Origin of the sequence: Curtobacterium sp. PhB170 (genome assembly GCF_003752345.1) — a bacterium.
Taxonomy (GTDB): domain Bacteria; phylum Actinomycetota; class Actinomycetes; order Actinomycetales; family Microbacteriaceae; genus Curtobacterium.
Window position 1 is genome coordinate 1 of record NZ_RJUM01000015.1, and the last position, 56397, is coordinate 56397.

The 56397-nt window shown below is 69.0% G+C and carries 58 protein-coding genes and 1 pseudogene (1 of these 59 only partly in view); 30 read left to right on the plus strand and 29 right to left on the minus strand.

Features of this window, described 5'->3' with window-relative positions:
• Positions 1–134: 134 nt before the first annotated feature.
• A complete protein-coding gene (locus EDF40_RS18105) occupies positions 135–1499 on the minus strand; it encodes an MFS transporter (RefSeq protein WP_123341195.1) in 1365 nt (454 codons plus the stop codon).
• 132 nt (positions 1500–1631) lie between these two features.
• On the opposite strand from EDF40_RS18105, the gene EDF40_RS18110 reads away from it, so the two are divergent.
• Complete coding sequence (locus tag EDF40_RS18110; RefSeq protein ID WP_123341196.1) at positions 1632–2216, plus strand: TetR/AcrR family transcriptional regulator; 585 nt, start codon at positions 1632–1634, stop codon at positions 2214–2216.
• Positions 2217–2309: 93 nt separating this feature from the next.
• On the opposite strand, the gene EDF40_RS18115 is transcribed toward EDF40_RS18110, so the two are convergent.
• Entirely contained in the window at positions 2310–2489 is a 180-nt protein-coding gene (locus EDF40_RS18115; RefSeq protein WP_123341197.1) for a hypothetical protein, read from the minus strand.
• A gap of 172 nt (positions 2490–2661) precedes the next feature.
• On the opposite strand from EDF40_RS18115, the gene EDF40_RS18120 reads away from it, so the two are divergent.
• The 4 genes from EDF40_RS18120 to EDF40_RS18135 all read left to right on the plus strand — a co-directional run bounded on the left by EDF40_RS18120 (position 2662) and on the right by EDF40_RS18135 (position 5316).
• Complete coding sequence (locus EDF40_RS18120) at positions 2662–3423, plus strand: LamB/YcsF family protein (protein WP_123341198.1); 762 nt, start codon at positions 2662–2664, stop codon at positions 3421–3423.
• On the plus strand, positions 3420–4052 hold the full coding sequence (locus tag EDF40_RS18125) for an allophanate hydrolase subunit 1 (RefSeq protein WP_123341199.1): 633 nt from the start codon (positions 3420–3422) through the stop codon (positions 4050–4052). Before EDF40_RS18120 ends, EDF40_RS18125 begins: the two co-directional genes overlap by 4 nt.
• Entirely contained in the window at positions 4049–4933 is an 885-nt protein-coding gene (locus EDF40_RS18130; protein WP_123341200.1) for a biotin-dependent carboxyltransferase family protein, read from the plus strand. Before EDF40_RS18125 ends, EDF40_RS18130 begins: the two co-directional genes overlap by 4 nt.
• 80 nt (positions 4934–5013) lie before the next feature.
• Positions 5014–5316, plus strand: a complete 303-nt coding sequence (locus tag EDF40_RS18135) for a putative quinol monooxygenase (RefSeq protein WP_111086660.1) — start codon at positions 5014–5016, stop codon at positions 5314–5316.
• Positions 5317–5327: 11 nt separating this feature from the next.
• On the opposite strand, the gene EDF40_RS18140 is transcribed toward EDF40_RS18135, so the two are convergent.
• The 4 genes from EDF40_RS18140 to EDF40_RS18155 all read right to left on the minus strand — a co-directional run bounded on the left by EDF40_RS18140 (position 5328) and on the right by EDF40_RS18155 (position 9053).
• Positions 5328–6086, minus strand: coding sequence for a glycoside hydrolase family 16 protein (locus tag EDF40_RS18140; protein WP_123341201.1), 759 nt, complete (start codon positions 6084–6086; stop codon positions 5328–5330).
• Positions 6087–6236: 150 nt separating this feature from the next.
• Positions 6237–7292 (minus strand): DUF2891 domain-containing protein, encoded by a 1056-nt coding sequence (locus EDF40_RS18145; RefSeq protein WP_260213598.1) that lies wholly within the window; start codon positions 7290–7292, stop codon positions 6237–6239.
• Complete coding sequence (locus EDF40_RS18150) at positions 7279–8349, minus strand: DUF979 domain-containing protein (protein WP_123341202.1); 1071 nt, start codon at positions 8347–8349, stop codon at positions 7279–7281. Before EDF40_RS18150 ends, EDF40_RS18145 begins: the two co-directional genes overlap by 14 nt.
• Positions 8346–9053: a DUF969 domain-containing protein gene (locus EDF40_RS18155; RefSeq protein WP_123291728.1), complete on the minus strand. Its 708-nt coding sequence runs from the start codon at positions 9051–9053 to the stop codon at positions 8346–8348. Before EDF40_RS18155 ends, EDF40_RS18150 begins: the two co-directional genes overlap by 4 nt.
• Before the next feature lie 120 nt (positions 9054–9173).
• On the opposite strand from EDF40_RS18155, the gene EDF40_RS18160 reads away from it, so the two are divergent.
• Entirely contained in the window at positions 9174–9818 is a 645-nt protein-coding gene (locus tag EDF40_RS18160; protein ID WP_123341203.1) for a GntR family transcriptional regulator, read from the plus strand.
• A gap of 46 nt (positions 9819–9864) precedes the next feature.
• Here EDF40_RS18160 and EDF40_RS18165 read toward each other — a convergent pair whose 3' ends face one another.
• Positions 9865–10086: a hypothetical protein gene (locus tag EDF40_RS18165; RefSeq protein WP_123341204.1), complete on the minus strand. Its 222-nt coding sequence runs from the start codon at positions 10084–10086 to the stop codon at positions 9865–9867.
• 32 nt (positions 10087–10118) lie between these two features.
• On the minus strand, positions 10119–10694 hold the full coding sequence (locus EDF40_RS18170) for a TetR family transcriptional regulator (RefSeq protein ID WP_123341205.1): 576 nt from the start codon (positions 10692–10694) through the stop codon (positions 10119–10121).
• A 148-nt stretch (positions 10695–10842) separates the two neighbouring features.
• On the opposite strand from EDF40_RS18170, the gene EDF40_RS19345 reads away from it, so the two are divergent.
• From EDF40_RS19345 to EDF40_RS18180, 4 genes are read left to right on the plus strand one after another with little or no spacing between them, the layout of a single operon-like run.
• Positions 10843–11295 carry a hypothetical protein gene (locus EDF40_RS19345; protein WP_185003220.1) on the plus strand — a complete coding sequence of 151 codons (453 nt, stop codon included), beginning with the start codon at positions 10843–10845 and terminating at the stop codon, positions 11293–11295.
• Positions 11296–11355: 60 nt separating this feature from the next.
• Entirely contained in the window at positions 11356–11610 is a 255-nt protein-coding gene (locus tag EDF40_RS19350) for a hypothetical protein (RefSeq protein WP_185003222.1), read from the plus strand.
• The gene (locus EDF40_RS19355) at positions 11607–12506 is read left to right on the plus strand and encodes an ABC transporter ATP-binding protein (RefSeq protein WP_185003225.1); all 900 of its coding nucleotides are present in this window, start codon (positions 11607–11609) and stop codon (positions 12504–12506) included. The genes EDF40_RS19350 and EDF40_RS19355 overlap by 4 nt, the downstream gene beginning before the upstream one ends.
• Positions 12503–13228, plus strand: a complete 726-nt coding sequence (locus EDF40_RS18180; protein ID WP_123341207.1) for a hypothetical protein — start codon at positions 12503–12505, stop codon at positions 13226–13228. The genes EDF40_RS19355 and EDF40_RS18180 overlap by 4 nt, the downstream gene beginning before the upstream one ends.
• Positions 13229–13346: 118 nt before the next feature.
• Here the strand turns inward: EDF40_RS18180 and EDF40_RS18185 are convergent, their stop codons facing one another.
• A complete protein-coding gene (locus tag EDF40_RS18185; RefSeq protein ID WP_123341208.1) occupies positions 13347–13577 on the minus strand; it encodes a hypothetical protein in 231 nt (76 codons plus the stop codon).
• Between the two features lie 137 nt (positions 13578–13714).
• On the opposite strand from EDF40_RS18185, the gene EDF40_RS18190 reads away from it, so the two are divergent.
• The 8 genes from EDF40_RS18190 (at position 13715) to EDF40_RS18225 (ending at position 23347) form a co-directional block, all read left to right on the plus strand.
• Positions 13715–15196 (plus strand): DUF6421 family protein, encoded by a 1482-nt coding sequence (locus EDF40_RS18190; protein WP_123341209.1) that lies wholly within the window; start codon positions 13715–13717, stop codon positions 15194–15196.
• Complete coding sequence (locus EDF40_RS18195) at positions 15193–15870, plus strand: SDR family oxidoreductase (protein ID WP_260213600.1); 678 nt, start codon at positions 15193–15195, stop codon at positions 15868–15870. Before EDF40_RS18190 ends, EDF40_RS18195 begins: the two co-directional genes overlap by 4 nt.
• 4 nt (positions 15871–15874) lie before the next feature.
• Positions 15875–16948: a low specificity L-threonine aldolase gene (locus tag EDF40_RS18200; RefSeq protein WP_123341210.1), complete on the plus strand. Its 1074-nt coding sequence runs from the start codon at positions 15875–15877 to the stop codon at positions 16946–16948.
• Positions 16949–16966: 18 nt separating this feature from the next.
• Entirely contained in the window at positions 16967–18433 is a 1467-nt protein-coding gene (locus tag EDF40_RS18205; RefSeq protein ID WP_123341211.1) for an SDR family NAD(P)-dependent oxidoreductase, read from the plus strand.
• Positions 18434–18488: 55 nt separating this feature from the next.
• Positions 18489–21221, plus strand: coding sequence for a LuxR family transcriptional regulator (locus tag EDF40_RS18210; protein WP_123341212.1), 2733 nt, complete (start codon positions 18489–18491; stop codon positions 21219–21221).
• A 138-nt stretch (positions 21222–21359) separates the two neighbouring features.
• Entirely contained in the window at positions 21360–22076 is a 717-nt protein-coding gene (locus tag EDF40_RS18215) for an alpha/beta fold hydrolase (protein WP_123341213.1), read from the plus strand.
• A 43-nt stretch (positions 22077–22119) separates the two neighbouring features.
• On the plus strand, positions 22120–22956 hold the full coding sequence (locus EDF40_RS18220; protein WP_123341214.1) for an alpha/beta fold hydrolase: 837 nt from the start codon (positions 22120–22122) through the stop codon (positions 22954–22956).
• A gap of 169 nt (positions 22957–23125) precedes the next feature.
• Entirely contained in the window at positions 23126–23347 is a 222-nt protein-coding gene (locus EDF40_RS18225; protein ID WP_260213623.1) for an SDR family oxidoreductase, read from the plus strand.
• Between the two features lie 66 nt (positions 23348–23413).
• Here the strand turns inward: EDF40_RS18225 and EDF40_RS18230 are convergent, their stop codons facing one another.
• Positions 23414–24592 (minus strand): GDSL-type esterase/lipase family protein, encoded by a 1179-nt coding sequence (locus EDF40_RS18230; protein WP_185003227.1) that lies wholly within the window; start codon positions 24590–24592, stop codon positions 23414–23416.
• Between the two features lie 90 nt (positions 24593–24682).
• On the opposite strand from EDF40_RS18230, the gene EDF40_RS18235 reads away from it, so the two are divergent.
• On the plus strand, positions 24683–26176 hold the full coding sequence (locus tag EDF40_RS18235) for a family 20 glycosylhydrolase (RefSeq protein WP_123341217.1): 1494 nt from the start codon (positions 24683–24685) through the stop codon (positions 26174–26176).
• A 74-nt stretch (positions 26177–26250) separates the two neighbouring features.
• Here EDF40_RS18235 and EDF40_RS18240 read toward each other — a convergent pair whose 3' ends face one another.
• Positions 26251–27192 (minus strand): LysR family transcriptional regulator, encoded by a 942-nt coding sequence (locus tag EDF40_RS18240; protein WP_123341218.1) that lies wholly within the window; start codon positions 27190–27192, stop codon positions 26251–26253.
• A gap of 119 nt (positions 27193–27311) precedes the next feature.
• On the opposite strand from EDF40_RS18240, the gene EDF40_RS18245 reads away from it, so the two are divergent.
• Positions 27312–28271 carry a putative oxygenase MesX gene (locus EDF40_RS18245; protein WP_123341219.1) on the plus strand — a complete coding sequence of 320 codons (960 nt, stop codon included), beginning with the start codon at positions 27312–27314 and terminating at the stop codon, positions 28269–28271.
• 32 nt (positions 28272–28303) lie between these two features.
• Positions 28304–29353 carry a methionine synthase gene (locus tag EDF40_RS18250; RefSeq protein ID WP_123341220.1) on the plus strand — a complete coding sequence of 350 codons (1050 nt, stop codon included), beginning with the start codon at positions 28304–28306 and terminating at the stop codon, positions 29351–29353.
• Between the two features lie 629 nt (positions 29354–29982).
• On the opposite strand, the gene EDF40_RS18260 is transcribed toward EDF40_RS18250, so the two are convergent.
• From EDF40_RS18260 to EDF40_RS18285, 6 genes are all read right to left on the minus strand, one after another.
• The gene (locus EDF40_RS18260; protein WP_134194805.1) at positions 29983–30873 is read right to left on the minus strand and encodes a serine hydrolase; all 891 of its coding nucleotides are present in this window, start codon (positions 30871–30873) and stop codon (positions 29983–29985) included.
• Positions 30812–31783, minus strand: coding sequence for an HTTM domain-containing protein (locus EDF40_RS18265; RefSeq protein WP_159572674.1), 972 nt, complete (start codon positions 31781–31783; stop codon positions 30812–30814). Before EDF40_RS18265 ends, EDF40_RS18260 begins: the two co-directional genes overlap by 62 nt.
• Positions 31780–32379, minus strand: a complete 600-nt coding sequence (locus EDF40_RS18270) for a DUF5819 family protein (protein WP_131847149.1) — start codon at positions 32377–32379, stop codon at positions 31780–31782. The genes EDF40_RS18265 and EDF40_RS18270 overlap by 4 nt, the downstream gene beginning before the upstream one ends.
• A gap of 51 nt (positions 32380–32430) precedes the next feature.
• Positions 32431–32763, minus strand: coding sequence for a hypothetical protein (locus tag EDF40_RS18275; RefSeq protein ID WP_123341225.1), 333 nt, complete (start codon positions 32761–32763; stop codon positions 32431–32433).
• Positions 32764–33236: 473 nt separating this feature from the next.
• Positions 33237–33734: a hypothetical protein gene (locus EDF40_RS18280; protein ID WP_123341226.1), complete on the minus strand. Its 498-nt coding sequence runs from the start codon at positions 33732–33734 to the stop codon at positions 33237–33239.
• A 46-nt stretch (positions 33735–33780) separates the two neighbouring features.
• Positions 33781–34152 carry a hypothetical protein gene (locus tag EDF40_RS18285; protein WP_123341227.1) on the minus strand — a complete coding sequence of 124 codons (372 nt, stop codon included), beginning with the start codon at positions 34150–34152 and terminating at the stop codon, positions 33781–33783.
• 170 nt (positions 34153–34322) lie between these two features.
• Between EDF40_RS18285 and EDF40_RS18290 the strand changes: the two genes are divergently transcribed.
• From EDF40_RS18290 to EDF40_RS18300, 3 genes are all read left to right on the plus strand, one after another.
• On the plus strand, positions 34323–34748 hold the full coding sequence (locus tag EDF40_RS18290) for a hypothetical protein (RefSeq protein WP_123341228.1): 426 nt from the start codon (positions 34323–34325) through the stop codon (positions 34746–34748).
• 416 nt (positions 34749–35164) lie between these two features.
• On the plus strand, positions 35165–36400 hold the full coding sequence (locus EDF40_RS18295) for an acyl-CoA dehydrogenase family protein (protein ID WP_123341229.1): 1236 nt from the start codon (positions 35165–35167) through the stop codon (positions 36398–36400).
• Positions 36401–36624: 224 nt separating this feature from the next.
• Entirely contained in the window at positions 36625–37512 is an 888-nt protein-coding gene (locus EDF40_RS18300) for a carboxypeptidase-like regulatory domain-containing protein (protein ID WP_159572678.1), read from the plus strand.
• Here the strand turns inward: EDF40_RS18300 and EDF40_RS18305 are convergent.
• The 9 genes and pseudogenes from EDF40_RS18305 to nrdH form a co-directional block, all read right to left on the minus strand.
• Positions 37458–37982, minus strand: coding sequence for a hypothetical protein (locus EDF40_RS18305; RefSeq protein WP_123341231.1), 525 nt, complete (start codon positions 37980–37982; stop codon positions 37458–37460). The two genes, EDF40_RS18300 and EDF40_RS18305, sit on opposite strands and share 55 nt — an antisense overlap.
• A 200-nt stretch (positions 37983–38182) precedes the next feature.
• Positions 38183–38620, minus strand: a complete 438-nt coding sequence (locus EDF40_RS18310) for a hypothetical protein (protein ID WP_131847151.1) — start codon at positions 38618–38620, stop codon at positions 38183–38185.
• Positions 38617–41085: an RHS repeat-associated core domain-containing protein gene (locus tag EDF40_RS18315; protein ID WP_260213605.1), complete on the minus strand. Its 2469-nt coding sequence runs from the start codon at positions 41083–41085 to the stop codon at positions 38617–38619. Before EDF40_RS18315 ends, EDF40_RS18310 begins: the two co-directional genes overlap by 4 nt.
• A gap of 12 nt (positions 41086–41097) precedes the next feature.
• Positions 41098–42102, minus strand: a pseudogene (locus EDF40_RS19690) (type IV secretion protein Rhs); the annotation flags it as partial.
• The gene (locus EDF40_RS19360) at positions 42060–43796 is read right to left on the minus strand and encodes a DUF6531 domain-containing protein (protein WP_185003231.1); all 1737 of its coding nucleotides are present in this window, start codon (positions 43794–43796) and stop codon (positions 42060–42062) included. The gene EDF40_RS19360 and the pseudogene EDF40_RS19690, both read right to left, overlap by 43 nt.
• Before the next feature lie 460 nt (positions 43797–44256).
• Complete coding sequence (nrdF, locus tag EDF40_RS18320; protein WP_123314333.1) at positions 44257–45258, minus strand: class 1b ribonucleoside-diphosphate reductase subunit beta; 1002 nt, start codon at positions 45256–45258, stop codon at positions 44257–44259.
• A 94-nt stretch (positions 45259–45352) separates the two neighbouring features.
• Positions 45353–47458: a class 1b ribonucleoside-diphosphate reductase subunit alpha gene (gene nrdE, locus EDF40_RS18325; RefSeq protein WP_123294953.1), complete on the minus strand. Its 2106-nt coding sequence runs from the start codon at positions 47456–47458 to the stop codon at positions 45353–45355.
• A gap of 17 nt (positions 47459–47475) precedes the next feature.
• Complete coding sequence (gene nrdI, locus EDF40_RS18330; RefSeq protein WP_123341234.1) at positions 47476–47892, minus strand: class Ib ribonucleoside-diphosphate reductase assembly flavoprotein NrdI; 417 nt, start codon at positions 47890–47892, stop codon at positions 47476–47478.
• Between the two features lie 110 nt (positions 47893–48002).
• The gene (nrdH, locus tag EDF40_RS18335) at positions 48003–48236 is read right to left on the minus strand and encodes a glutaredoxin-like protein NrdH (protein ID WP_017886897.1); all 234 of its coding nucleotides are present in this window, start codon (positions 48234–48236) and stop codon (positions 48003–48005) included.
• Positions 48237–48590: 354 nt separating this feature from the next.
• Between nrdH and EDF40_RS18340 the strand changes: the two genes are divergently transcribed.
• From EDF40_RS18340 to EDF40_RS18350, 3 genes are all read left to right on the plus strand, one after another.
• The gene (locus tag EDF40_RS18340; RefSeq protein ID WP_123294955.1) at positions 48591–49796 is read left to right on the plus strand and encodes an MFS transporter; all 1206 of its coding nucleotides are present in this window, start codon (positions 48591–48593) and stop codon (positions 49794–49796) included.
• 193 nt (positions 49797–49989) lie between these two features.
• Positions 49990–50808: an aldo/keto reductase gene (locus tag EDF40_RS18345; protein WP_123341235.1), complete on the plus strand. Its 819-nt coding sequence runs from the start codon at positions 49990–49992 to the stop codon at positions 50806–50808.
• Positions 50809–50876: 68 nt separating this feature from the next.
• Complete coding sequence (locus EDF40_RS18350; RefSeq protein WP_123341236.1) at positions 50877–51449, plus strand: hypothetical protein; 573 nt, start codon at positions 50877–50879, stop codon at positions 51447–51449.
• Here EDF40_RS18350 and EDF40_RS18355 read toward each other — a convergent pair.
• On the minus strand, positions 51446–51697 hold the full coding sequence (locus EDF40_RS18355; protein ID WP_123341237.1) for a hypothetical protein: 252 nt from the start codon (positions 51695–51697) through the stop codon (positions 51446–51448). The two genes, EDF40_RS18350 and EDF40_RS18355, sit on opposite strands and share 4 nt — an antisense overlap.
• Positions 51698–51965: 268 nt before the next feature.
• Between EDF40_RS18355 and EDF40_RS18360 the strand changes: the two genes are divergently transcribed.
• The 3 genes from EDF40_RS18360 to EDF40_RS18370 all read left to right on the plus strand — a co-directional run bounded on the left by EDF40_RS18360 (position 51966) and on the right by EDF40_RS18370 (position 54364).
• Positions 51966–52646, plus strand: a complete 681-nt coding sequence (locus tag EDF40_RS18360) for a LysM peptidoglycan-binding domain-containing protein (RefSeq protein WP_123341238.1) — start codon at positions 51966–51968, stop codon at positions 52644–52646.
• A 72-nt stretch (positions 52647–52718) separates the two neighbouring features.
• Entirely contained in the window at positions 52719–53240 is a 522-nt protein-coding gene (locus EDF40_RS18365) for a ribonuclease H (RefSeq protein ID WP_111086567.1), read from the plus strand.
• A gap of 86 nt (positions 53241–53326) precedes the next feature.
• A complete protein-coding gene (locus tag EDF40_RS18370; RefSeq protein WP_123341239.1) occupies positions 53327–54364 on the plus strand; it encodes an NAD-dependent epimerase/dehydratase family protein in 1038 nt (345 codons plus the stop codon).
• Positions 54365–54395: 31 nt separating this feature from the next.
• Here EDF40_RS18370 and EDF40_RS18375 read toward each other — a convergent pair whose 3' ends face one another.
• Positions 54396–54908 (minus strand): GNAT family N-acetyltransferase, encoded by a 513-nt coding sequence (locus EDF40_RS18375; protein WP_123341240.1) that lies wholly within the window; start codon positions 54906–54908, stop codon positions 54396–54398.
• Positions 54908–56397, minus strand: the 3' portion of a protein-coding gene (locus EDF40_RS18380) for an RNA helicase (protein WP_123341262.1). The gene runs 1135 nt beyond the window's last position; 1490 of the gene's 2625 nt are visible here — the last part of the coding sequence; the start codon falls outside the window, past its right edge — the gene reads right to left on this strand; the stop codon is at positions 54908–54910. Before EDF40_RS18380 ends, EDF40_RS18375 begins: the two co-directional genes overlap by 1 nt.

The window sequence follows — 56397 nt, forward strand, 5'->3', positions numbered from 1 at the left end:
CGTGTTTGTTGGGGGTGTCTGGGGGGGGGGCCCGGGGGGGGGGTGGGGGGGGGGGGGGGCGGGGGGGGGGGGGGGGCGCGCCGGGGCGGGCCCCCCCCCCCCCCCGCCTCCAGGCCGCTGGTTTGGTGCGTTGCCTACCGGACCGACTTGATCGGCAGGATGACGAGGGCGCCGAGGATGACGGCGACGCCGGCACCCCAGAGCATGAGCGTGTAGTTCTGACCACCGCCGATGCCGAGCAGGAACAGGCCGACGGCCGGAGCGAGCGACTGCGGCAGCGCGTTCGCGATGTTGATGACGCCGAGGTCCTTGCCGGGGCGTTCCGGGTCGGGCAGCACGTCGACGATCAGGGCGGTGTCGATGGCGGCGTAGATGCCGAAGGCGAAGCCGAGGACGATCTCGGCGAAGTAGAAGCCGCCGACGGTGTCGACGTGGGCCAGGATCACGAGGCCGACCGCGGTCAGTGCGGTGGAGCCCCAGACGAAGACCTTGCGACGCTGGACGCGGTCCGACACCCAGCCGGAGACGGCGGCGCTGACGAGCAGGGCGACCGTGTAGAGCAGGACACCGAACGCGACGACCCCGACGGCCTCGGCCTGCGGCAGACCGATGCGGTCCTGCATGTAGAGCAGGCGGTACGTCGTGAACATGAACGTGCCGAAGGTGATGAGGAAGCGACCCCACCATGCCAGGCCGAAGTCCGGGTGCTTGATCGGGTTGGTCCAGAACGAGCTGATCAGGTTGATCCAGCTGAACGGCTTGACCGGCGTCGTCGGCAGGTCGTCGCGGGCCACGAAGCAGTAGACGAGGATCGCGATGATCGCCAGGACACCCGGGGCGATGAAGAGGACCGGCAGGTTCCCGACCAGGTACACGGCGAGGTACAGGCCCGCGAGGATGGCGATGTTCTGCGCGAGGGCGATGACGCTCGAGGCCTTGCCGCGCTGGAACTCCGGCACGTTGTCGGCGAAGCTCGCGGTCAGCGTGGCGAGGACGGCGTTCGCCGTGACCTGCGCGAGGACCCAGGCCAGCGTGAGCTGCAGGACGTTCGGCGAGAACGCGAGCCAGGCGAGCGAGCCGACGAAGACGATGACGCCGCCGAGCATCCACGGGCGTCGGCGACCCCACCGGCTGCGGGTGCGGTCGGAGATCGCGCCGAACAGCGGGTTGGCGAACAGCGCGCCGAGGGCACCGAACGGCAGGACGGAGCCGACCACGGTCTCGGGGCTCGTGGGGTTGAGCTCGGTCGCCTTGATCGACATGCTCACGAAGACCGGCGTGAGCAGGGCGACGAACAGGCCGAACTGGGCGAAGCTGAGGCCCCAGAGGTAGCCGCGGCCCACACGCATCGTGCTGACGGACTGCGTGATCCCCTCGACCGAGAACGCTCGGGGCGCCGCGGCGTCCGAGGCGGTGGCACCGGCGGCTGCGGTGACTGCTGGTGATGCAGTCCCGGCGATGCCGCGGGTGGGTTCTTCCTTCGACGTCGGTGTCGACATGACTCCTCCTCGAGTCATAGGGGGCTTCGGGGCCCTCGAATACCTAGTGCTGCTAGGTGATCGGGACTGTAGCACCGGAAACCTCCGACCGGAAGTTTTTGTCCCGATTGTTGCGCCGGTACATTGGCACGCGTGACCTCCAACGATGGAATCGGCACCAGGGGCCCCTACGCCAAGGGCGTGCAGCGTCGGCGGGAGATCCTCGACCAGACGCTCGACGTCGTTGCCTCGCGCGGGATCGACGGCACCTCGCTGCGCGCCATCGGCGATGCGATCGGGGTCTCGCACGCGGCACTGAAACACTACTTCTCGTCACGCGAAGCGCTGCTGGTCGAGGTCCTGCGGGAACGCGATGCCGCCTCGGACCGGGCACTCGGCGACACGGCCGGGGTCTTCACCCGACTGGCCGTCGTCGCCGACCGGAACGTCAGCGAGCCGGCACTCGTGACGCTCTACACGACCCTGCTCGGGGCGTCGGTGGAGTCCGGCAACGAGACGGCGCGGGAGTTCTTCGCCGCCCGGTTCGACGAGGCACGGGGGAACCTGGTCGCCCAGCTGCACGACGAGCTCGCGGCGTCGGGGCGGCACTCGGACGCCGACCTCGAGCAGGTGGCGTCGCTCATCATCGCGGCGTTCGACGGGCTGCAGGTGCAGTGGCTGCTGGACCGGAACGTGGACATCGCGGGGACGCTGCGGTTGCTGGAGCGGGTGTTGTAGGGGGTCGACTCGGACCGACACCGGGTCGACTCGGAACGACGTTCTCGTCGTCGTACGACAACGAAGACGTCGTTCCGAGTCGACGAACGACCCTTACTTCTCGCCGTCCTCTTCCGGGTTGAAGTGCGAGTCGTCCCCGACGTGCCCAGCGGCCAGGCCGTCCGGGTCGTTGGGGATGGTGTTGTCATCGCCGAGCCCGCCCGGCTTCTCGATGCCCTCGGAGTCGTTCACGGGGGCCTTGGCGTCGTCGTGCGTGTTGCTGCTGTCGGTCATGGTCTGCTCCAGTGCAGTGGTCGAACCGAGGGCGACGCCCCCGGCAGGTGCTGACCTCGGACGCTACGTGCCGCTGCTCGGAATCCACCCACCAGCCGCGTGCCCCGACCGGTCGACAGCGGAGTCGCCGCTCGGTAGATTGTTCAACAACCCGCGACGACAGGGAGTCCCCGTGACGACGATCGACTTGAACAGCGACCTCGGCGAGGGGTTCGGCGCCTGGACGATGGGCGACGACGCCGCGATGCTCGACGTCGTGTCGAGCGCCAACGTCGCCTGCGGATTCCACGCCGGCGACCCGACGATCATGCTCGCCACCGCCCGCGCTGCCGCCGAGCGCGGGGTCGCCATCGGAGCGCACGTCGCCTACCGCGACCTCGCCGGCTTCGGTCGCCGTCCGGTGCACGTCACCCCGGACGAACTCCACGCCGACGTCGTGCACCAGCTCGGCGCGATGGCCGCCACTGCGCGGGTCGCCGGCACCGCGGTCACCTACGTCAAGCCCCACGGCGCCCTGTACAACACCGCGTGCGCCGACCCGGTCCAGGCCGAGGCCGTGGTCCGGGCGATCGCCGACGTCGACAGCTCGCTCGCGGTGCTCGCGCTGCCGGGTTCCGAACTCCTGCTCGCTGCCGAACGCCACGGGCTGCGCGCGGTCGCGGAGTCCTTCGCCGACCGCGCCTACGAACCCGACGACTCCCTGGTGTCCCGCAGCACGCCGGGTTCGGTGCTGCACGATCCGGACGAGGTCGCCGCCCGCGTCCTCCGCATGGTCACCGACGGGGTCGCGACCGCCGTCGACGGCTCCGAGCTGCGGGTCAGCGCCGACTCCGTCTGCGTCCACGGCGACTCCCCCGGTGCCGTCGCGATGGCCCGTGCGATCCGAGCCCTGCTGACCGAGCACGGCGTCACGATCGCGCCGTTCGCACCGTGACCGTCCTCGACCTCCGGCCCGCTGGGCGCTCCGCTTTGCTCGCCACCTTCGACTCCCTGCCACAGGTCGCCGCGTTCCGTGCCGGGCTGACCGCGACTCGGCTTCCCGGCCTCACCGAGGTCGTGTCCGGCGCGCGGACCCTGCTGCTCCGCTACGACCCGGCGACGACCGACGCCGCGAGACTCCGCGGCGCACTCGAACGGGTCGTCCCGTCCGCCGACGCAGACGCGGCGAGCGCCGCGGACCCACTCGTCATCCCGGTGGTCTACGACGGCGAGGACCTCGACCAGGTCGTCGCCCTGACGGGCATGCGCCGCGACCGCGTGATCGCGTGGCACACCGGCCAGCTCTGGACGAGCGCGTTCTGCGGCTTCGCCCCGGGCTTCAGTTACCTCACCGGCACCGAGCCGTCACTCGACCTGCCTCGCCGGAGCACGTCGCGCACCGCCGTGCCGAGCGGTGCGGTCGCACTGGCGGGCGAGTTCAGCGCCGTCTACCCGCGCGTCTCCCCCGGCGGCTGGCAGCTCATCGGCCGCACCGACGTGCCGATGTGGTCGCTCGACCGGGAACCGCCGGCGCTGGCACCCGCCGGCACACGGGTCCGGTTCGTCGACGCGGGTGCGGCATGAGCGCGCTGACCGTCCTGCAGGTCGGCTTCGGCGCGGCAACGCAGGACCTGGGGCGTCCCGGATTCAGTGACATGGGCCTCGGCGCGGCGGGCGCCGCCGACCGCGGGTCCGCAGCACTGGCCAACCGGCTGGTCGGCAACCGTCCCGATGCGGCCGTCCTGGAGGCCCTGCTCGGCTCCGTCACGCTGCGGACCGACGCGTACGTGGCCGTCGCCACCGCCGGGGCCGCCTGCCCGGTCGAGATCGAGCGGGCGGACGGCCGGGTCCGCGGTGCGGCCTCGCACGAGGTCCTGATGCTCACACCGGGTGACACGCTCCGGATCGGTACGGCCACCGCCGGGCTGCGCTCCTACATCGCCGTCCTCGGCGGGTTCGCGGTCGAGCCCGTGCTCGGCAGTCGCTCATGGGACTCGCTCGCACGCCTCGGGCCTCCGCCCTCGTCGCCGGGTGACGTCCTGCCGATCGGCGACGCGCGCGCTTCGTGGCCGATCGTCGACGCCGTGCCGCAACCGGACGAGCACTGGCCGGACGACCCGGTCGTCCTCGACGTCACCGCCGGCCCCCGCGACGACTGGTTCACGCCGGACTGGCGCGACACCCTGACCCGTCAGGACTTCACCGTCGGGTCGGACAGCGACCGCGTGGGGGTCCGCACCACGGCTCCGCAGCCGCTCGTCCGCGCCGTGACGCACGAGCTGCCGAGCGAAGGGGTCGAGACCGGTTCACTGCAGGTCCCGCCGGAGGGCTTCCCAGTGCTGTTCCTCGCCGACCACCCGGTGACCGGCGGCTACCCCGTCGTGGCGGTCCTCACGCCGGAGTCGGTCGACCGTGCCGCGCAGCTCCGCCCGGGCGACACCATCCGCTTCCGGTTCGTCCACTGACGACCGGCTCGCTGACCGATCCGGAACAGGTCGGCGCCGCTGCGGGTTGAGTCGAACACTGCTGACGAAAGGTGCACCACATGTCGATCACCGTCCTGCTCGAGGTCCAGTTCCGGAGCGACGTCCCTGCCGACACCGTCGAGGCGGCGATCCGCGAGACGCTCGCCCAGACCCGCGCCTTCGACGGCTGCGAGTCCCTCGAGGTGCTGGTCGACGACGCCGACCCGACGCGCATGGTCGTCGTCGAGTCCTGGACGAGCGGGGCCGCCCACGACGCCTACGAGGCATGGCGGGCGACCCCGGACGGTGCCGCAGCGATCGGACCGATCGTCGCCGCTCCGCCCGTCGCGCGGACGTTCGCACGGACGATCGCGATCAGCTGACCTGCTGGGGGTCAGCCCGTGTACTCGTAGGTGCTGACCCAGTCGATGTCGAGGTGCCCGGCGGCACCCCAGTTGCCGACCTGGAACATGTACCGGTGCGCGGTCTTCGGCACGTTCGACGTGACCGTCTTGATGACCTTGCCGTCGAGCAGGTACTGCACCGACTTGCCGGGGATCCACTCGACCGAGTAGACGTGCCAGCTGCGCCAGGTCACCCCGGTGCTCATGCTCGTCGAGTTCGCTTCCTGCCCGGCGACCATCGAGTGGTGGTGGAGCATCGGCGCCCCCTCGAAGTTCGCCTCCGGGTAGTCGATCTCGCCGTCCGACCAGACGTTCGACGACGGCCACAGCATGAACGCTGCACCGTTCCCGTCGCCGCCGGTGGCCTTCGCTCGGACGCTGAACTTGCCGCCCACGTGCGACCACGCGCCGTTCGGGGTCCCGAAGGTCCCCGCGGCTCCGTGCTTGCCGTCGAGCGTGACGTCCATGTAGCCGTTGCGGGCGCTGACCTGCGAGCCCGAGTAGTACGTGCCGCCCGTCCCGTCCGGGTAGGGCTGCCACGAGTTCGCGTAGGTCTTCGCGAACTGGCCGTTGGCCGAGGCCGTCGTGCTGAAGTTCTCGACGAAGGTCTGCTTGAACTTGCCGACGTTGCCGACCGGGGCGGTGACCCCCGCGTAGGCAACGGATCCTGCTCCGAGCGGTGCCGCCACGACGACGGCTCCGATGAGTGCGGCGATGAGTGCGGTCCGCCTGATCCTGCGGTGCTGCATGTGTCACTCCCTGGTGTGACTGGTGGCACCCGTTCCCCGCGGGCACCCAGCCGGATCTCGGCTGCGCACCGAGGGTAGGTGCATTCTGCAACCGATGCAGGGGGTTGACAGCAGCACGCCGGACCGGCGACCATGCCCCTCGTTCGAGGGTCAGCGCGCGGCGTGCTCGCGTGCTTCCATGGCGTCCCAGGCGAAGCTCGCGAGCCAGTGCGTGGAGTAGTACTCCTCGCCGACGCTGGCGGCCAGGCCCGAGGCCAGCAGCCGGTCCGCCGCCTCGTCGAGCAGGCTCGCGAGTCCGTCGTCGTCCAGCTCGCCGGCGCGCAGGGCGTCCGCGATGCGTCGGGCCGATCCCGCTCGCGACAGGTCGAGCCCGAACAGGTGCACCTGCTGCGGGTCGTTCTCGTCACGGACCACCGTCGACTGCAGGATCGCGTCGCCCGACCGCACCTGGGCGAAGAAGCCGTCCGACCACGTCGCGAACTCGGCCGGGGTCAGCACGGCCCGCATCAGGTCGGCTTCGGCCAGACCGGCGGACAGGAAGTCGTGCCCGCTGCGCTCCCAGGCGAACGGCCACCCGGCGTCCTCGCCGAACCAGTCGCGCGCCGCCCGCTCCACCGTTGCGGCGAGCCCGTCGCGGCCGAGCGACCGTGCGGCCTCGAGCACGAGCAGCAGCCCGAACGCGGAGTTCGAGTGCACCCCGTGCCGCACCGGGTGGGCAGCGCCGTCGACCCACCGGGTGACGAGGTCCTCGAGCACGTCGACGACGGGCGCGAACCCGGGGGCGAGCTGCCGGATGGCCGGCACCTCGGACGCGGAGACCTCGGCGGCGAGCTTCGCGAGCCAGGCCCACCCGTAGGGGCGCTCGTAGTGCGGCGTCGTGTGGAAGTAGGCGGCTTCCGTCGCCAGGTGATCCGCGCTCAGGTGGGCCCGCAGGATCGTGGTGAGCCGGGCCTCCAGATCGGCCGGCAGACCGTGCGCGACCAGACGCGCTGCGAGCCAGTGCATGTGCACGGACGAGTGCCAGTCGTAGGACGTCGCGAAGGCGGGGTGCAGTTCGACCGGCAGCGCCCGGTCGTCCGGGCCGGACGTCGTGTGGTGCGCCGCGTACGGGTACTCGCGCGTGGTGTTCTCGGCGGCGACGGCCGCGAAGCGGTCGGCCCACGCGGCCCGGGTCAGGTCGAGCGGGGCAGCATCAGAAAGCGACAAGGTACATGACTCCCATGTTGACGACGAGCAGGATGGCGGCGGTCGGGATCTGCGCCTTGATCGGACCGTACTTGTCCCGCATCTCGAGCAGGGCAGCCGGCACCAGGTTGAAGTTCGCGGCCATCGGCGTGACGAGCGTCCCGCAGAACCCGGCGAGCATGCCGATGGCGAAGATCGCGGCCGGGTTGCCGTCGAAGCCCTGCACCAGGACGGGCCAGCCGATGGCGGCCGTCATGATCGGGAAGGCGGCGAACGCGTTGCCCATGATGATCGTGAAGAGCGCCATGCCGAGGCAGTAGACGACGACCGCCGCGATCAGCGAACCGCCGGGCAGGATCGACTTGATGATGGTGCCGACGGCGTCGCCGACCCCGGCCTGGGTGAACACGATGCCGAGGGTGGAGAGCATCTGCGGCAGCAGCGCCGCCCACCCGATGGCCTGCAGCAGTCGGCCGCCCTCGCGGATGGGCGTGGCGATCCTCGGCGGGCGCAGGACGAACACCGCGACGACCACAGCCAGCACCGACCCGATGCCCAGGCCGGTCAGGGTCGCGCTGCCCTCGGCGAGCAGCGGTTCGCCGCCGATCGAGACGAGCGGACCGAGCGTCGCCACGAGGACGGCGACCACGGGCACGACCAGCGCCGGGATGAAGAGCTTGTTGCCGAACCGGGTGGCGAACGCCGCGCGCTCGTCGGGGCTGGTCGTGGCGAGGACGCTCGTGCTGGCGGACGGCTTCGTGGCGGCAGCGGTGGGCTCGGCCGGGCCGGTCTCCGCCCCCGTTCCAGCACCCGGGATGCTGGCGACCCGCGTGCGACTGGTGGTCCCGGTGAACCCGAGTCCGGCGAGCGCGACCATCACCAGGACGGCGATGCCGAGCACCCACGACGGCGCCGTCTTCGCGGCGACGAAGGTGCCGTAGAAGAACGAGACCCCGAGGATCCCCCAGAACGCCGCGTTGCCGAGTCGCTTCGCGTGCGAGGTGTCCGTGACGATGAGGACGGCCACCGCGATGAAGAACGCGCCGATGAGCCAGTAGAGCCATTCGCTGGTGATCACGCTGCGGCTCCCTGCGTCGGGGCGTCGACGCGTGCGTCGGCGGCCATCTTGTCGAGCGTGCGGTCGAACAGCAGCAGCCGCGTGCCGTGGACCAGGAGCGCGGCGATGCCGGTCGGGATCGCCCACAGCGCCAGGTCGATGGGTTCGAGCGACAGACCGTAGGTGGCGTCGACGAAGGTCGTGATGAGCAGGATCGAGCCGACGGCGACGAAGACGTCCTCGCCGAAGAAGACCCCGACGGTGTCCGACGACGCCGAGTAGCCCTTGATCTTCTCGCGCATCCGCTCGTCGATCCGGCCGTACTTCTTGATCGCCGCCCCTTCGGCCATCGGGTGCACGAGGGGCCGCACGGTCTGCGCCGGCCCGCCGATGCTGGTGAGGCCGACCGCGGCCGTGACCTGCCGGATGGCCAGGTACCCGGCCAGCAGACGACCCGTCGTGAGCTTGTCGAGCTTCGCGATCAGGCGCTTGGCCTGGTCCTGCAGCCCGTAGCGCTCGATCAGGCCGATGACGGGCAGGACGAGCGCGAAGGTCGTGACGGACCGGCTCGACGCGAAGCCGTCGCCGAAGGCGGTGAGGATGCCGACGGGACCGATCCCGCCGATGGCCGCGGTGACGATGCCCGCGACGGTCACGACGAGCAGCGCGTTGATGCGCAACGCGAACCCGATGATGACGACGGCGACGCCGATGAGGACGAACATGCGGGACAGTCTGGACCGCATTGTTCAACAATCGCAAGGGGGTGTTCTGCTCTGTAACACGACGGTCACACGGTGCGGGGTTCGCACCTGCGATGCCCGAGGCCGTGTCAGGATCGGGACATGACCCGAACCGTCAGCGGTGCCGACACGACGGCCGACCGGCTGCGCACCATGATCGCGGCGGGCGAGTTCTCCCCCGGGACGCAGCTGTCCGAGGAGCGGTTGAGCGACCAGCTCGGGGTGTCACGGAACACCCTGCGCGAGGCCTTCCGGCTGCTCGCGCGCGACCGGCTCGTCGAGCACGTGTTCAACCGCGGGGTCTTCGTGCGACGCCTCTCCGCCGAGGACGTCGCCGACCTGTACGCCGCCCGACGGGTGCTCGAGGAAGCCGCGGTCCGCGCGTGCTCGCCGACGTCACCCGCGCTCGACGCAGCCGCTGCGGCCGTCACGGCTGCACGGGACGCTGCCACCGCGGGCGACTGGGGCGCCGTGGGCACCGCGGACATCCGGTTCCACTCCGAGCTCGTGCGCGCGGTCCCGAGCGCGCGGATCCACGGACTGATGGACGGGCTGCTTGCCGAGATGCGGCTGGCGTTCCTGACGACCGACGACCCGGGGTCGTTCCACGCCGAGTTCGTGGACCGGAACGACGCGATCGTCGCGGCGTTGCGCGCCGGCGACCAGGCACGAGCGTCGGCGCTGTTGGCGGACTACCTCGACGATGCGGAGCGGACGCTGCGGGTGGCCGCGGACGCGGCAGGCTGACGGGAGGCCCGGTGCGGGTCCTGCCTGCGCGCTCGGATCGCCTCGACTAGCGCTGGTACCGGCCGAGGCCGCGCTTCCTGTCGCGGAGCGCGACGGCGAGCATGCTGCCGCCGAGCACGAGCCACAGGACGGCCATGATCGCGCGGAACGTGCTCGGCTCGATGATCGCCAGGACGCTCCAGAGCACCCCGACCGCGAGCCACACCACGCCGACCCAGACCAGCGGACGTCCGAAGGTCGCGCGGAGGAACCGGTTGTCGCTGCTCATGGGCCGAACCCTACGCCCGGCCGTGCGCCACGTCAGCCCCCGACGAGTGCCTTCACCGCGTCGATCACGATCTGCCGACGCCGCGCAGGTGCGACCGCCGCGACCAACGAGCCGTACTCGGGAGAACTCGAGCTCCAGAACGCGGCGAGGTGCATCACCAGACCGAGCAGCACCGCCGGCCGGTAGCTGCGCGGCAGGACCCCGGCGCGCTGGGCGTGCTCCACCGCGGCGACAGCCTCGGCGTTGCTCGCGATGACGGCTTCGAGCGCACCGTCGCTCCCCCGCTCGAGGCGGTGCCACGTCGCGAGCCGTTCGGCCCACGGACGCCGGACGGACGAGTCGTGCAGCCGGGCAGCCCACTCGGCGAGGTCATCGGTGTCGACCGGGACCTCGTCGAACGTCTCGGCGACGGTCTGGGCGAGGAGGGCGTCGAAGAGCCCTTCCTTGCTGCCGAAGTAGTGGAAGACCTGCGCCTTGTTGCTCGACGCCGCCGCGGCGATCCGCTCGATCTTGGCGCCGACGAGCCCAGCTGCGGCGAACTCGTCGCGTGCTGCGAGCAGGAGTCGTGCGCGCATCGCGTCGGCGGCTGGGGGCGTGAAGCGTGCCATGCAGACAACCGTACTGACGCTGTGGCAACTCGTGGTAACATTTCAGCATCACACCGGTGATACTGAAACTTTGCTAGCGTCGACAGTGTACGAACGGGCGCCGGACCAGGCACGGTCCGACGCCCTTGTTGATCGCGAAGGAGCAATCATGAATCACCGTAAGCGGCGAAACTGGACCTCGACCGGGGTCGTAGCCTGCATCACGGCGGCGGCCGTCTTCGGAACCGCGGTGCCAGCCAACGCCACGGCACCCCTCACGTCCACGCTGACATCCTCGTCCGCGTCCGGGTCGAGCACCACGGTCCGAACTGTTCAGACTGACGTCCGCGCCGCGACCGGAGCCGTTGCGCCCTCCGGGCCAGGGGCCGTTGGCGCGACGACTTCTGGTCACGACGGTGACAGTGCGCGGAGTTGGTCAACGATCATCCGGACCGCGGTCAACGCCCTGAAGAAGATCCCCGCGCTCTGGAAGAAGCTCTCCGACGGCGTCAAGAAGTCCTACGCAACCTTCCAGCGGACGGCGTGGCCGGCGATCAAGACGGTCGTGAAGACCATCAGCGCCCTCATCACTGCCTGGGACATCTGGAAGTTCTTCAACTGATCCATGCGCCGGAAGGGGTGGCCTGCGCCGCCCCTTCCGGCGCACGAAGAAGGAGGGTCCGTGCCCGTCAAACACTCTCGTCTGCGCCACATGGTCAGCACCGGGCTGGCAGTGAGTGCAGTCCTGCTCGGGACAACCAGTGTCGTGCTCGTCGCCAGCGGCTGGCCGCTGTCGGTCGCAGCCGGAGCAGCCGGGCTGACCGCCTCGGGCTTTGCAGGCACCGTCGATCCGAAGAGCAAGGCCGCCCCGGCCGCCTTCCTGATCTGCGTTGCAGCAATCGCCACGGCGTTGGTTGTCCATCAGGTGGTCTCGTGAGCGAACCGATCGAACTGCGGGGGGTCCGCAAGGCCTACGGAAAGCACATTGCCCTCGACGATGTGTCCTTCACCTGCCCGCAGGGGACGATCACAGCGTTCTGCGGACCGAACGGCGCCGGCAAGTCCACCGCGCTTCGGATCCTGACCGGGATCACCCGAGCGGACGTCGGCACTGCGATGGTGAACGGTCAGGAACTCCAGAAGCTGCCCGCTCCGGCCAGGTTCCTCGGTTCCCTTCTCGACGCGTCAGCGTTCCACCCAGGTCGGTCGGTTCGCGAGACGCTCCGACTCACCGCCTTCACCATCGGTGAGCCCAGGCAGCGAGTCGACGAGTGCCTCGAGACCGTCGGGTTGCAGTCGGTGGCCGCGAGACGAGTCGGCAAGCTCTCCCTCGGCATGCGGCAACGACTCGGGCTTGCGCATGCACTACTCGGACGCCCTCGGGCGCTCGTCCTGGATGAGCCCTCCAACGGTCTGGATCCCGAAGGAATGCAGTGGCTCGACAGGATGCTTCGCCAATTCGCTGATCAGGGCGGGACGGTGTTGGTCTCCACACATCAGCTCGCGGCGGTGGAGCGGACTGCGGATCGCATCGTTGTGATCTCCCGCGGACGGGTCGTCGACCAGGTTCGGCTTGAGGAGCTGCGCGCACGAACCGGGCGGAGTTTCCTCGTGGCCGAGGATCAACCGCGCTTCGCGCATGCTCTGCGGCTCGTCGGGGCGCACCCATCTCCGATGGCAGAAGGCTTGCTCGTGGACCTCGAGCCCGTGGAAGTCGGGCGGCTTGCCAGAGACTCGGGCATCGCGCTCTCCGCACTCCGCGCAGAGGACGTCCGGCTTGATTCCTACTTGTCCTCCATCACTGAGACCGAATACGAGGGGAAGACGACGTGATCCGATTGGTTCTCGTCGAACTGCGACGCGCGGTCGATACGCGTGGGCCGCGCTGGGCCTTCGCGGCGGCGGCTGTCAGCGGTGTCCTGCTGTCCTTTGTCGTTGCGCGAGATGCAACGACGTTCGCGGCGTTCGTCGCCGGACTCAGCCTTGCGCTTCCGCTGCTCATGGGCCTTCTGGCTGTCATGGCGTTCACGGCGGAATGGAGCACGCGCGCTGCGTTGACGACGTTCGCTGTCACCCCACGCCGACAACGAATACTCGGTGCCCGTTACGCCGCAATCCTGCTCCTCGCTGCCTCGACTCTCGTTGCCATCCATCTCCTCGCAGCCGTCGGCTTCGTTGTCAGCAGGCCCGGTTCTGTCGGTTCCGTTTTCGACGTTGCCGTTCTGGCGCAGTTCTGGCAGATGCTTGCGACAACGGTCGCGGCAACCCTCACGGCAATCGCCGTTGCGAGCCTCGTGCTGCGAACGGCGCTCGCCCTGCTCATCGCCGTGTTCGGACCTTTTCTCCTGACCATCGGGCTCGCGTTCACACCCGGCCTGGTCGACTGGCTGAACCCGTACGGCTTCGCGTCTTGGCTCGCGGAGCCGCAACTGTCCTGGACCATCACGTCGGAGACCACCGTCGGACTCGGGCCCGCGGTGACGTCATTCGCGGTCTGGACTGCACTCCCGCTCGCGCTCGGGTGGGTCCGACAACTCCGCGCGGAGCCTCGCTGATGCTTGGTCCGACCGCGGGCAAGGCAAGCGGGTGCCCTACGAGACATCGCGTACCGACGCTCGGCCTCGTCGGCGGGGTGGTCGTGACCTGCGGCGCCTGGCTGGTTCTCGACCTGCTCTACGCCTGCGTTGCTGCGCTGGCCACGCTCACCTGGGCGGCGTCTTCGCCGAGCGTCATCGGGACCGCGCCGATCCCCCAGGGAGCATCGCCGGACCGTGCGGCGGTGCGGCGATGGCGCGCAGAGCACCCGAGCTCGACCGTGAGCGAGGCGATCGCCGCCGTCACGAAGTCGTAGCTGCTGACGCTCCCCGAGCCCTCGTCGGCGAAACGTTGCGCGCCGAGCGGCATCGCGTGCGCGGACAATGCCCCGGCGCACGATTCCCCCGCGGATGGGCAAGAATGCGTCCCCCGATCCTCCCTAGGCTCATGACAAGCGCACCACCACGCCGCAGATCCGCGGCCGGCCCAATGACGGGAGGTTCGACATGTCACAGTTCGTCCAGGAGTTCACGCAGGGCGCCATCGTCGGAGAACCCGAGGTCGTCGAGGACCGCCCGTCGGTGCGCGAGGTCGCCGAGCATCCCGCGTGGACGCGGCTGAAAGCCGCTGTCGTGTCGTTCCGTGCGCTGCAGACGGCCGACGGCTCGATACCCGACCAGTCGGACCACGCGACTGCTTCGGAACACCTGGCCACGATCCTCCCGGCCGTTGCCGAACTCGCCCCGTTCTTCCCGCACGATGCGGCGTACCTCGCTGCACTGCAGCGCGATTTCGCACGCTGGGAACGCGACGGTTTCGGCGTTCCCGACTTCCTCGACGCACTGAACGCATTCCAGCCGCAACAGCACCGCATCGACGGACTCGGCCACCTGGTCGTCTTCCCGATGGTGACGCAGAACGGCAGTTCCTCGCGATTGGTCGAAGCCGTCCTGGTCGAGGTCATCTGGCCGGAGTTCATCGCGGAACTCGAAGCGGGCGACTACAGCAACACGCTCTTCGTCGCGTTGCGGTTCGTCGACTTCACGCCCGGGTACGACACGAATTCTGCGGTGCTGTTCCCCGAGACGGTCGCGATGCGCGAGATCCCGACGTTCACGTGGGGCGCGATCTTCCAGGACCGCGAAGCCGCTCGCTACCGCCGAGTCGTCCGTGCCGCTGCGGAGATCACCAAACTGGAGTTGCCGGACGACGCTGCAGCAATGCTCGACGACCAGGAGCTGACGGAACAGGTCTTCGTGATGTGGGACATCATCCACGACCGATCGCACATGCGCGGGGACCTGCCGTTCGACCCGTTCATGATCAAGCAGCGGATGCCGTTCTTCCTCTACTCGCTGGAAGAACTCCGCTGCGACCTGACGGCGTTCCGGGAATCGGTGCGGCTCGAACGCGCGCTTTCCGCGGTGCCGGATGCAGATCTCGACGATGCCCGACGCGCGATCCGCGACCACGCCCGCCTGGTGCAGTACGCCGTCGTCTTCGACCGCATCTTCCGGTTCGCGATCACCGGCAGCCGTGTCCGGAACTACGACGGGCTCGGCGGGCAGTTGTTGTTCGCGTGGATGCACCAGCACGATGTCCTGCACTGGACGGACACGCAGCTCACCATCGACTGGGATGCGGTGCCTGACGTGATCATCGCGCTCAGCGATCAGATCAACGAGTTGTACCGCCGGTCGATCGACCGTCCGAAATCGGCGCACTGGCTCGCTGCGTACGAGATGCTGACCCGGACGCTCACGCCGCACCCGGCGTCGAGATGGGCGCGGGGACTGCCGGAGGAAACGCTCGCCGGAATGCCCAAGGGCTACACCGACGCCGTACTCGACGACGAATTCCCGCTGTCGATGTTCTACGAGGCACTGAACAAGAAGATGGCTGCGGTCATCGCATCGACGGCCGGCATCACCGGCTCGTCGTCGGTTGCTCCGTCCGCTGCTCCGTCCGTTCCGGACGTCGCCGCGTGAGCGCTGGATCCCTGTCCGGTCGCACGGTGCTGGTCGCGGGCGCGACCAGCACCAGCGGCGCGGCCGTCGCGCGCGCACTCACCTCCGCCGGAGCGGCCGTCGTCGCGGTCGGCACCAGACCGGACGCACTGGAGGCCCTGCGCGCCTCCGTCCCGGGCGTCACGCCCCACACGTGCGACCTCGCAGACCTCGGGGCGGTCACCGCGCTCGCGGCTGCGGTCCGCGAGACGGCGGGTCCGGTCGACGGGCTGATCCACCTGGTCGGTGGGTGGCGCGGGGGCGGCGGCATCGCCGGCCAGTCGGACGACGACTGGGACTTCTTCGACCGGGCGTTCCGCACCCTGCGGAACACCACACGCGTCTTCTACGACGACCTGGTGGCGTCCCCGGCCGGACGGCTCGCGTTCGTCTCGTCCACCGCCGTCGACTCCCCCACCGCGGGTGCCGCGAACTACGCAGCCGCCAAGGCCGCCTCCGACGCATGGGTCCGTGCCGTGGCCCAGGGCTTCCGGAAGGACGCACCGGACTCGGCGGCAGCCACCGTCTTCGTCGTCGGCGCCCTGGCCGGTCTCGAAGAGCGGCTCGGCGACGACGTCGTGCGGCTCTGGGCGGCACCGCCGGCGGACGTGAACGGCGCCCGTCTCCCGCTCTCGCTCTCGCTCTCCTTAGGATGAACCAGTGACCCTTCGACTCCACGACCTGGACCTGCGGGGCTTCGCCTCGGACAACTACGCCGGTGTCCACCCCGAGATCCTCGACGCGATCGCCGCGGCCAACGACGGCCACCAGATCGCCTACGGCGAGGACGTCTACACGGCCCGCCTCAACGAGGTGATCGGCGACCACTTCGGCTCGCAGGCGCAGGCGTTCCCGGTGTTCAACGGGACCGGCGCGAACGTCGTCGGGCTGCAGTCGATGCTGCCGCGGTGGGGCGCCGTCGTGTGCACCACGACCGCGCACATCCACACCGACGAAGCAGGCGCTCCCGAGCGCATCGGCGGGATCAAGCTGCTGCCGGTCGAGACCCCCGACGGCAAGCTCACCCCCGAGCTCATCGACAAGGAGGCCTGGGGATGGGGTGACGAGCACCGTGCCCAGCCGCTCGTGGTGTCGATCACGCAGACCACCGAGCTCGGCACCGCCTACACGGTCGACGAGATCCGGGCGATCGCGGACCACGTCCACCCGCTCGGCATGACGCTGCACATGGACGGCGCACGCATCTCCAACGCCGCCGCGACCCTCGGCCTGCCCCTGCGCGACTTCACCACCGATGCCGGCGTGGACGTGCTGAGCTTCGGCGGCACGAAGAACGGCATGCTCTACGGCGAGGCGATCGTCGTGCTCAACCCCGCGGCATCCGAGGGACTGCACTACCTGCGCAAGATGAACATGCAGCTGTCGTCGAAGATGCGGTTCGTCTCCGCGCAGCTCATCGCGCTGCTGTCCGACGACCTGTACCTGCGCTCCGCCGGGCACGCCAACGCCATGGCCGCCCGGCTCCGCGGCGCACTCGAGGCCCGGATCGCCGACGGCAGCATCCAGGGCGTCGGGTTCAGCCAGGAGACCCAGGCGAACGGGGTGTTCGCGACGCTGCCCGCGGGGGTGGCCGAGCGGCTGCGCAAGCACTTCCGGTTCTACGACTGGGACGCCAGCCGCAACGAGGTGCGGTGGATGTGCGCGTACGACACGTCGGAGCAGGACATCGACGACTTCGTGGCGGCGTTGACGCGGGAGCTCGACGCGGCCTGATCCAACGTAGAATCCCGTGTGATCTCCGAGCACCCCGAACCCAGCGGCATCCTCCCCGAGGACCTCGACGCCACACTCCGGGTGCTCGAGCAGATGAGCGAGATCGACGAGACGCACCCCGACTTCGTGCGGGTGCGTCAGGCCACGGCGAAGATGTTCAAGGCCGTGAAGCGGGCGCACCGACTCGAGAAGCGCGCGGTCATCGCCGAGGCCGACCGCCTGGTGATCGCCGCCACCGCGACCGGAGCCGCCGACCGGATCGACGACGAGACCCGCGGCGTCCCGATCAGCACCTCGACCACGGCGTCCACCGCCGGCACCCTGCTGAAGTCACGCCCCTGCTACATGTGCAAGCAGCAGTACACGGTCGTCGACGCGTTCTACCACCAGCTGTGCCCCTCGTGCGCGGCGATGAGTCATGCGAAGCGTGATGCCCGGACGGACCTGAGCGGCAAGCGGGCCCTGCTGACCGGCGGCCGCGCGAAGATCGGCATGTACATCGCGCTCCGCCTGCTGCGCGACGGCGCCCACACGACCGTCACGACGCGGTTCCCCCGCGACGCCGTGCGCCGGTTCACGAGCCTGCCGGACTCCGCCGACTGGATCTCGCGCCTCAAGGTCGTCGGCATCGACCTGCGCGACCCGGCCCAGGTCATCGGTCTCGCCGAGGACGTCGCCGCTGCTGGCCCCCTCGACATCCTGATCAACAACGCGACACAGACGGTTCGCCGGTCGCCCGGCGCGTACCAGCCCCTCGTCGACGCCGAACTCGCGCCGCTGCCGGACGGCCCACTGCCCGAGCTCGTGACCTTCGGGCACACGAACGACCAGCACCCGCAGGCGCTCGCTCGCTCGGTGACGGCGCACCCCATCCTCGCGGCCGCCGCAGCCCGCGCCGACGAGCTGACCGAGCAGGCCATGGCTCCGGGGTCGAGCTCGCTCGAGCGTCTGGCCATGGGCACCGCGATCGACGCCGGTGGTCTCGTGCCCGACCTGCACGACGTGAACTCGTGGACGCAGGCCGTCGATGAGGTCGACCCGCTCGAGATGCTCGAGGTCCAGCTCGCGAACACCACCGCGCCGTTCATCCTGATCTCGAAGCTCCGTCCCGCGATGGCCGCGAGCGAGGCGCACCGCACCTACGTGGTGAACGTCAGCGCGATGGAAGGGGTGTTCGGCCGTGCCTACAAGGGACCGGGGCACCCGCACACGAACATGGCGAAGGCTGCCGTGAACATGCTCACCCGCACGAGTGCGCAGGAGATGTTCGAGACCGACCGCATCCTGATGACGAGCGTCGACACCGGGTGGATCACCGACGAGCGACCGCACCCGACGAAGGTCCGGCTGGCGGAGGAGGGCTTCCACGCCCCGCTCGACCTCGTCGACGGGGCTGCCCGCGTGTACGACCCGATCGTTCGGGGCGAGGCGGGCGAGGACGTGTTCGGCGTGTTCTTGAAGGACTACAAGCCCAGTTCCTGGTGAGCTCGGCGGCCGGAGCCGCTTCACTCCGGTCCAGCAGCGCTGCCATACTGACGACGTGACGAAGGCGCAGCCCGTCATCGGGCGTGAGCGGGAGACCTCGGCTCTCCGAGACGCGGTCGGTCACGTGGACAGCGGTGGTTCCGCGTTCGTGATCGACGGCGAAGCGGGCATCGGCAAGTCGTCACTGGTCGCCGACGTGCTCGAGCACGCGAGCCGCCGCGGACTGCGGACACTCACGACGACCGGCACCCTCGCTGAGTCGGCGGAGCCGTACTCAGCGCTCCACATGCTCCTGTACCCGTTGCGCGGCGGCATCGCGAACCTGCCGTCGCCGCAGCGACGGGCGTTGGACGTCGCGTTCGGGGTCGCCACGGGAATCCAGCCGTCGCCGCTCCTCGCCGGGCTCGCCGCGCTGACCCTGCTCTCGGACGCGGCGGCCGAACGTCCGCTCCTGATCGTCGCCGAGGACCTGCACTGGATGGATGCACCCTCCGAGTGGGCGCTCCGCATGATGGCCCGTCGCGTCGGTGAGGACCCGGTCGTCATCGTCATGACCACGCGGAACACCGATGCGGTGGAGAACCCGGGCATCCGACGCCTGCACCTCCGTCCACTCGACCAGTCCGCTGCCGACGAACTGCTCGACGGAGTGCCTGGAGCGCCGACGGGGCAGGCGCGACGCGACCTCGTGCTCCGCGCCGAGGGCAACCCCCTGGCGCTGCACGAGCTCGGCCGGTCTACTGCGGCGGCCGAGCGCACGCGGGAACGACCCGTCGTCGGACGGGTCGAGCAGGAGTTCGCGGATCGGTACACGGAGCTCGACCAAGGGGTCCGGTTGGCGATCCTCGCCGTGGCGCTGTCCGGCGGCACCGTCGCCGAGGAAGCCGCCCGAGTCGCCGCACGCGCAATCGGCAGGTTCCCGACGCCGACCTGGACCGAGCAGGCATCAGCGGCCTCGCTCCTCGAGTGGGTCGCACCCCGTGCAATCCGGTTCCGGCATCCGCTCGTGCAGTCGGCGGTCCTGTCGGTGACGTCACCGCCGGAGCGCACCGCGGTCCTCCGGTCGCTCGTGCTCGAGCACCAGGACGACCCGGCGCGGACCATCTGGTGGCGCGCCGAGCTCGCCACCGGTCACGACGATCCCCTCGCGGACGAGATCGCCGCGCTCGGCGACGAACGGACCGCGATGTCCGACACCTTCGTCGCGAGCCGGGCGTACGAGCGTGCCGCCGAGCTGACGTCGGACGTGGCCCGACGCGTCGAGCGTCGCATCGTCGCGGCGGAACTCGCCGGGCTGTCCGGCAGGACCTCAGACGCGTCGCTCTTGGTGCAACGGGCTCGCGACGAGGCGCCTCCTGGGCTGCTCGCGGCGCGCGCAGCGTGGGTCGCCGAGACCCTGCCCACTGGTCGGACGGGCCTGGCAGTCGGCGACCTCGGACCGGCGCTCCACGCCGTCTCCGAGATGCAGCTGGCAGGCGGGGTCGAACACGCCACCGCCGCACTGCTCCACCTGGCCGCGATCGCCTGGGACCACACTGCCGAGGCGGACCCGGGCGACCCGATGCTCGTCGTCGTCGAAGCCCTCGCGCTTCCAGAGGACGACCCGCGGTCGATCCTGCTTGCCGCCCGGACCGAGCCGCTGGCCCGGGGCGATCGTGTGCTGGAGCTCGCGTTGGCGGCGGCGCCCGCGGCCCTGGACGAAGAGACAGCGTGGCTCCTCGGGTACGCGCTCAACCTCGTGGGCGAAATCGACACGGCTCGTGTCCTGCTCGATCGTGCCCTCGCGAGCATGCAGACGCGTGGCGAGTTGCGGACGTTCCCGCAGGCCCTCATGGGGACCTCGATGACCACGTACCTCGCCGGGGACGTCGCCCGGGCGCGCGCCCTCGCGCAGCAGGCCGCGTCGCTCGGACGGGACCTGGGCGACGCCGGGTTCTCCGCCGCGGCGCGGTGCGCGCTCGCCTGGTTCGACGCCCTCGAGGGCGAACAGCCCGACACCGAGCGGATCGCTGGCGGGACCGAGGCGGGCGCGCAGGTGCTCCGCTCGAGTGCGATGCGCGCAACGCTGCTCGGCGCGACCGGGTTGGCGCACCTGATCTCCGGCCGGGCGGCGGACGCACTCGAGCCCCTGCGACGTCTCTTCGACCCCGACGACGACGCGTTCAACCCGACCTTCGCCGTGCTGACCTCCCACGACTACGTCGATGCCGCGTTGGAGTCCGGCAACCGACCGGACGCCGAGCAGCGGTTGGCGGACCTCGAGTGGCTCCACGAGCGGTGGCACGCTCCCCTGGTGCGCACGGCCGTCCACTCCGCCCGGACCGCGCTCCTGTCGGACGACGACCTCGAGTCGGCGTGGGCGACCCTGCAGCACGATCGTTGGCCGGTCCCGTACGTGCAAGCGCGAGCGCTCCTCCGACTCGGTCGCCGTCTGCGTCGTGCAGGGCGGAGCACCACCGCCCGAGCAGTCCTGCACGCAGCCCTGGACCTGTTCGAGGCGATGCCCGCACCGATCTGGGCAGAGCGGACACGAGACGCCATCCGGGCCACGGGCGAGCGCCTGCCGACGACGGGGCAACGCAGCATCGACCTGCTCACCCCGCAGGAGCTCCGCGTCTGCACGCTCGCAGCCCAGGGCCTGAGTAACCGCGCCATCGGCGAACACCTCTTCGTCTCCCCCAGGACGGTGGGCGCCCACCTGTACGCGGCGTTCCAGAAGCTCGGCATCTCGACCAGGCAGCAGCTGCCGTCGGTCCTGACACCCGGGGCGACCGCGGCGGACGACTAAGTCACACGACGCCACATCTCGGTCATCGTGACCGATGTGCACCGCCGGCCCGCGGCCCTAGCGTCACGGACGGAAGCAGACGCTTCCACTACCGACGGAGGTCCGCGGCACCGGCTGCGGACCGGGACGGACCGCACCGTGACCGAATCGCCCACCATCGTGCTCATCCACGGAGCCTTCGCCGACGCCGCCAGCTGGGCGCCCGTCACGAAGCTCCTCCTCGATCAGGGGCACGAGGTCCTCGTTCCGCCCGTGTTCAACCGCAGCCTGTCCGGCGACGCGGCCTACATCAAGTCGTTCGTCGAGCAGATCGACGGACCGGTCCTGCTCGCCGGGCACTCCTACGGCGGCGCGATCCTCACCGTCGCGGGTATCGCCGAGAACGTCGTCGGGCTCGTGTTCGTCGCCGCCTACGCGCTCGAGGAAGGCGAGAGCCTCGGCGCCCTCCAGGGCGGGTTCCCCGACAGCGACCTCGCGGCGAACCTCGTCTACGCGCCCTACCCCGTCGATGGCGCCGAGCCCGGCACCGACGTCTCGGTGGCCATCGACGCCTTCCCCGCGGTCTTCGCGGGCGGCCTCGACCTCGAGAAGGCCAAGGTCCTCGCAGTGTCGCAGCGCCCGCTGTCCGCGGTTGCGTTCGGCGAACCCGCATCCGTCGCGGCGTGGAAGACCAAGCCGTCCTGGGGCATCGTCTCCAGCGCCGACCACACCATCAACCCGGACGTCGAGCGTTTCGGCTACCAGCGCGCCGGGGTCCGCAAGGTGGTCGAGATCGACGGACCACACCTGGTGATGCAGACGCACCCCACCGAGGTCGCGGCCTTCATCACCGACGCCATCGCCGAACTCGGCTGACCACCGACCACCACAACCGAACACCAGCCACAGGAGACCGACCATGGGTTACGTGACCACCGACGACGGTGCAGAGATCTACTTCAAGGACTGGGGCAACGCCGATGCGCAGCCGATCGTGTTCCACCACGGCTGGCCGCTGTCCTCCGACGACTGGGACGCGCAGATGTTGTACTTCCTGGCCGAGGGCTTCCGTGTGATCGCGAGCGACAGACGGGGCCACGGGCGCTCCTCGCAGATCGGCACCGGCCACGACATGGACCACTACGCCAGTGACGTGTCCGCCGTCGTCGAGCACCTCGACCTGCACGACGCGATCCACATCGGACACTCCACCGGTGGTGGCCAGGTCGCCCGCTACGTCGCGAAGTACGGTCAGCCGCAGGGCCGGGTCGCCAAGGCCGTCCTCGTGTCCGCCGTGCCGCCCCTGATGGTGAAGACCGACGCGAACCCCGAGGGCACGGACATCTCGGTCTTCGACGGGTTCCGCCAGGCACTCGCCGCCAACCGCGCCGAGTTCTTCCAGGCCGTCGCCTCCGGCCCGTTCTACGGCTTCAACCGTGACGGCGTGACTCCGTCCGAGCCGGTCATCGCCAACTGGTGGCGTCAGGGCATGACGGGCAGTGCCGTCGCGCACTACGAGGGCATCAAAGCGTTCTCGGAGACGGACCAGACCGAGGACCTGCGCGCGATCACCGTGCCCGTCCTCGTCCTGCAGGGCGACGACGACCAGGTCGTGCCCTACGCGGACGCCTCGCTGAAGCAGGCCGAGCTCCTCAGCGACTCGACCTTGAAGGTCTACGAGGGCTACCCGCACGGCATGCTGACGACCCACGCGGACGTCATCAACCCCGACATCCTCGCGTTCATCCGCGGCTGACGTCGCTGACGCTGCGTTCGCAGCGACCCGGACTGGAGGCGCGGTGCGGGTGATTCGATCGACTCACCTGCACCGCGCCTCCAGTCCGATGCCCACCGTGCGTCAGCGGACCGGCCGGCGGTACGGAAGCTGATCGGGGTCGTGACGGCACTACTCCGGGCGCATCCGGATCAACACGGTCGTCCCCGGGCCCACCGAGACGCCCGGGCTGAAGGGTCTCGCTCCGGGCAACGGCGACGATCTGCTGGAACAGATGGCCAGCAGGATGCCCCTCGGTCGTCTCCTCCGACCCGACGAGGTCGCCGCCGCAGTCCTCTTCCTCGTGTCCGACCAGAGCTCCGGGATGACCGGAAGCGAGCTCCTGGTCGACGGCGGCAGCACCATCGCCTGAACCGGGACACGGGTCGGACAGGAGGCACGGTGCAAGATGGCGCCGCGCCTCCCGTCCGTCACTCCGTCAGTCACCCTCGTGCGCAGCCAGGGTGGCGAGGACGAGCTTCGTGATCCGACGCTGCCCTTCGTCGTTCGGGTGGATGCCGTCCGTCGAGTAGATCCCCGTCCCGGAAGTGTCGGCCTCGGGGAGAGTGTCGGCCATGCTGACGTACGCGGCTCCGCCCTTCGCTGCGGCACGCTTGATCTCGGCGAGGTAGCTCGACCACGGCTCCGCCATGCCGCCCGTCATGCTCGACGCCGGCGTGAACTCGCCGATCACGAGCAGCGAGGGCTTCGTGGGCAGCGCCGCAAGCGTCTCGAGGAACGCCACGTACTGGGCGCCGAGCTCGTCGGGTGTGAGGTTCGCCGCGTCGTTGCCACCCAGCGTGATGGTGATGAGGTCCGGAGCAGCACGACGCATCGCCGTCAGGAAGCCCTCTTGGTTCTTCGTGAACGTCGCGATCGTCGAGCCCGAGTGCGCGGAGTCGTAGCGGTGGATCCCCTTGTCCCGGTCACCGTCGTAGATCGTGAACCCCAGCAGTGAGAACGGCGCGACGGCGGTGATGGTCACCGTGTGCTCCCCGCTCGACAGTCCGTCCACCTTCGTGATCGTCCCGGTACTGGCAGTCCCGGTCGTGGCGACGGTCGTCGGTGCCGCTCCGTCGACGCTGTAGGTGAAGTCGCCGGACCCGGGGTAGCGCGCCCACCAGATGTCGATCCCGGTGCCCGTGAAGCCGTAGCTCCGCGAGGCGCCCGCCTGCATGCCGACCGATCGGTAGCCGACGGCGGGGGTGGTGATGTCGAACTGGCTCTCCCCCGTGCGCGCCGTCGCCCAGTCACCCCAGGTCGAGTCCGGTGCGTACACGGCGAACTGCGCCGGGAGGTACCCGGCCCCTCCGGTGACCCCGTCCGTCGGGTGCTCCGTGCGCAGCTGGTCGAGCGTGAGGTCCATCCACCGGGTGGAGCGGGACGAGGCGCCCTGCCCCTCGGTGATCGAGTCGCCCAGGGCGACCCAGTTCGCGGGCGCCTCGGTCCGGTCGGCCACGGCGGCGTTCCAGGTCGCGAGCGGCTCGGCGACCTCCGGGGCCTTCGCCGCGGAGCACCCCGTCGCGACGATCGACACGAGTGCGACGACCAGGCCGGTGACGAGCCGGCGCGACCTTCGACGCCGACCGCGATCGGTGGTGCGCTCGTGGCTGTTCACCTTGTCTCCCCTGGGTGGGATGTGGTCCGCGACCGGGTGCCGGGTCGGGCAATGCTAAGCGCGCAACCCTGGTGAACTACCGTCGTCTCCGTGCCTTCCTCCGCCGGAACCCCGGACCCGACTGCCGGTCCAGCGACCGCGCCGTACTCCGTCAGACGGACCATCGCGGTCGGTCTGGCGATCGCCGTGTCGGCAGCAGCGCTGGTCGGCATCGGTGCGGTCGCCGGATCAGCGGACACCGCAGCGTCGCCGGTGACGGTCACCAGGGTCACCGCGGCGCCCACCGTCACCTCGACCGGCAGCGCCGTCCGGACCACCCTGAAGGTCACGAACACCACCTCGGTGCGGAAGCCGGCTTCGTCCGCCTGGCTCTTCCTGTCCACTGGCACGAAGAAGTACACGCTCGGCCGGGTCGTGGTGAGGCCACTCGCCCCGGGTTCGAGCACGACGGTCAGCGCGGTCCGCACGACGCCTTCCCGTGCCGCGGCCGGGAAGTACTCGGTCCTCGCCTGCGTGGGTGCGTACTCCGGGCAGCACTGCCGCACGTCCGCTTCGACCGTCACCACCAAGCGGACGCCTCGCCCACATCCCCAGACAGGCGTGATGCTCGACGTCGCTCGCGCCTACTACCCCGTGGCACTGATCAAGCGGTACATCGACCTGCTCGCCGACGACGGCGGCCGCTTCCTGCACCTGCACCTCACCGATGACCAGAACGTCGGCATCGAGAGCGCGGTCCTCGGCCAGACCCTGGCGAACGCCGACCTCGATCACGGCGTGTACACGAGCCGGGTCACCCATCGTCCGTTCCTCAGCGCCGCACAGGCACGCACGATCGCCGACTACGCGGCGAAGCGGGGCGTGGCGATCGTGCCCGAGGTCGACACTCCCGGCCACATGGCGGCCGCCTTCGCCCTGCTCGAGGCGCAACACGGCACGAAGTGGGTCGACCGCATCCGTTCGGGCGAGAGCGAGCTCGACCCGTCAGCGCCCGGGAGTCTCGCGCTGGCGAAGAAGCTGTACGCAGAGGTGCAGCGGACCTTCCCGTCCAGCCGCACCGTGCACATCGGCGCAGACGAATGGGGCGACGGCGTCACCGCCGCCCAACGCGTCGCGTGGATGAACACGATGGCGGCCGCGCTCGGCACCCGCGAGGTGTGGGCCTGGAACGACGGGATCGATCGCGCCGCGGTCGGGCGACTCGACCCGCGCATCCACGTCACGTACTGGAGCTTCGACGGCGACACCGAGGACGCAGCCGAGCGTCGCGAACGCCGAGCGCGACGGGCGAGTGCGGTCGACCTGCAGCAGGCCGGGATCGACCTGCTCAACTACAACTCGTACTACCTGTACGAGGTACCGACCGACCTCGACCCGGCCGACAGCGAGTACACCGTCGCCGACCTCCGCGAACACTGGTCGCTCCGGACGTGGGACGGCGACTCCGGCGCACGTCTCGCTGCGCCGATGTCGGGCGCGGCCGTCGCGATCTGGGGCGAGGACCTCGACAGCCCACCCGCTGACGCGCTCCTGCGGTGGAGCGCGCCGCACGTGAAGGCGATGATCGAGACCGCAGTCTCCTGACGGACGCATGTCGCGCCTCCAGGCCGACCGCCGGAACCGCCGGGCCCGCCGGGCCCGCCGGGCCCGCCGCCTGCCTACCCGAGCGGCTCGACGCCGTAACTGGTGACCACCGCGCGCAACTCGTCCAGGTACGTCTGCGCCTGCACGGTGAGGGGAACCGAGGCGTGCGCGATCCAGCCGATCTCGATGCGTTCGTCGACGTCGAGGGGGATGGCGACGATCTCGGGATCGAGGTCGTCGCTGATGAGCCCGGTGGAGATCGTGTACCCGCCGAGGCCGATCATGAGGTTGAAGATCGTCGCCCGGTCCGACACCCGGATCTCCCGCTTGCTCGACATCGTCGACAGGATCTCCTCCGCCAGGTAGAAGGAGTTGTTGGCGCCCTGGTCGAACGTCAGCCGTGGCAGGTCGGCGAGGTCCTCGAGGGTCGCCCGCTCCCGTGACGCGATGGGGTTCCGCCGGGCCACGAAGATGTGGGGCTGGGCGACGAACAGCGGCGTGAACACGACCCCGGCGTCCCGCAGCAGCTTGCCGAGCACCTGCTTGTTGAAGTCGTTGCGGTAGAGGATGCCCACCTCGCTGCGCAGGGTGCGGACGTCCTCGATGATGTCCCAGGTGCGTGTCTCACGGAGCGAGAACTCGTACTCGTCCGCAGCCGCGCCCTCGACCATGCGGACGAAGGCCTCCACGGCGAACGAGTAGTGCTGGGAGGATACCCCGAGCAGCCGGCGCGACCGCTGCCGGCCGACGTAGCGCTGCTCGAGCAGGGAGACCTGCTCGATGACCTGCCGGGCGTACCCGAGGAACTCGACGCCGTCGACGGTGAGCACGACTCCCCTGGCCGATCGGACGAAGAGCGGGCGACCGATCCGCGTCTCCAGGTCCTTCATCGCCGCGGACATCGTCGGCTGCGACACGTAGAGCAGATCGGCCGCCGCGCTGATCGAGCCCTCCGTCGCGACCTCGATGAAGTACCGGAGCTGCTGCAGGGTGATGTCGTTCGAGACACGAGCCATAGGCCGAGGCTATACCGCAGCATAGCGTCTCGGTATTACCTGATGGCCCGCGGTTCCCGTCATGATCAAGGAACCCCTTCCCCAGTGCCCTCGGGCGCTCGACGAACAGATTGCCGACCATGGCGAACGACCTCACCTTCAGCATCACCAGGACCCGGTTCGACGAGGACTACTCCCCCGCCGACAGCTCCCGGCTGACCACGAACTTCGCCAACCTGGCGCGCGGCGAGCACCGTCAGCAGAACCTCCGTGCTGCGCTGGCGATGATCGACGGACGCGCGAACGACCTCTTGGCTGCCGGCGACCGCTACCGCCTGGAGCTCGACATCGTCTCGGCCTCGCTGCAGTTCTTCGACGGTGGAGCGGACGCCGAGTTCCCGCTGCTCGAGATGCTCGACGTCACGATCGTCGACCAGCACACCGGCGAGCGCCACCACGGCATCCTCGGCAACAACTTCTCGTCCTACCTGCGCGACTACGACTTCTCGGTGCTGCTGCCGTCGCTGCCGTCGCTGCCCGAGGACTTCGGGGCGCTGCACGGGGCGCTCTTCCAGCGGTTCCTTTCGTCGCCGGCGTTCCGCTCGGACTTCAGTGCCGAGCCCGTCGTCTGCATCAGCGTCTCGACGAGCCAGACCTACCGCCAGACCGGGTACGTCCACCCCATCCTCGGCGCCGAGTACGAGCACGAGCACTCCTCGCTCACCGACGACTACTTCGGCCGGATGGGCATGCGCGTCCGGTACTTCCAGCCCGCCGGAGCGTCGGCCCCGCTCGCGTTCTACACGCGCGGCGACCTGACCGGGGACTACACGGACCTCCAGCTCATCGGCACGATCGCCACCATGGAGACGTTCCAGAAGATCTACCGCCCGGAGATCTACGCCGCGAACACCCCGGCCGGCAGCACCTACCGCCCCACGCTCGACCACACCGACTTCACGCCCACCCCGGTCACCTACGACCGTGAGGAGCGCAGCCGCCTCGGGATCACCCAGGGTCGGTGGACCGAGGAGCACCTCGTGACGCCGCACCACGCGCTCCTCTCGCGGTTCGCTGCCGACGCCGCCGTTTCCCTCTGACCTCGTTCTCTCCTGACAGGACCCGCACCCGCATGACGTCCCTCCTCCCCACCTCGATCGTCGGCAGCCTGCCGAAACCGTCCTGGCTCGCCGAACCCGAGAAGCTCTGGTCCCCCTGGCTGCTCGAAGGAGCAGCACTGGCCGAGGGCAAGCAGGACGCACTCCGCTCCGCGGTCCACGAGCAGGAGCACCGCGGCATCGACATCGTCAGCGACGGCGAGCAGACCCGCCAGCACTTCGTCACGACGTTCATCGAGCACCTCGACGGCATCGACCAGGAGCGCAAGGAGACCGTCCGGATCCGCGACCGCTACGACGCGGCCGTCCCGACCGTCGTCGGTGCCGTCAGCCGCCGGGCACCCGTGTTCGTGGACGACGCTCGCTTCCTGCGCGCCCAAACGGACCGGCCGATCAAGTGGGCGCTCCCCGGCCCGATGACCATGATCGACACCCTCTCCGACCAGCACTACAAGAGCCGCGAGAAGCTGGCGTGGGAGTTCGCCACGATCCTCAACCAAGAGGCACGCGAGCTCCAGGACGCCGGCGTCGACATCATCCAGTTCGACGAACCCGCCTTCACCGTGTTCCACGACGAGGTGCAGGACTGGGGCGTGGCCGCGCTGGAACGCGCGACCGAGGGCCTGCGCGCCGAGACCGCCGTGCACATCTGTTACGGCTACGGCATCGAGGCCAACAACAAGTGGAAGGAGACGCTCGGAGCGGAGTGGCGGCAGTACGAGCAGTCGTTCCCGCTGCTGCAGCAGTCGTCGATCGACATCGTGTCGCTGGAGTGCATCCACTCGCACGTTCCGCTCGAGCTCGTCGAGCTGATCCGTGGGAAGAAGGTCATGCTCGGGGCGATCGACGTCGCGACCGAGACCGTCGAGACCCCGGAAGAGGTCGCGGAGGTGCTGCGTCGGGCGCTCGAGTTCGTCGATGCGGACAAGCTCATCCCGAGTTCCAACTGCGGGATGGCGCCGCTGGCACGGGGTGCGGCGCTGGACAAGCTCGGGGCGCTGTCCGCAGGAGCAGACATCGTCCGGGCGGAGCTCGTCGGCACGGCGGTCCCGTCGGCCCGCTGATCACCGCGAGACACCACGGCGGCTCTCTTCCGGAAGGAGGAGGGCCGCCGTTCGCGTTGCGTCCGCCGCGTGTGCGGCTCTCGACCCGGCCTGGAGGCGCGGCTTCCGTCCGGCTGACAGGTTGCGTTGGCAACGCCCGCGCCCTCTACCGCCCCTCGACCCCGGTCACGGCCTCAGCGATCCGCTTTCAGTCCCTCGCGGGGGAAGCAGCCAGTACGGAACAACGGCCCAAGCGGGCGCCGCCGCGAGAAGCCACCAAGCAGTAGGACTCAATGTCGAAGACGCCAATCCCACGATGATCAGCCAGCTCATCGCGAGAGCCGCGACGAACCCTGCGGTGACCGCACACGAGACGCGACCTCGGCGCCGATCTCGAGCAAAAGCGGAGCCGACGGCCGCCACGAGGAACAGCGCCTGTATCGCCGCGAGCAGGATCGCGGTTCCCAACGGTGTTCCGTACCCGCTCGGGCTGCCGTCGGGGCCGAACGACGTCGCGATCCGTTCGGGTAGCCGATCCCACCAGGCGCTGGTGAGCGCAACCTCGACGACGACGGGGAACGCAGCTGCGATGGCTGCGAAAAGCCCCTCGCGCGTGCGCCGACCGCGGGCGCTGGGCCTCGGTGCAATCATCAGCCGTTGCATGTCTCCCGCACTTCCCGCTCGATGAGCGCCGTGGCGATCGTGTCGGCCGCATGCGGAGCCTTCGCGAGCGTGTGGACCACGGCGGTGACTCCTGCCGCGTTGGCGATGACCGCTCCGGCCGCTCGCACCTCGCCGTTGATCCAAGTCGATGCCCCTTCCCGCTGCCAGCTCACCGTGCGGGAGTGCCCTGCTCCGGACTCGAGCGCCCAATCGGCGTAGCGACAGAGGTCGTCGAACGTGGACCAAACGCCGCCTGCCGCCGCAAACGACGACTCCCCGAGCGCCCACGGCTTGATCGCACGACCGAAGAGCTTTGGCACCACCCGGTCTGCTGGAGCTGGAACGAGTGCCGCAGAGCTGATCCCAGCCAGCTCGAGGACGTGCTGGCGCACAGCGGCGAACCAGTCGCCGTGCACCTCGTCGAGCACTGCGCCCAGGAGCGCGTACCCCAGGTTCGAGTACTCGAACTGCCCTCGGGGCGTGACCGGCTCCGCGACTGCATGTTCCAGGGGAACGCCGACGGCCTCTCGGTACGGGTCGCCGAACAGTAGGTCGCGCATCGCGGCCGGAAGCCGTGGCAAACCCGAGGTGTGGTGCACGAGGTCAGCAACGGTCATGTCGGCGTCGGGCACACCGGGGAGGTAGTACGCGACCGGCCGCTCGACCTCGAGTGTGAGCCAAGCCGTCGTGCCCACGAGTCCCTTCGTGATGCTCCCCCACTCCAGCATCGAGGCAGTGGCGTAGGGCCCACGGGGCTCGCGGACGGTTCGCCAGCCGTCAGCTGTGCGAAGACTCGCACGCCAGAGCCCGGAGCTCTCAAGCGGATTCCGCACCAGGTGTCCCTCCTTGAAAGCGGGTCGAGATGCGGGCCAATGCACCGTTCCACAACGACCGAGCTCGGCGGTGAAGACTCACGACGTGGGCATTCACGAAGAGGAGGTCGTACGCGGCCATCACGATGGCGAACGACGTCAGACCCATGAGCAAGGCAATCGCCAGGTGGAATGTGAGCATTGCCGTGACAGCCACAGGCCTCCCCGCGCGGAAGAAGACGAGCACGGGGAAGAACACTGACGTCAGGACAGTGGCGTAGGCGCTGATGACCATCAGCCAGTCCGACTGCACGAGCAACGGCGTGAGCTCTGGGAGAAAGAACTCTGGGACGTTGAGGATGTAGTACAGCGCAGTGCCGTCTTGCCAGAGTTCACCTTGCACCTTGTACAACCCGGCCATGAGATAGACGACAGTCACCTGGGTCACCAGGAGCAGGAGCCCCGTGTTGTTGAGGACGGACGCGATCGGGCCCCCCTCCGGCCTTCGCCGTCCTTTGAGGATGGTGAAGGCCGAATAGCACCTGGTCAGCAAGAGGAAGAGCACTGCTGTCGCGGCTAGGGCGTCACCACCGTCCATGAAAGCCGGGTTCGCCATGTAGAGCGACCAGAGGAGCACGTAGTGGGCCGCGAGGACCGGACGGCCACCCACACCGAGCGTGACAAGCAACGCGACCACCAGGCCGATGTGGAAGATGACCTCGAAGAACACCGCCGAATCCGACGCGGCGTAGAGGCTCCAGGTCCCGATACCGGCCGTGTAATCGCGGATGCCTTCGAGCCCGTAGACACCGTCCGGGCCAAAGAACTCAAGTCGCCCTGCGTACTGCCGGATGTAGAACGCCGTCGACACCACCCCGACGACCGCCCTAAGCAGGCTCAGGGCGGTCGTCGCACGAGGCGCATCCACCATCCAGTCGGCAACGACGCTGACTCGGGAACCGAGCGCGCGGATCACAAGGGAATCCATTCGGAGTCCGTGATGCGAGGCTCTGCGCGTGCTGACCCTTCATCGCGCTTCGACCACGGCGCGAGCGACTGGACGACGTATCGGAGTTGCACAGCGGACGGCCCGTCAGCAACGCCGAGTGCCGATGGGCACGGGATCTGTAGCGCCGCGTAGCGAGCCAGAACCCGCTCCGCCCGTCGCTGCGCGCCGACGTCGGAGGGCGCAAGGTCCTCCTTGCCCCTGGCCTCAAGCCGCTTGCTGATGTCGTCTTGCGCAAAGCGCTCGACGAGCGCATTGCTGACGATCCGGCTCTCGCGATCCGGGAAGAACCTCGACGATTGGGTCCGCGCGATGGCGGACGACGAGATGTCGGTCCAATGCGTCACCTCGTTTTGGCACCGGACGCGAGCAACCACACCGCGCTCATCACTGATGGGATCCGGCGCGAAGAGCTGCCAGTTCTGAGAGAGGTGCGGATTCAGCAGGGACACCACCGGGCCAACATCGAACTTGATCGGCGTGACCGGACCAGCCAGCACGAGTGCGCACGCGCCGAACGTTCCGGCGACTGCCACTCCCGCAGCTGCGAGCAAGGTCTTGTGCATAGTTCTCCCGGAGGGAGGGACCCGCCCACTGGGACGGGCCCCTCCTACTCGTCAGCGATCGAAGTAGGCGGACTCGAGCTGTGCCGAGGGCTGCGGTGTGTCCGCGGCGAAACCGAGGATGCTCGCGAGACGCGCGACGTTCCCCGCCGCCTGCGGTGCGCTGGCCGCCTTGAACCCTGCTGCCAGAGCCTTCGCGACGCCGACCACCCCGCGCTGCTCTGGCTCAGAGGTCATCGACGGGGCCCCCTGGTTCGCGACGACCTCTGCCATCGCACTCGACTTTTCATAGGACGCCTGAGCAGCCTGCGCCGGCGTAGCGAGCAGGAGCGTGCTGCCGACCAGGATGGCTGCGGCCGAACCCGCGAGCTTCGTTTTGAACTTCATCTTCGAACTCCAATCTGTTGTGTGGAGTACCTGTGTACCAGTTTCGGACCAAGCGATCTAGCTTGCGGGTGCGATGCCATCTGGGCACATTCGGTCAACGTTCCGAAGGGAAGGCCGCCGGGGTCCACATCTTCTAGCTCGACAAGCCCGCCTTCACCGTCTTCCACGACGAGGTTCAGGACTCGGGCGTGGCACCGCTGGCACGGAGACGGCGCTCGGGAAGCTCGGCGCAGGCCCGCGGATACGGACATCGTGCCGGGCGAGCTCGCCAGCGTCGCCGTGACGGTATCGCGCGAGCGGCCCGGCCGCACAGGACGGCTCGCCTCGGCAACAGGGCGGGCTGCCCTTCGTGTCGCGTCCGGCAGGCGATCAGGTCTCGGTCCGCCCCGGAGGCACGGCTCGGCTCCGGCGGGCAGATCGCGTCGGCGGGGACTCACCCATCGCCTGCCTGACCGTCGGTCAGCCCGAGTTCGTCATTCCTGGCTGTCGAGGCTCATTTTGTCGAAGTCCCCCGCGATGCACTGCGAGCTGCCGTCGATCGTGTACCCGCGGGGATCCGCACGGAAGTCGGAGGAGCTCACCGGACCACCCCTGCCCCGGACGCCGAGGATCGGGTCCTCGCCGCCGGTCTGGTACCGCTCGGTCGTGACCCCGAGCTCCTTCCAGTGCTGTTCCACCGCCTTGACGTCGGCCTTTGGATCAGCGCTGGCAGCGCGGACCTTTGCGTAGACGTACTGGACGCCGCCGGTCCCGAGGCCGAGTCCGCACTTCCCCAGCCGTGGACCGTCGTTGGGTTCCCAACCGTCACCGACAACGTCCGTCGAACCCTCGACGAACGTGACGATCGACTGCTTCGCCCGCTCCGGGGTCTTCCCGAGCCCGGAGCTGCAGCCGGCGAGGACGGCGACCGCGAGCAGTACCGCTCCTACAGACGGGAGGACGATGACGGCTTTCCGTCGAGGTACTTTCATCTGGGAACTCCACTCAGATTGCGCTGTGTCTGCGACGTTCGCACAATCATCTCGTGAGCCGTTCGGGCTGGCCGGTCGTGGCATAGCCCACGTTCTGGAGCGACTGCGTGTCCTCGTCGAGGTAACCGCCGCCGTACCAGGTATGGACTCCATGGTCGTGGACGGGGTTGAGACCCGATGCTCCGTCGGAGCCGAAACTCGTGGCACCAAATCCTGGGGCGGTCGGATCCTGCTTGTGATCCGAACTGAAGTCCCGGCCGACTGCGGCCCATTCGTCGCCGCCCCAGTGTTCGATGAGCGGCTTGGCCACCTCTGCTTGCCCCGCGTCCACCGCATCCGCGTCGATTTCGTCCGCCCCATGGATGCTGTCCGGTATCCCCGCCGATGCCGTTCGTGTCGCGTCCGCCGCGTGCGCCACTCTCGATCCGGCCTGGAGGCACGGCCGCGGTTGCGCCGACGAGGCACGTTGGCACCGGGGTGCCGACCACGACAGTGTGTCTCTCCGTCACCATCGGCGCACGGGTCCTGACCGCCGGCCTGGAGGACGGCGTCTGCGAAGCGTCAGACTCGAGGGCGTTGACTACGTTCATGATCACCAAGGGCGTCATCCACCAGGTCGAGAGTGCGACTGTCCGGGATCGCAACGGCGTGTCAGTCGGCAAGGTCGTGCAGGTGTTCCCCTCCGACGAGGACGGCAGTGCGGCCTACGTCTGTGTCGCAACCGGACTGCTCGGGCGTCACCAGGCGCTCGTCCCCGCCGACGACGCCACGTTCGACGGCACGGACGTGCACGTCGGGTACACGAAGGACGCGATCAAGGGCGCTCCGTCCCTCGGAGCAGGACGCACCTTGTCCCTCGCCGAGGCGAACGCCGTCCGTAAACACTTCGGGCGGTCCCCCACCGGCGCTGCGACCGGAGACATGGGCGACCCACGCGAGAACCTCGACCAGGCCGGGACAGGTCTTGCGGGCGCGGACGACACCGAAGGCGCAGGGACGACCCCGCCGGCCTGAACGTCACCGGAGTGAACGACGCCGAGACCACGGCTTTCGCCCACACCAAGCAAGGCAGCGGCCGGTCCTCTGGCGGGTGCGTGCTCCCTCGTTGATGCGCGCTGCTCTGAGCGTCGCCGACGCGGGTTTCTCGGAAGAGCATGCCCGTCTTCGTCCGACGAGCTCCGCGGCCATCGCACACGCGCAGCACTGCGAAGGCGCTGCTGCGAAGCCCCACCTCGTCGCTGCGCAGTCACGTGTCATGGGAAGTGACCCCCCGACACACATCGACACAACCCTTCTCGCGGGCGTTCGGCGATGCCACAGTCTCGCCATTGCGCACATCTGGTCGGGCTGTCCGCCCACACCAGACGAATCGACACCACACGGCGCCACACCACGCGACAGGCAGCAACCCAGACCACGAAGGAGTCCTCGTGACCATCAGCAACCAGACCGCCGACCGCACGATCGACGAGGGCGCCGACGACGAGCTCCTCGCCCGTTTCCGTCCGATCATCGACCGCATCGCTGCCGGCGCGTCCGAGCGCGAACGCGACCACCGCCTCCCGTTCGAGGAGATCCGCGAACTCGCCGCCGCAGGATTCGGCGCCGTCCGCGTCCCCGTCGCCCACGGCGGAGCCGGGGCGACCCTGCCCCAGCTGTTCCGCCTGCTGACCGAACTCGCCACCGCTGACAGCAACATCCCCCAGGCGCTCCGCGGTCACTTCGCGCTGGTGGAAGACCGGCTGGTCGCACGGACCGGGGAACGCGAGGGGTGGCTGGACCGCTTCGGCCGCGGTGAGATCGCCGGCAACTCGTGGACAGAAGTCGGGTCAGTGCAGGTCGGCGACGTGATCACGAAGGTGACCCCGCAGCAGGACGGGACGTTCCGGATCACCGGGCAGAAGTACTACTCGACCGGCAGCATCTTCGCCGACTGGATCGACACCTACGCCGAACGGACGGACACCGGCGAGCGGGTCATCGCGATCGTCGACGCGCACCAGCCCGGGGTCACTCACACCGACGACTGGGACGGGTTCGGGCAGCGCACCACCGGCTCCGGCACCAGCACCTTCGACGACGCCGTCGTGCAGGCCGACGCGGTGATCCCCTTCGACGAGCGGTTCAAGTACCAGACGGCGTTCTACCAGGGCGTGCTGTTGAGCGTCCTCGCCGGGTCCGTCCTCGCAGGCGAACGGGAGATCGCGCGCGAGGTCCGCAACCGCACCCGCGTCTTCTCACACGGCAACGCCGACACGTTCGCGTCCGACCCGCAGATCCTGCAGGTCGTCGGCGAAGTGTCGGCGGCCGGGTTCGCCGCCACCGCCATCGTCGACCGGGCCGCCGCAGCCCTGCAGGGTGCGTACGAGGGAGCCGGGCTCGACACCGCCGAGGACGAGCGCCGCAACGGCCGCGCCGAACTCGCGACCGCGCAGGCGCAGGTGGCGCTGACCACCCTGGCGACGACGGCGACCTCGCACCTGTTCGACGCGCTCGCGGCGTCCGGGGTGAGCACGACGAAGAACCTCGACCGGCACTGGCGGAACGCTCGCACCGCCGGCAGCCACAACCCGTGGGTGTTCAAGGCACGGATCATCGGTGACCACTCGGTCAACGGTGCCGAACCGCCCCGCGTCTGGGCGATCGGTGCGACCCGCACCTCGTGACGCCCGTCGAAGCCGGGACGGCTTCCGCGTGACCGCTGCTGCGACGTGCCTGCCCCGCCGCCCGGCCGCCGTGCGCGTACAGTCCCTGGCAACGCACGGCTGGCCGACCATCGGGGAACGCGATGCGACTGATCACGGGGACGACACTGGCCGTTGCGCTGGCAGCAGGCGCGCTGATCGGCCTCGCGCCACCAGCGACTGCGGCCGGATCCGGAACGATCACCGTGCAGCTCGCAACGCCGGACGGCACCGCGATCCGGCTGGCGGACGTCGAACTCGCAGCGATCGGCACCGACGTCGTCGTCGGGAACGCCACGACCGACGATGACGGCGCCGCGACGTTCACCGGCATCCCCGCACCGGACACCGTCACGGTGACGACGCAGCAACTCCCGCCGCACGGAACCGAGACCTACGCCCCCGGAATCCGCTCGGGCATCGCGGTCCGCGGCGGTTCGACAGTCGCGGTCACCGTGCCGCTCGTGATCGGTGCCACCGTGCAGGGCGGCGTGGTCGGCCCCACGGGACCCGCCGCCGACCGCCTGATGTACGCCTGGAACGAGGACACCTCGCAGGTGTTCACAACAACCTCGGACAGCACAGGCCAGTACCGGTTCGTCGGGTTGAGCACCGGGAAGTACCGCATCGAGGCGTACGCCAGCGGAACGGCGTCGCCCGCCGTCTGGAAGACCCGGGTGTACCAGCAGCGAGGAACGCTCCCGGCTTCCCAAGTCACGTTGTCACGGCACTACGCACACAGCGACTACGACCTTGTCGTCTACGCGGCTTCGGCGTCCCGCACCCCGTCGGCGCAGCTGAGCGGCGCGACCGTCACGGTGACGAACGCGACGACCGGTGCGTCGTTCTCGACCCGGTTCTCGACGCTGCTCGACAGCGAGCAGACCGCGCAGTTCCAGATCCCCTCCGGGCAGTACGTGGTGGAACTCCGGACCGTGGCGACGACCGCAACGACCGCGCAGACGATGTGGCTCGGCCGTCCGGGAGGCGTGTACCGGTACGTGGCAGACCGGGCGCAAGCCGTCCCGGTGAAGGTCGTTTACGGCGGGTTCAACGGTTGGGGTGGCGCGGTACCGGAGACGGTGTCGCGCTGAGTGGTCGGGCGCAGTTGACTGCGCGACTGCACGCGATCACGTGAGAAACGACGGACGGGAGGCGCGGCGCCAGCTGGCACCGCCTCGCTGTACACGCCGAGCGAGTACTGCCCGTTCGGCCGGACGCTCCAGGTCACCCCGGCCCGGACCTCGTGGTCCGTCCCGACCTTCGCGCTGCGCGACCGCCATCCTTCTTCATCGAAGTAGCGCTGCCTCAGTTCGAGGTTCTGCTCCGCGCCGGTCGCGCCGTCCGGTGCCTCGCCGAACGCGGCGTCGCCGGCCGGCAGCGGGCGGACGTCTCCACCGTTCCAGTACCAGGCGCCGTCCGAGATCTGCTGCTGCGCGGCGGCGAGGACCGCCTGCCCGTGCTCGTACCGCTCGCCGGCCGAGTCAAACTCGTCCTTCAACGACAGATTCGCGACCTGTGCCTGCGTCTTGCCGGCCGCGTCTCGCGTGTCCTCTCCGGTCACCGTCGTCTCCTCTGCCGGCGCCGCCCGAGGCGCATCCGGTCGTCGCGAGCTCCACGGCCGCGAGCATGGTCACGACGGCGCCGCGCAGACGTGTGCGAGTCAGGACGGTCATGGCCCCATTTTCCCGTCTGCGACGATCTGCGCGAGCGAGTCGAGTGCTTCGGGACAGTGACCGGACGGGCTGCGTGAGAGGCTTCCGGTCAGTCCGATGACGAACGGACGAAGAGGTAGTCGGGACGCGGCACATCGAGTGATCCGACGTAGAAACCGAGTCCGCCGTTGGTCGAGTAACCCTGGCGCACGAAGCGGTCATCGAAGTAGAACCGAATGCCGGTCGAGTCCCCGTCGGCCACCTTCCAGCGTCCGGAGAAGCTCGCCGAGTCCCCGCCGCCCGCGCAGCCCGGAGGGCTCGTCGCAGCGTTCCTGGTCCGGCACGCGAGGTCGATCGGGATGTTGCGCGCCGTGAACGTTCGATCCGCCGACACGGTGAACTCCGCCGCTCCGTCGCCGTCCGCACCCTCGAGCACCCAAGTGCCGGCGTAGTCCTGCGGCTCGGGCTGTGCCGTGACGGCGCAACCGGTCAACAACATCGCCAGCACCGCGATCGAGGTCGCGACGCCCGCCAGGTGTCTAGTCACAACTTCACCTTCTCCGTCCACGTGAACCGCTCCGTCACCCGCGAGAACGGACCGTGGTCTCCAGCGGCTCGGTTCAACGCGTCGTAGTCGAGCCCGGGAATCCGCAGGGCGGAGCCGAGCGTGGTCTCGTTCGTCGCCGTGTACTCGACCACGGTGGTTCCGTCGTCGCCCTTCGACACGACCTTCGCGTCAACGTCGTACGTCCCGAGGGCCAAGAGCGTGCGATCCCGTTCAGACGCCACCGGCCAGGTGACAACCGTGCGGATGTCCCGGAGGAGGTTCTGGTTCGTCAACGACGCGGGTCCCGCCTGGTAGCCGTACCCGGTCGCGACGCCCGTGTCCTTCAGATCGTCGAGGATGTCCCTGCGCTGGTCACCCGGCAGCTCGTTCCTCACGACCTGCGTCATCTTGCTGTCCGATCCGTAGAGCAACGTCCGAGGTGACGTGCCCGTCGCCCACCCGAAGAGCATCTCACCCTGCCCACTCGTCAGGACGGTCCCGGCGTAGAAGTCCGCTGCCATGCCGACAGGGATACCGACCAGCGGGAGCGGACTGAGCGCGCCGAGGACGACGCCTGGGCCCGGCATGCGTGGGTCGAGGAGCGACATGCCGAGCAGCCATGACAAGGCGTGCGAGGCGTGCAGGTCCCCGTCCATCGAGAAGGCGCCGTTGTTCGACAAGTGGTACGAGATCCCGAGCAAGCCCTGTCGGCCGGCTCCGTACGCCGCGAGTTCCGCGTCCGTGATCGGTCGGAGTCCGGTCGGGTCGGTCTGGTTGACCGGGTCGTTGCCAGAGAAGGCGTACGGGTTGTCGGCCCAGGCCGCACCCGCCACCGGGGGCAGGGGATCTGGGGACAGGAACGACCGTACCGACGGATCGTACGCTCGTGCTCCGCTCAGCTCGAGTCCACCGACCAGGACGGTGCCGGTCGGACTGACCTCGATGCCGTCCGGGAGGCGCGGTGACGTCGCGACGTCGGTCGAGAACCACGGGTCGTGTAGCTGCGCGGAGCGAGAACGACGCCACCCCGAGGTGATCCAGCTCCCGTCGACGCCGAGCATCCCGGGCGCGGTGACGATCGGAACGTCACCGATCGCCAGCAGGGTGGGCACGGGTGCCGTCGGATCCCAGCAAAGCGTCGTGCCGTTGACCTCGGCGAGTTCACCGAGAGCGTTGACCCACAGGTCGGAGCGCTTCACGCCCACCCCGTCTGCACGCACGACTGTGCGGAGCTGACCGAGCTCGTCCCACACGTACGTGGTGGTGCCGTCGTCGGTTGCGGCGAGGACACGCCTGCCTGAGCTGTCGTACTCGAACCGGACGACCGCGGTCCCGTCGCCTCGGCTTTCGGTTTGCAGGAGCGCTCCGGTGGCGTCGTGCAGGTACGAGGTGTTCACGAATGCGTCTCGCTCCTCGACCATCCGGCCGGAGCGATCGTAGGTCCAGGTCGACGCGGTCGTCCCGGTCGCGGCAACCAACTGCGACGCCTCGTCGTACTCGTACGTCACGGTCATCCCGTCCGGATCGCGCACGGCAGCGACGCGCCCTCGGCTGTCGCGCTCGAGCGTGGTCTTCCGCCCGTCTGACACATGCCCGACGACGAAGCCATCGCGGTACTGCCACGACTGACCCACGGACCCGGCGACGACCTCGGTCAGCCGGCCGTCACCGTCGTACCGGAGCGAGGCGTCGGGGAAGTCGGGCCGCCTCATGCCGGTCAGGATGCCTGCACGACCACGGTCGTACTCGGTCCTGACGCCGTCCGGCGTGGTTATCGCGCGCTGGTTGCCAGCGGCGTCGTACTCCCATCCGGTCGTCATGCTCCGCCCGGCACGAGTCGTCGTGCGCCGGAGTAGTTCGTGCCGGGCGCCGTACTCCAGCCGGTGCTCGGTCTGCTCGCCGTCGGGGTGAGTCCTGTCGGTGATCGTGATCGATCGGCCGGACTCGTCCCGCGCGACTGCCGCAACGAGTCGGCCGTCCTGACGGACCTCGGTCAGCCGCCCTGCTGGGTCGTGGGTCCACGTGGTCGTGTGGCCATCGGGATTCGTGCGGGCCGTCGGTCGGCCGGCTGCGTCCCGAGTCCACGTCACGGCGCGGCTCATCGGGTCGGTCGTCGACGCCATGTCACCGAGCCCGGTCCAGGTGTTCAGCGTGCGCCCGCCGGAGGGCCCGACCATCTGCGTGACCCGCCCGAGGACGTCCCGGTGGAAGGTCGTGGAGTGCCCGAGCGCGTCGTCGACCGCGACCGCCTGCCCGGCAATGTCCCGGGTGATCGTCCGGCGACCGTTAGGTGAGTCGTCGACAGTGACCAGACGCCCGGCAGGGTCGTGACCGTACCGCGTCGTCCCGATGCCGGGCACTCGTTCCGCAACCAGCCGTGAACAGGCGTCGTATTCGAACGTGGTGACGGCACCCGAGGGCTCGATGCGTTCCACAATCCGCGAGTCCGCATCGTATCCGAGCATCGTCCTGCCACCGTCTGCATCGGTCCACGCCGAGAGCCGACCGCAGACATCGTACTCGATGGTCGTACGGTCACCGAGCGGAGACGTACCGGCGACTACGCGGCCTGCGAGGTCGAGGTCCAAGAACGGTACTGCCGCAGGACGATCTGTCTGCTCGACGACAGAGCGGACGCCTGCGGGATCGATCCGTGCCGTCGGGCGCCCGACGGCGTCATACTCCCGGAGCCATCGCCCACCTGCCGGATCCGTCACCTCGCGCAGTCGCGAGAGCGCGTCGTGGAGCATCTTCCAGTGAGTACCGTCCGGCAGGAGGATCTCGTGCAGGTTGCCCAGATTGTCGTACCGAACGTCGCTCGCCCGTCCGAGCGGATCCGTGGCGCGCGTGACGCTGCCCCCGGTTCCGTACTCGTATGTTGTCTGCCCGCCCACCGGATCGGCGACCGAGATGACACGACCCCCCGCGTCGCGTTCGAACGTCCACACGGAACCGTCTGGGGCTTCACAGGACGTCACGAGGCCGGCGGCGTCACGTTCGAAGCGCGTCCGGTGTCCCAGGGGAGTGGTGGTCGTGATCACTTGACCAACGTGGTCCCGCGTGTACAGGGTCGTCCCGCCCAGCGCGTCCGTGACAGCGACGAGGTCACCCGAAACGTCGTACTCGTACATCAGCACGACGCCCTCAGGGTCCTCGACGCGGACGAGCAGGTCATCGACCCAGTTCATCGTGAAGCGAGCGCCTCGTTCGTCGACGACGAGCGAGGGGTACGTCGCCGAGGGGTCGGCGTACGTGAACGAGACGCTTCGACCGTCGCGCTCGATGCGATGCACGCGGTCGTGATCGTCGTGGGCGACGACCGTGTCGGTCCCGTCCGCTGCGACGGTGCGGGTGAGGCGCCCGCGGTCGTCGTACTCGTGCACCGCGACTGATCCGTCACGAGCGGTCGAGGCCACGAGGTTCCCGTGCTCGTCGTGGCTCAACGACTGTCGTCGACCATCCGCGTCGGTGATTGCGACCACGCGACCGTGGCGATCGGATGTCCACGTGTTCGACTGTGTGCCGTCCTCATCGGCGACGGACGTGACCCGTCCGGGAAGGTACGCGAACCGGATCGTGCGGCCTTGCGAGTCGTCTGCAGGAGCACACGACCGTGCTGGTCGTAGATGTTCGCACACTCGACGACGCCGTCCGCCGCCGTCACCCGCTCGATGCGACCGCCGTCCTCCCATGTGTACGTCCGCGTTCCGCCGGGACCCGTCACCGACCTGAGTGCACCGTCGTCGGCGTAGTCGTACGTGACCGTGCGTCCGTCGGAGGAGCGCGCCGAACGGACCAGCCCGTCGCGGTGAAGGAAGTCGATGAACCGCCCGCGTCGGTGCTGGAGCCGCACGAGCCTGTCGTCGCCGTCCCGCACGGCCTTGGTGGTCGCCGCGGTCCCGGTACCGGCGGCGATCCACACCCCTCGGGATGTGAACGACCACCAGGAGCCGGCGTTGTCACGGACGACGAGGACCACCTCACGGTCAACCGTCGAACCCGCCGTCGGGTCGGGTTCTGGTGCCAGCCACAGGTTCTCTCCGACGGCACGAACCGCGATGTCGCCCCGGGTCGGGAAAGTGCTCCGTCGGCCGTCATCGTGCACCAACTCAACATGGTCGGCGAGGACCTCGAGGCGCTTGTCGAGGACTGAGGACCACCCGCGACCGAAAGAACCAGCGACGAGGTCGAACGAGTTGTACAACCGCGTGAGCTCGAAGCCCTCAGCGCCTCCGGCGAAGGAGAGGTCACGCTCCAGCTCGACGAAGTTGCCGGTCGCCGTGTTCACGGGGTCGGCTGCGAAGCCACTGGTGGGGACCGCGCCGAGCAACGACGGGGCGCCGAAGTCGAGGTCGGTCCGCGTCCTGCCCACCCCCGCCGCCAGTAGCGCGGCCAGGAGCGAAGTGTCGTTCAGCGAGACGACGTCTCCGCTCGCCCCGGCTGCTTCGAAGGCAGCTGCGATCGTGTTCGCCCAGTCCACGTCGCCTTCATTTGCGGTCGACCAGGCCCGGAAGCCCGCGAGGAGCGTCGACAGGTCAACTCGGCCGAAGTCGCACCCCTGGGTGAAGGCCGCCAGGGCAGCCGCGATCCGCCCCGGGAGCGCCTGCAGGCTGCCGTTCAGTGAGGCGGATCCGGAGGCGAACGCCCGGAGGCGGTCTGGTCGCGCGGACGAGACACTTCCCCCGGTTCCCGGACCGGCACCCGGCGTCGGCGTGCTCCTGGTACGCGCCGTGTAGCTCGTACTCGGGAAGGCCGGAACGTCGACCTTGCCACTGCTCGGCGGGGGTTCTTCACCGAAAATCTGGTCCCAAGTACTGTCGACGAGGTCAGTCCGGCGGGCCATCACGCGGTCGCGCCAGGCCCGGGCCTCGCGCCGGCGGGTGTTCTCCGCCCGCGCGGCATCGCTGAGCGCACGGATGCCGCTCGCGACCTCGCCGAGCTTCGTGGTGAGCTCGCGCGCGTCCTCCTGGGCGATCTGCGCGTTCGACCGGAAGGTCTCCGCGAAACCGCCTGCGAAGTCGGTGCCGGCCAGCGTGACGAGCGCCGCGCGCGACGGCGATTGGAGCTCCACCGTAGTCTTCGCCAGGTCGCACTGTCGTGCGAGGTCGTCGGCCGCGGAGAAGTCGTACGTCAGGTCCGGCAGTGCGTACGCAGTCAGGTCTGTCGTTCCAGTCACCGTTGTGTCCCCCCATGGAAAGCGGTGTTGTCTCAGTCGAACCTAACGCAGGCTCGTCGCCCGTGTCGCTGGTCCCCCACGGAGCCAGCCCGAGCGAGCGAGCGAGCGGACCAAGCATCTCGCTGGCCTGCTACCGCACACACGAATCGGCCGGCTCCGACATCGAATCACCAGGACAGGGCCTGCTCCGCCCAGGCGCATCAGATCTGCGGGCGCAGTCAACGTCGCCTGCGGGCGGGCCCCGGATGACAGCGCCGTCCAATCGCCCCGAGGGGAACTCGGACTCGACCGAGGGTGCATTCGATGGACGACCAGAACGCACGGCCCAAGGAGGTCGCCGCCCTCGTCGAGTCCGCGCCGACCACCGCCACCCGCTGACCGGACACGTCAGTGCGGTCCGGCGAACGACGACGCCCCGCCGGCAGAAGCCAGCGGGGCGTCCCCACGAGTCAGAGCGAGATCAGAAGTCCCAGTCCTCGTCCTCGGTCTTCTCCGCCTTGCCGATGACGTACGACGACCCGGACCCCGAGAAGAAGTCGTGGTTCTCGTCCGCGTTCGGCGACAGCGCCGACAGGATCGCCGGGTTCACGTCCGTCGTCTCCTTGGGGAACATCGGCTCGTAGCCCAGGTTCATCAGCGCCTTGTTGGCGTTGTAGTGCAGGAACTTCTTGACGTCCTCGGTCAGCCCGACTCCGTCGTACAGGTCCTGCGTGTACTGCACCTCGTTCTCGTAGAGCTCGAAGAGCAGGTTGAACGTGTAGTCCTTGATCTCCTGCTTACGCTCTTCGGAAGCGCCCTCGAGGCCCTTCTGGAACTTGTACCCGATGTAGTACCCGTGGACGGCTTCGTCGCGGATGATCAGGCGGATCAGGTCGGCCGTGTTGGTGAGCTTGGCGCGCGAGGACCAGTACATCGGCAGGTAGAAGCCGGAGTAGAACAGGAACGACTCGAGCAGGGTCGAGGCGACCTTGCGCTTCAGGGGGTCGTCACCGGTGTAGTAGTCGAGGACGATCTGGGCCTTCTTCTGCAGGTTCACGTTCTCGGTGGACCAGCGGAAGGCGTCGTCGATCTCGGGCGTCGAGGCCAGCGTCGAGAAGATCGACGAGTAGCTCTTCGCGTGGACCGACTCCATGAACGCGATGTTCGTGTAGACGGCTTCTTCGTGCGGGGTGATCGCGTCGGGGATCAGGCTGATCGCGCCGACGGTGCCCTGGATGGTGTCGAGCAGCGTCAGGCCGGTGAAGACCCGCATGGTGAGCTGCTGCTCCGCCGGCGTCAGCGTGTTCCACGACTGCACGTCGTTCGACAGCGGCACCTTCTCGGGGAGCCAGAAGTTGTTGACCAGCCGGTTCCAGACCTCGACGTCCTTGTCGTCCTGGATACGGTTCCAGTTGATGGCACTGACCGAGCTGATCAGCGGGATGGACTTGCCCGTGGCGTGGACCGGGTCGGTGAGGGTCATGGGATTGTCTTCCGGATTCGAGATGGTGATCTGATGACGGACTGGAGGCGCGGGGCGGGGCCCGCCCCGCGCCTCCAGGAAGAGGGCAGCAGCTCTACAGCATGCAGCTGACGCAGCCCTCGACCTCGGTGCCCTCGAGGGCGAGCTGGCGCAGACGGATGTAGTAGATCGTCTTGATGCCCTTGCGCCATGCGTAGATCTGGGCCTTGTTGATGTCACGCGTGGTGGCGGTGTCCTTGAAGAACAGCGTCAGGGACAGGCCCTGGTCCACGTGCTGCGTCGCCGCGGCGTACGTGTCGATGATCTTCTCGGCACCGATCTCGTACGCGTCCTGGTAGTAGTCCAGGTTGTCGTTCGTCATGAACGGCGCCGGGTAGTAGACGCGGCCGAGCTTGCCTTCCTTGCGGATCTCGATCTTCGACGCGATCGGGTGGATCGACGACGTCGAGTGGTTGATGTACGAGATCGAACCGGTCGGCGGGACGGCCTGCAGGTTCTGGTTGTAGATGCCGTGCTCCTGGACGGACGCCTTCAGCGCCTTCCAGTCATCCTGCGTCGGGATCGTGATGTTCGCGTTGTCGAACAGCGAGGCGACACGAGCGGTCGCGGGGGTCCACGCCTGGTCGGTGTACTTGTCGAAGAACTCACCCGACGCGTACTTCGAGTCGCGGAACCCGTCGAAGGTCTCGCCGGTCTCGATGGCGATGTTGTTCGAGGCGCGCAGGGCGTGGAACAGCACCGTGTAGAAGTAGATGTTCGTGAAGTCGATGCCCTCTTCGGAGCCGTAGTAGACGCGCTCACGAGCCAGGTAACCGTGCAGGTTCATCTGGCCGAGGCCGATGGCGTGCGACTTGTCGTTGCCGTCCTCGACGGAACGCACCGAGGCGATGTGCGACATCTGCGACACGGACGTCAGGCCACGGATCGCGGTCTCGATGGTCTTGCCGAAGTCCGGCGAGTCCATCGTCAGCGCGATGTTCAGCGACCCGAGGTTGCAGGAGATGTCCTTGCCGATCTCCTTGTAGGACAGGTCCTCGTTGAAGGTCGTCGGGGTGTTGACCTGCAGGATCTCGGAGCACAGGTTGGACATGTTGATCCGACCCTTGATCGGGTTGGCCTTGTTCACCGTGTCTTCGAACACGATGTACGGGTAGCCGGACTCGAACTGGATCTCGGCGATGGTCGTGAAGAAGTCACGCGCCTTGATCTTCGTCTTCTTGATGCGCGAGTCGTCGACCATCGCGCGGTAGTTCTCGGAGATCGGGACGTCGCCGAAGGGGACGCCGTAGACCTTCTCGACGTCGTACGGCGAGAACAGGTACATGTCCTCGTTGTTCTTCGCGAGCTCGAACGTGATGTCCGGCACGACGACGCCGAGGGACAGCGTCTTGATGCGGATCTTCTCGTCGGCGTTCTCGCGCTTGGTGTCGAGGAACTTCATGATGTCCGGGTGGTGGGCGCTGAGGTAGACCGCACCGGCACCCTGACGCGCACCGAGCTGGTTCGCGTAGGAGAAGGAGTCTTCCAGCAGCTTCATGACGGGGATGATGCCCGAGGACTGGTTCTCGATCTGCTTGATCGGGGCGCCGGCCTCACGGATGTTGGAGAGCAGCAGGGCCACGCCGCCGCCGCGCTTCGAGAGCTGCAGCGACGAGTTGATCCCGCGCGAGATCGACTCCATGTTGTCTTCGATGCGCAGCAGGAAGCAGGAGACGAGTTCGCCGCGCTGGGCCTTCGCCGTGTTGAGGAACGTCGGGGTGGCGGGCTGGAAGCGGCCGGCGACGATCTCTTCGACCAGGTCGATGGCGAGCTGCTCGTTGCCCTGCGCCAGGCCGAGGGCGGTCATGACGACGCGGTCCTCGAAGCGCTCGAGGTAGCGCTTGCCGTCGAACGTCTTGAGCGTGTAGCTCGTGTAGTACTTGAACGCGCCGAGGAACGTCTGGAACCGGAACTTCTTCGAGTACGCCAGGTCGTTGAGTCGCTGGATGAAGTCCAGCGAGTACATGTCGATCGTCGCTTTTTCGTAGTACTCGTTCTCGACAAGGTAGTCGAGCCGCTCCTTCAGGTTGTGGAAGAAGACGGTGTTCTGGTTGACGTGCTGCAGGAAGAACTGCTTGGCGGCCTCACGATCCTTGTCGAACTGGATGTTCCCGTCCGCGTCGTAGAGGTTGAGCATCGCGTTGAGGGAGTGGTAGTCCATCCCCGTCTGCGGCGACGTCAGATCGACGTCTGCAACTGCTGCGTCCAAAATGCATCCAATCCTGTGTTGACCGCCGACACGTCGTCAGGGGTCCCGAAGAGTTCGAATCTGTAGAGAAGGGGGACGTTGCACTTCCGCGCGATGACGTCCCCTGCCAGGCCGTAGGCCTCGCCGAAGTTCGTGTTGCCGCCGACGACCACACCGCGGATGAGCGAGCGGTTGTGCGCGTCGTTGAGGAACTTGATGACCTGCTTGGGGACCGCACCCTCGCCGTTGCCGCCACCGTAGGTGGGCAGGAACAGGACGTAGGGGTCGTCCACGTGGAGGAAGGGTTCGCTCGGGTAGAGCGGGATCCGGTCTGCGTCGCGGCCGAGCTTCTCGACGAAGCGCGCGGTGTACCCGGACACGCTCGAGAAGTAGACCAATCGGCTCATGGCGCGCTCCTCGGTGGAAGGTGCGGACAGACGGACCGGGGGTGTCCTGTGGGCGGCGATCCGGGCCTCCTGAGCGGGTCCGGGGTGACCGTCCACAGGACGGGAGGCGACTACGCCAGTTCGGCGCTGAGCGTCGCGATCTTGTCGGGGCGGAAGCCCGACCAGTGGTCGTCGTCCGTGACGACGACGGGGGCCTGCATGTAGCCCAGGCTCTTGACGTGTTCGAGGGCTGCCTCGTCGGTGGAGACGTCGTGCACTTCGTACTCGATGCCCTTGTTGTCGAGGGCCCGGTACGTCGCTGTGCACTGGACGCAGGACGGCTTGGTGTAGACGGTGACGGCCATGTTCTCCCCTGGTTTCTACTGATTTCTCACGTGCTGTGGAGGTGGTGCTGATGTCTGTCCGCAGTCGTGTCCGGGAGGGGCCGCTGCGATGTCTCCACACTACATCTAGTGGCTAGCCGCGGGACCGACCACAAGAGGGAGTGTTACAGCCATGTAGTTCTCCACAACGCCGTCCACAGTCTGTGGATTCCCGGGAGGCCCGAGTTTCCGCCAGTCTGCGGCCGACCACCGACACTTGCCCACACCGGTGGACAGCCACGATCCACATGTGTGGAATCAGCGCGTCGGCGTGTCGCGGCGGCACCTCCCCCGGACGGGTGACACCCCGATCCGTCCGGTCCGTACACTCGTCTCGTGAGCACGTACGGCCCCCTCCTGAAGACCCCCGGCGTGGGTCGTGTCATCGCTGCACAGCTCACCGCGCGCTTCCCGTTCGGGATGCTCTCGCTGGCCTACCTGCTGCACGTCGAGCACGTCTTCCACTCCTACGGCGCCGCCGGCCTGGTGCTCGCGACGACGAGTGTCGGGCAGGCGCTGGCGGGCCCGCTCACCAGCCGTTGGATGGGCAGCTGGGGCATGCGCCCCGTCCTCATCCTGACGAGCATCGTCGCGCTCGTCAGCATGGGGGTCATCGGGTTCGTCCTCATGCCGCTCTGGGGCTACGTGGTGGTCGGGTTCCTCGGCGGTCTCGCGGTTCCGCCCGTGCAGCCGGCGGTCCGCACCATCTACCCCAAGATGGTGACCTCGTCGCAGCTCACCCCCTTGTTCTCGCTCGACGCCAGCGCCCAAGAACTGATCTGGGTCGCCGGCCCGGTCATCACCACCTTCGTCGCGACCCAGGTCGGCACGGTCGAGGCGATCGTCGTCGCCATGGTCTTCCTGGTGGTCGGCGGCATCTGGTTCATCGCCTCACCCGAGCTCGGCCGCGTCCGCATCCCCCGCTCGAAGCGCGCGTTCGGCGTGGTGCTGAAACGACCGTCGGTCGTCGTCGCCACCCTGACCGGTCTGCTGCTCATCGGGGCGTGCGCCGCGGTCGAGGCCAGCGTCACGAGCGTCTTCGGCGAGGGCAGCCCGAACGCCGGCATCGTCCTGGCCGTCTTCGCGGTCGGGTCCCTGTTCGGCGGCCTGGCCTTCGGCCACCGTCCGATCTCCCCCAACACCCTGTGGACGCGCATGGCGATCGTCTTCGTCGGTCTCGCGCTCGCCCTGGGCGGCACGAACTTCTGGTGGCTCTGCCTCGCCCTCGTGATCGCGGGCATCGGCATCGCGCCGGCACTCGCGGTGATGTTCGGTTCGGTCTCCGCCACCGTCAAGTTCTCCGACACTGCCGAGGCCTACGGCTGGATGGGGACCGGTCAGCTCATCGGTGCCGCCGGCGGGTCCGCGGTCGCCGGCTTCCTGATCGACAGCAGTGGCCCGGTGGGCGGCTTCACGGTCGGTGCGGTCATGGCCGGGGTGGGCGTCGTCGTCGCGCTCGGCGCCAAGCGCTGGCTGCCCGACCTGCGCGGCCGTGACGCCAGCCCCATCCCCGACACCGAGCCGGTGGTCCTGCCGACCTGAGCGCGGGCGCGGGCTTTCGGCGTACCTGGTCGAATCGGGCGTACCTGGTCGAAAGTTCTGACCAGGTATGCCCGATTGCATTTGCCATCGCGGCCGATGTGGGAAGGAACGAGCGTCCGGCAGACGGCTCGCGTTCTCCACAGATGGCCGGGAGGCCCGGCGCGCGCCCGCCACGCACCGGCAGGATGGGTGCATGGTCAGTTCACTTCCCCTGCGTGACGGTGCCGCGATCCCCGCGATCGGGTTCGGCGTCTACAAGGTCGACGACACCGAGGCCGAGACGGCGGTCGGCCTCGCGCTCGACGCCGGCTACCGGCACGTCGACACGGCCGAGATGTACGGCAACGAGACCGGCGTCGGCACGGCGATCCGGGCCTCCGGGCTCGACCGTGATGACGTCTTCGTGACGACCAAGGTGTGGAACGACCACCAGGGGCGCGACGCGACCCTGCGTGCGTTCGACGGCAGCCTCGAGCGGCTGGGGCTCGACACGGTCGACCTGTACCTGATCCACTGGCCCGCTGCGGCGAACGACCGCTACGTCGAGACCTGGCGCGCGCTCGTCGAACTGCGCGGCTCCGGCCGGGCGCGGAGCATCGGGGTCTCGAACTTCCAGGTGCCGCACCTGCAGCGACTCGTCGACGAGACGGGCGAGGTCCCGGTGCTCAACCAGGTCGAGCGGCACCCGTGGCTCCCGCAGCGCGAGCTCATGGAGTTCCACCAGCAGCACGACATCCTCACCGGAGCGTGGTCACCACTCGGTCGCGGTCGACTGATCGACGAACCGGTCCTCACCGGCATCGCGGACGCCCACGGGGTGAGCGTCGCGCAGGTCCTCGTGCGGTGGAACGTGCAGCAGGGGGTCGTGGTGCTGCCGAAGTCGGTGACGCCGTCGCGGATCCGGTCGAACCTCGATGTCGACGGCTTCGTGCTCAGCGACGACGAGCTCGCGGCGATCGCCACGCTCGAGTCCGGGCAGCGGGCGGGCTCGCACCCCGACTCGGTGTCGTGACGGGAGCGCCGTCGTGACGGTAGCGCCGTCGTGACGCGGAGCGTGTGTGACGGCGTAGGTTCTTCGGGGTGAACGATCCTCAGCAGACCGCCCGTGAGCACCTAGGACCCGATGAGCACCTCTACTGGGCCGGCTCGAGCGACCCGGCGAAGCTCTTCACGGGGCGGGACGGCTTCCTCATCCCGTTCTCGCTGTTCTGGACCGGCTTCATCCTGTTCGCAGTCCTCGACGTCGTGCGGAACGGATACCTCGGCGTGGGCGCGATCATCCCGATCGTCTTGTCGCTGGTCGGCCTGCACCTCGTGTTCGGGCGCTTCATCGTGAAGGCCCACCGCAAACGCACGACCGTCTACGCCGTCACCGACCGCCGCGCGCTGATCATCAGGCCGAACACCACCCGCGAGGTCCCGGTGGGGCGCACCGATCGCACCATCACCTGGACCGGGGGCCGACGGCACTGTTCGGTGGAGTGGAACACCGGCGATCCGAGCGGAGTGGCGGCGTTCTTCGCCGGCGGAGCGACCGCCAAGATCTACGCGAACACCGGACTCGACGGGCTGTTCGGACCGCAGGTGTTCGCGTTCTGGGACGTCCGCGACGGCGAGGAACTCGTCCGCGAACTGGACCGGGTGTCCCGCTAGCCCCGGCGGTCCTCCTCCGACTGCCACGGCAGGTGCAGGTCGCCCGGCGCAGGCTCCACGTCGCCGGCGTCATCCGCGCCGCCCGTTCCCGGTGCGGCGGTGATCTTGGACGTGTCGATTCCGTCTGCCTCGAGTTCGGCTTCGCTGCGCTGGTCGGTCTGCGACGCCTCGGTCTCCCGCTCGCTCGACGGGCTGTACGCAGTGTCGGTCGAGTCGGGATCCGGCGTCTCCGGGATGCTGTCGCTCATGACCCGGACGGTAGTCCGTGTGCCCCGAGTACCAGTTCGGTCACGGCGGTCGATCGGGCCGGACCCCGGCGGTACGCTCCCTGCCGTGGGGGAGATCGAACGAAGACGACGAACACGAGCGCGGACCGCGGCGAGCGCAGTAGCCGGCACCGCACTGGTGGGGTTGCTGCTCACGGGCTGCACGGCATTCGGCGGGGACGACCCCTTGCCGAAGCCGACCAGACAAGCTGCCGAGCGGACGGCGGAGCCGATCCCCGAACCGACGCTCATGACCGAACAGATCGGCGGCGACCCGGACGAGGTCGAGCAGGTCCTGCCCACCGGCACGGTCGCGGCGGAGACCGACGTCACCTCTCCGAGCGGTGACACGAGCATCCACGTGCGCATCGTGGCGAACGACGAGGGTACGTTCACCGCGCAGCTGTCCGGCTACCGCACGACCAACCCGCAGCAGATGAGCCTGCAGTTCCGGCACCGGACCGCCAGCCCGCTCGACGGCGGTGACGCCTCGGCGCGGGACACGACCGAGTGGACCGCCGCCTCCGGCCCGCCGAAGACCGTGGTGATGAACGCCGCCGGTGCACGACCGGACTACCTGCGCAGTGTCGCCCTCGTCCCCGCGTCGGTGCCGGACGAAGACCCGTCGAAGCGCCCGTTGGTCGGATCAGTGCTCGCCGCCGCTGACCTCACGTGGACGATCCCGAACCCCTACCCGGACCTGCGCATCACCGTGGGCAAGGACCGACCGGGGGCGTACGGCATCGTCACGGACGCTGACGGTCGTCCGACCGACTACCTGGTGGCGCACGGCGACGAGCTGACCACGGTCGCGCAGCGGTTCGGCATCACGCCGGCCGAGGTGCAGTGGCTCAACCCGTACATGGAGACCCGCGCCGACGACTGGTTGCTCGAGGGCAGCACGCTCAACCTCGACCCTGCGCGCCGCTGACCTCGGCGCGCGGACGGCACTCGACCGTCCGTTACGCTCGACGGGCACCAGCCCCGACCAGGAGGTCCCCTCGTGACGATCGTCGCCGCAGCAGACGGCTCAGCCCTCGGCAACCCCGGCCCCGCCGGCTGGGCCTGGTACGTCGACGACGACCGCTGGGCCGCCGGTGGTTGGCCCCGGGCAACGAACAACATCGGCGAACTCACGGCCGTCCTGCAGTTGCTCCGCGCGACGAAGGACACCGGCGAGCCGCTGCACATCCTGTGCGACAGCCAGTACGCCATCAAGGCCTGCACCGAGTGGCTCGCTGGGTGGAAGCGGAAGAACTGGCGCAAGGCTGACGGCAAGCCGGTCATGAACGTCGAGATCATCAAGGAGCTCGACGCCGAGCTGCAGGGCCGCAAGGTCACGTTCGAGTGGGTCCGCGGGCACGTCGGCCACGAGATGAACGAGGCCGCCGACGTCCGCGCCCGTGGTGCGGCCACCGCCTACCAGAACCACACCGACGTGCCGCACGGTCCGGGCTGGCCCGGCGTCGAGGTCACCGAGCCGTCCGCACTGCCCGAGGCGACCCCGCCGGCCACGCTCTTCTGACCGACGAGCTCGGTCAGCCTGGGTCTCGGAGACCCAGGAACACCGAGGCACTGGTCCGCATCCGACCTCGAGACGATGCTGGGCGCATGGAGAACACCGAACACGTCCTGGTCACCGGCGGCTCCGGCTTCATCGCTGGCCACCTGATCCTGCAGTTGCTCGACGCCGGGCACCGCGTCCGCACCACGATCCGGTCCCTCGACCGTGCACCCGAGGTCCGTGCGGTCCTCGCCGAGGCCGGCCTCACCGCCGACGACCGGCTGGAGTTCGTCGCCGCCGACCTGACGTCCGATGACGGATGGGCCCAGGCGGTCGCGGACATCGACGTCGTGCACCACGTCGCCTCGTCGGTGCTGCCGGGCCACGTCGAGGACGAGGACACCGTCATCCGTCCGGCGGTGGAGGGGACGCTGCGAGTGCTGCGCGCCGCACACGCGGCCGGAGTCGATCGCGTGGTGCTGACCTCGGCCTTCCACGCGGTCAGCTGGGGCCACCCGCACTCCGACCACGTGTTCACCGAGGCCGACTGGACGGTGCTCGACGGCCCCGGGGTCGACGCCTACGGCACGAGCAAGACCCTTGCCGAACGCGCCGCGTGGGACTTCGTCGCGTCCGAGCCCGGTGCGCCGGAGCTCGTCACGACGATGCCGGTCGCGGTGATGGGTCCGGCGATGGGGCACGCGGTGTCCGGTGCGAACCACATCCTGCAGTCCATGCTCTCCGGAGCGATGCCCGCGACCCCGCGGCTGTTCATCCCCATCGTCGACGTGCGCGACGTCGCCGCAGCACACGTCACCGCGACGACCGCCCCGGATGCAGCGGGCAAGCGGTTCCTGTTGTCGAACGGCCCGGCGCTCGAGCTGGCCGAGATCGCCGCCACCCTGCGCGAGCACCTCCGTGATGACGCCGAGGCGGTCCCGACGCAGACGCTGCCCGACGACGTCGTGCGGACCGCGGCCGAGACGCAGCCGCAGTTCCGCGCGATGGTGCCCGACCTCGGCTACGCCAAGCGCACCTCGAACGAGCGCGCCCGCACCGTGCTCGGCTGGACGCCTCGTGATCCGCACGAGGCGATCGTGGCGGCGGCCCGGAGCCTGGTGGCGAAGAGCCTGGTCCACCCCTGACCAACCCGGGTCCACCCCTGACCCACGAGGATCAGACCGCCCGCTCCCACAACGCCACCGTGCTCTCGAGCCCGTCGTACCGGTACGGCTTCCGCTCCCCCGTCGGCGCGTACCCGAGCGCCCGCCAGAACGGCTCGGCACCGCCCGCGTTCGTCGCCACGATCCCCAGTCGCAATCGGTCGGCGCCGGCTTCGGCCGCCAGGGACACGACGGCCTCGTGCAGGACCCGTCCGAGGCCGGAACCCCGCCGATCGCCGCGGACGACGAGCAGCCCGATGTACGCCGTGGTCGGTGCCGGGTACCCGAGCAGCACGTCCGCGAACGCCACGAGCGAGTCGCCGACCCACAGCCCGATCCCGTGCTTGCCCACCGGGTCGAAGCCGTCCGGCACCGACACCAGTGCGCTCAGCCCGTCGGACGGCCCCGGCGGGTAGCCGGTGATCCGCTCGGCGTAGTCCGGCACGGTCTCGAGCAGCACCTGCAGCGCGTCGACGTCGTCCGCACCGAGCGCACGCACGACGAAGGAGCCGGCCCCCGCCGGCATCAGTCCACGTCCACGTCGGCCCACCCGTCGAACCGACCGATCTCGGTGACCCGGACCACGGCCTCGCCGGCTTCGTCCGAGGCGTCGAGGTCGATCGTCGCCGAGAACCCGAAGTCCTTGTCGCCCGACGGGTCCGCGAAGATCTGCCGAGCGCGCCACACGCGCGCCACGCCCGCCGCTCCCGCACCCGTCGCCCCAGCACCCGTCGTCGCAGCACCCGTCGCCCCCGCCTGGTCGAGCACCAGGTAGGACATCGACCGCGCCTCGGCATCGGTGCCGATGGTGTCGTGCTCCTCGTAGTACTCCTCGAGCACCGCGTCCCACGCGTCACCGTCGAACCCGGCTGCTGCGTCGAGCGCCCCGAGTCCGTCGACGTCGTCGCGCGCGGCGAGCAGCACCCGCTGGAACAGCGCGTTCCGCACGAGCACGGTGAAGGCCCGCACGTTGCCGGTGAGCCGTGCCGGCTGCGGCGGCGCGATCTCCTGTTCTTCGGCCAGGGCGAGCAGCACGTCACCGTTGAGCAGCGCCTCCCACTCGTCGACGAGCGAGGAGTCGGTCTGCCGCACGACCTCGCCGAGCCACTCGATCAGGTCGTCGAGCTCCTGGTTCCGCTGTTCCTCGGTGATGGTCTGCCGCATGGTCCGGTAGGCGTCGGACAGGTACCGGAGCACGAGCCCCTCGGACCGGGTGAGCTGGTAGAACCGCACGAAGTCGCCGAAGGTCATCGCGCGCTCGTACATGTCGCGGACGACGGCCTTGGGCGAGAGCTGGAAGTCGAGGACCCAGGGCTGTTCCGCCGCGTACGCCTCGTACGCCGCCTCCAACAGCTCGGACAGCGGGCGAGGCCAGGTGACCTCCTCGAGCAGCTCCATCCGCTCCTCGTACTCGATGCCCTCGCGCTTCATGCGGGCGACCTCTTCGCCGCGCTCCTTGAACTGCTGCTGCGACAGGATCGCTCGCGGGTCGTCCAGTGTCGCCTCGACGATCGAGACCATGTCCAGGGCGTACGTCGGCGACGACGGGTCGAGCAGCTCGAACGCGGCGAGCGCGAACGGCGACAGGGGCTGGTTGAGGGCGAAGTTCGACTGCAGGTCCACCGTGAGCCGGTAGGAGACCGGAGGCCCCGGCACCCGCTCGATGACCTGCGCGTTGATGAGCGTCCGGGCGATGACGAGCGCACGCCGGGCCATCGCGAGCTGGCGGGCGCGCGGTTCGTGGTTGTCGAACACCAGCGAGCGCACCTCGTCGAACGCCGAACCGCCGCGGGCCACCACCGACAGCACCATCGCGTGCGTGATGCGCATGCGCGACACCATGGGTTCCGGTTCGGCACCGATGAGCCGGTCGAACGAGGCCTGCCCCCAGGACACGAACCCCTCCGGTGCCTTCTTCCGCTTGATCTTGCTCTTCTTCTTCTGGTCGTCGCCGGCCTTGGCGACCGCGCGGGCGTTCTCGATGTCGTGCTCGGGGGCCTCGGCGACGACGTCAC

Bases quoted from the DNA above. Each gene is read 5' to 3' on its own strand.
- EDF40_RS18105 (WP_123341195.1), bottom strand. From the start codon at position 1,499: ATGTCGACACCGACGTCGAAGGAAGAACCCACCCGCGGCATCGCCGGG.
- EDF40_RS18115 (WP_123341197.1), bottom strand. From the start codon at position 2,489: ATGACCGACAGCAGCAACACGCACGACGACGCCAAGGCCCCCGTGAAC.
- EDF40_RS18130 (WP_123341200.1), top strand. From the start codon at position 4,049: ATGAGCGCGCTGACCGTCCTGCAGGTCGGCTTCGGCGCGGCAACGCAG.
- EDF40_RS18135 (WP_111086660.1), top strand. From the start codon at position 5,014: ATGTCGATCACCGTCCTGCTCGAGGTCCAGTTCCGGAGCGACGTCCCT.
- EDF40_RS18140 (WP_123341201.1), bottom strand. From the start codon at position 6,086: ATGCAGCACCGCAGGATCAGGCGGACCGCACTCATCGCCGCACTCATC.
- EDF40_RS18155 (WP_123291728.1), bottom strand. From the start codon at position 9,053: ATGTTCGTCCTCATCGGCGTCGCCGTCGTCATCATCGGGTTCGCGTTG.
- EDF40_RS18160 (WP_123341203.1), top strand. From the start codon at position 9,174: ATGACCCGAACCGTCAGCGGTGCCGACACGACGGCCGACCGGCTGCGC.
- EDF40_RS18165 (WP_123341204.1), bottom strand. From the start codon at position 10,086: ATGAGCAGCGACAACCGGTTCCTCCGCGCGACCTTCGGACGTCCGCTG.
- EDF40_RS18170 (WP_123341205.1), bottom strand. From the start codon at position 10,694: ATGGCACGCTTCACGCCCCCAGCCGCCGACGCGATGCGCGCACGACTC.
- EDF40_RS19345 (WP_185003220.1), top strand. From the start codon at position 10,843: ATGAATCACCGTAAGCGGCGAAACTGGACCTCGACCGGGGTCGTAGCC.
- EDF40_RS18185 (WP_123341208.1), bottom strand. From the start codon at position 13,577: ATGCCGCTCGGCGCGCAACGTTTCGCCGACGAGGGCTCGGGGAGCGTC.
- EDF40_RS18190 (WP_123341209.1), top strand. From the start codon at position 13,715: ATGTCACAGTTCGTCCAGGAGTTCACGCAGGGCGCCATCGTCGGAGAA.
- EDF40_RS18220 (WP_123341214.1), top strand. From the start codon at position 22,120: ATGGGTTACGTGACCACCGACGACGGTGCAGAGATCTACTTCAAGGAC.
- EDF40_RS18240 (WP_123341218.1), bottom strand. From the start codon at position 27,192: ATGGCTCGTGTCTCGAACGACATCACCCTGCAGCAGCTCCGGTACTTC.
- EDF40_RS18245 (WP_123341219.1), top strand. From the start codon at position 27,312: ATGGCGAACGACCTCACCTTCAGCATCACCAGGACCCGGTTCGACGAG.
- EDF40_RS18250 (WP_123341220.1), top strand. From the start codon at position 28,304: ATGACGTCCCTCCTCCCCACCTCGATCGTCGGCAGCCTGCCGAAACCG.
- EDF40_RS18270 (WP_131847149.1), bottom strand. From the start codon at position 32,379: ATGCACAAGACCTTGCTCGCAGCTGCGGGAGTGGCAGTCGCCGGAACG.
- EDF40_RS18275 (WP_123341225.1), bottom strand. From the start codon at position 32,763: ATGAAGTTCAAAACGAAGCTCGCGGGTTCGGCCGCAGCCATCCTGGTC.
- EDF40_RS18280 (WP_123341226.1), bottom strand. From the start codon at position 33,734: ATGAAAGTACCTCGACGGAAAGCCGTCATCGTCCTCCCGTCTGTAGGA.
- EDF40_RS18290 (WP_123341228.1), top strand. From the start codon at position 34,323: ATGATCACCAAGGGCGTCATCCACCAGGTCGAGAGTGCGACTGTCCGG.
- EDF40_RS18315 (WP_260213605.1), bottom strand. From the start codon at position 41,085: ATGCTCGGATACGATGCGGACTCGCGGATTGTGGAACGCATCGAGCCC.
- nrdF (WP_123314333.1), bottom strand. From the start codon at position 45,258: ATGACCCTCACCGACCCGGTCCACGCCACGGGCAAGTCCATCCCGCTG.
- nrdE (WP_123294953.1), bottom strand. From the start codon at position 47,458: ATGGACTACCACTCCCTCAACGCGATGCTCAACCTCTACGACGCGGAC.
- nrdI (WP_123341234.1), bottom strand. From the start codon at position 47,892: ATGAGCCGATTGGTCTACTTCTCGAGCGTGTCCGGGTACACCGCGCGC.
- nrdH (WP_017886897.1), bottom strand. From the start codon at position 48,236: ATGGCCGTCACCGTCTACACCAAGCCGTCCTGCGTCCAGTGCACAGCG.
- EDF40_RS18345 (WP_123341235.1), top strand. From the start codon at position 49,990: ATGGTCAGTTCACTTCCCCTGCGTGACGGTGCCGCGATCCCCGCGATC.
- EDF40_RS18355 (WP_123341237.1), bottom strand. From the start codon at position 51,697: ATGAGCGACAGCATCCCGGAGACGCCGGATCCCGACTCGACCGACACT.
- EDF40_RS18360 (WP_123341238.1), top strand. From the start codon at position 51,966: ATGACCGAACAGATCGGCGGCGACCCGGACGAGGTCGAGCAGGTCCTG.
- EDF40_RS18370 (WP_123341239.1), top strand. From the start codon at position 53,327: ATGGAGAACACCGAACACGTCCTGGTCACCGGCGGCTCCGGCTTCATC.
- EDF40_RS18375 (WP_123341240.1), bottom strand. From the start codon at position 54,908: ATGCCGGCGGGGGCCGGCTCCTTCGTCGTGCGTGCGCTCGGTGCGGAC.